We start from the raw sequence: 57076 nt of genomic DNA, 5'->3' as shown, positions 1-57076 counted from the left end.
CGATCGCGGCCAGATCCTGGTGGGGGCGCTGCTCTCGAAAGACATTCGCCCCGGCGTGGTGCGGATCTGCGAAGGAGCCTGGTTTGATCCGGCCAAACCGGGCGAGGTGGGCGCCATCTGCAAGAACGGCAACGTCAACTGCCTGACCTTCGACGAGGGCTCTTCCAGCCTGGCGCAAGGCAACTGCGGCCACATGGCCCAGCTGCAGATCGAGAAATACAGCGGACCAGATCTCGTCAACACCGCCCATGAGGTACCGGTCAACGCCTGAGTGATCGATTGACCAACCAAAACGGCGCCCTCGAGGCGCCGTTTTTTATTGCTGATAGTGAGTCCTTCAACTGCACATTCCACCCTGGGTGACCGGTGACGTGGCTTAGAAATCGCCCTCCACCATGTACTCTTCAGCACACTCCACCAACTGTGGCCAGAGATCTTCCGGCACCCAGGCCTCGGGGTCATCCTCGTCCCCATCATACTGGGTCCAGAAGAAGGCGCGCAGACCACTCGCGAAGTCGTCGCTGATCTCGGCCAGCTCCGAGAGCGGCCCCAGCCAGGCGATGCGACGCAGGCCCGAGGCGAGATCGTTGATGGCATCCATCAGGGTGCGATCGTCCTGACTCTGCTCCACCAGCAGGGTGAAGCGCTCGCGGGCGCTCTCGGTCTGATCCTCATCCAGTTCGCCCACATCGGCCAACAGATCGACAAAGTCCTCCAGCAAGAACTCGATCAGGGACTCCCTGTCCTCAAACCACTGGATCTGGGCCCCCTTGGTACCCAGCACGGAGGCATCGAACGAATCATCGAGATGGCACAGCGCCCATGGATCGTCAGTCATTGCTACCCTTCCTACCGCTTGAAATAAGGACCATATCTTATGCCTGGTGCGTCCCCCACGCTACCTCGGAGGACGAGACAGGCCCGAGCGTCCCAAGATGGAACCAAACCGCCCATTGGGGCGCTAACCGTCGACCCTGGCCACCTTGGGCAGGGAAAGCGAGGCGGCCAGCCCGCCCAGCTCGGCACGCCCCATGATGAGGCTGCCACGATAGGCTTCGGCCAGGTCTGACACTATGTTGAGGCCGAGCCCGGAGCCCGGCACCTTCTCGTCGAGGCGCACCCCGCGCAGCACCGCCTTGGCGATCTGATCCTCGCTCATGCCGGGGCCGTCGTCCTCGATACGCAGGGTGATCCAGCCCCCCAGCTCGGCGCTGGAGATGCGCAGCTCGCTGGCCGACCATTTGAAGGCGTTCTCCAGCAGGTTGCCCACCATCTCGTCGAAGTCCTGCTCCTCCACCCCGACCGCCAGGTTGGCTGGCACCTGCAGGTCCACCGTCTTGCCCGGGTAGAGCCGGGAAAAGGCACGGCAGATGTACTCCACCCGTGCCCGCACCGGGGTCGAGACCCCGAGGATCTTGGCGGCCCCGGTGACCCGCGCCTTGCCGAGGTGATAATCGATGTGGCGCTGGATCTTATCGAGCTGCTCGCCGATGGCGGCCTGATCCTCGGGGGGCAGCTGGGCCACCTGATTGCGCATGATGCTGAGCGGTGTCTTGAGGGCGTGAGCCAGGTTGCCGGTGTGAGAGCGGGCTCGCTGCAACAGCTCACCGTAGTGGTGCAGCAGACGGTTGATGTCTTCCACCAGCGGCTGGATCTCCAGCGGATAGCGCAGCCTGAACCCCTCCTGATGACCCTGATGGACCCGGCCCAACTCGCGGCGCAGCAGGTGGAGCGGCCGCAGGCCGTAGACGATCTGGAACATGAAGCCCAGCACCAAACCGGCGGCCGCAAAGCCGAGACCGAGGAAGAGGCTGATCCGGGTCTTCTTCAGGGTCTGGGTCAGGGCACTGCTGTCCTTGGCCATCACCAGGGTAAACACCTTGTCAGAGCCCGGCAGCAGCACAGTGCGGGTCATGATCAGCAGGGGCTCCTTGTTGGGCCCCTTGCCGACGAAGAGATCCGGATCCCCGAAGGCCGACTTCAGGCCGTGGGCGCTCAGGTGCACATCCCACAGGGAGCGGGATCGGCTGACCACGGCATCCCCCAGCTCAAGCTGCCAGTAATAGCCGGAATAGGGTTGGCGGAAACGGGGGTCCGCCATGGGCTCGGTGACGACGGGCAGGCCGTCGGGCTGGATCTCGAGACGGGAGAGCAGATCGTAGAGCTGCAACCGCAGGCCGTCGGCTTCCGCCTCCTGCCAATAGTTGCGCATCATGGTCTGTAGGCTGAAACCGGTGGCGAACAGGAAGAGCCCGCACCAGACGAGGGCGATGACCACCAGCCGTCCCCGCAGGGTACGTACCAGCCTCATTCAGCCCACCCGGCCATCGGTTGCGATGGCGTCATTCGTTGATCCGGTAGCCGAGGCCGCGCACCGTCTCGATCAGATCGGCGTGGGTCTTCTTGCGGATCCGGCCGATGAACACCTCGACCGTGTTGGAGTCGCGATCAAAATCCTGGGCATAGATGTGATCGATCAGCTCGCTGCGCGACACCACCTTGCCCCTGTGCTGCATCAGGTAACCCAGCACCCGGAACTCGTGGGCGGTGAGCTTGATGGGGGTTCCTTCGTACCATACCTGAGACGCCGCCATGTCGAGCCGTACCCCGCCAATCTCGAGGATGGAGCTGGCGTTGCCCGCCGCCCGGCGCACCAGCGCCTGTACCCGTGCCACCAGCTCGGCGACCTGGAACGGCTTGGTGAGGTAGTCATCGGCACCGGCGTTGAGCCCCTCAATCTTCTCGTGCAACTGACCGCGGGCGGTCAGCACCAGCACAGGGGTGTCCATCCCCTTGCTGCGCCACTCCTTGAGCACGCTCAGACCATCGCGACCCGGCAGGCCGAGATCCAGAATGATGGCATCATAGGGCTCGGTCTCGCCGAGAAAACCCGCCTCGTTGCCATCGTGGCAGAGATCGGTCACAAATCCGGACAGGCGCAGCTGTTCCGCCAGCTGGCCTGCCAGGATCTTTTCATCTTCAACTATCAGAATTCGCATAAATGGGTATCCAAAGCAGAGTTGCGCCTGTACCGGCGGCGATTGGGGGACGAATCATCAGGGCGGGGAACATCCGGTTGATCACTCCTCTTCCGGGGGCGGGCGAGGCTCGAACAGGCGTTCCAGGTGATGGCCCTTGAGCCACACCATCTCCAGGTTGTCGGCGCGATAGCCTACCTTGATGACGCTGTTCTCGTCGTCGATGAGCCGAAGCTCATAGAGCCAGACCCCGTCCTCCTCCCCCAGATCGACGCGCAGTACGCGCACCGGCAGGCGGGAAGCCACCTCCATCAGCTCATGAAAAGGCCGGATCCGCCCCTCGCTGACCGCCTGTTGCAGCAAGGCCTCGTTCGGCTGGGCCGACTGGACCAGCATCGGCAGCAGCAATCCCAGCAGGGGCAGCGCGCTATTCATGGGTGATTCATCTCTCAAAACCTAACATAATGCCGTTTATAGTGTGCCAGCCATGAATCCGGAATGAATATGATCCCACGCAGTATCCTGCTGATCCTCTGCCTTTTTTCCACCCTTGGCTGGGCGGCTCAGGCGCGTCTCGACATGCCGGCCCTGGTCAAGCTGTTGCTGGCACAAGGGTACCACGACATTCGGGAAGTCGAGCTGGAAGGGGACAAATTCGAGGTGGAAACCCTGGACGCCGACGATAGGCGAGTGCAACTGCAGGTCGATGCCTACAGCGGAGAGATCACCAAAAAAGAGGCCGATTAGGCCTCTTTTGCTATGGGCGTGACGGCTGTTGCGCCGCCCTCCCGACCGGTTGCGGAGGTCGGCGCCAGGGACGCAGCAACTTATCTCGCCGCGGCCACAACAGTGCCCCCGCCAGCAACAGGTAAATGAGGGGCTCCTGCCAGCCACTCTTGACCGACCACCAGTAGTGCACCGGCACCAGCAGGGCCACCGCATAGATCCAGTTGTGCAGCTTCTGCCAGGCCGGCCCCATACGCCGCAGCAGAGCCGGGATCGAGGTGATGCTGAGCGCAATCAGCAACAGCAGCGCCACCATGCCCACCACTATGTAACTGCGCTTCACCAGCTCGCCGCCGATCAGCCCCCAGTCAAACTGCAGATCCAGCCCCAGCCAGACCATGAAGTGCAAGCCGGCCCAGGCCGCGCACCAGAGCCCGAGGGGGCGGCGCAGCTTGATGAGCTGACCCTGGCGCCAGCGTTTGGCCAGCGGCGACACCAGCAGGGTGAGCAGCAACAGGTGCAGTGCCCCCTTCCCGAGGTAGTGGGTCAGCCCCTGAACCGGATCCCCCCCCAGCAGCCCGGCCGGCACCGCATAGCCCAGCCAGAGCAGGCACCCCAGCGCCCCCAGATGCACCAGGGCCCGCAGCAGGGTGATATGGCGCGTGGTCAGTCTCATTGTCATGCGTCGGCTCCCCGTCTCAATACCATTTGCGCAGATCCATCCCCTGATAGAGGGAGGCCACCTCGTCGCCATAGCCGTTGAACATCAGGGTCGGCTGGCGCTTGGCACCGAAGATGCCCCCCTCGCCGATGAAGCGCTCGCTCGCCTGGCTCCAGCGCGGATGATCCACTTGTGGATTGACGTTGGCATAGAAACCATATTCGTTTGGTGCCAACAGGTTCCAGGTAGTTGGAGGCATCTCCTCCACCAGGCGGATGGAAACGATGCTCTTGATGCTCTTGAAGCCGTACTTCCAGGGCACCACCAGCCGGATGGGCGCCCCGTTCTGGGCCGGCAGCGTCTTGCCGTAGAGCCCCATCGCCAGGAAGGCGAGCGGGTGCATCGCCTCGTCGAGGCGCAAGCCCTCCACATAGGGGTAATCGATACCGCCGCCGAGGGAGCGGGAGGCCTGTCCCGGCAGTTGCTCGGGATCATAGAGGGTCTCGAACGCCACGAACTTGGCGCGACTGTTGGGCTCGGCCCGGCGGATCAGATCCGCCAGCGGGATGCCGCTCCAGGGCAGCACCATGGACCAGGCCTCCACGCAGCGCAGCCGGTAGATCCGCTCCTCCAGGGTACTTTTGTTGATGAGATCCCACACATCCAGGGTAAAGGGGTTGACCACCTCCCCCTCGACCTTGAGCGTCCAGGGCTCGGGCTTGAGGTAATGGCCATTGCGGGCCGGATCCCCCTTGTCGGTGCCGAGCTCATAGAAGTTGTTGTGGCTGGTCGCCTTCTCCAGCGGCGTCAGGGTCAATCCGTCCGGCCGGGTCGCAGCCTTGTAATTGAGTGGTTTGGTGGCAGGCGCCGGGGTCGACTCCTCGGCGGAGAAGAGATCCAGCAGGCTGGCCTGGGTGGGAAACGCCAGGGTGGCGGCACTCAGTCCCAACCCTTTCAGAATGAGTCGGCGATCCTGATAGACGGCTTCCGGCGTGACATTCTGTTCGGTGAGGTGATGAGAGGAACGGCGCTTGATCAACATGGAAAACTCCCGGGGCGATGAGGCTGACAACCATAAGACCCGCCCCGGCCGAGTTTTATTTCACACAAAATTACATGGGCTGGTAAAGAGGCAGCGCCTTGGCCATGGTGCCGACCAAGAACAGCAGAATGAATACCAGCAGGGGGACTATCACGTTTGGCGCCATCAGACTCACTCCATGAGCGGGACAGGGCCTCTAACTATGGGCTAAGGCCAAGGACGCCTCCAGTGAATTTTTTTCGCGAGCGCAAGCGTATTCCCGAGTTGAAAAGAGTGACGGAGATCACACACAATCCGGCCCCTGCTTGCCGCCCCCTTGCCGAAGGGTAGGCTGCCTCCTTTTCCGGATTCAACCACTGAGAGTCATGCCATGAGCCCATTGATCGCCATCGCCATCACGACCGGAATCCTCTCTGCCGTCTGGGGCGGACTGGCCGCCGCCCTCGGCCTCATCTCCTGGGTCGGTTTCCTCGGTTGTACCAGCTACTTCGCCTCGAGCGGCGGTTACAAGGCGCTGCTGCAGACCCTGCTGTGCAACGCCACCGGCATGCTGTGGGCACTGCTGCTGATCCACGGCGAAGGTTGGTGGGGTGCGGGCATGGCGGGCTATCTGATGACGGGGGTGGTGGCGACCCTGATGTGCGTGCAGGCCAGGCAGCAGTGGCTGGGCTACATTCCGGGCACCTTCGCCGGTTGCTGCGCCACCTTCGGGGCGGCGGGGGAGTGGCGGCTCATCCTGCCATCTCTGGTCATAGGTGCGTTGTTTGGCTATCTGATGAAGGCGAGCGGCCTCTGGCTATCCAGCAAGACCCAGGCCACGGCGAACGCGGCCGATCCCGCCCGCTCCTGAAACCCGGCGCGACATGGCAAAACGGCCTGACCACCACAGTGGTCAGGCCGTTTTCATTTTGCCCTTGGGATCAGCTCTTCAGCTTGAAGTTGGCCGCCTCGATACCGTGCCGATTCAACAGCTTGTAAAAATCGGTGCGGTTTCTCCCCGCCATGTTGGCCGCCAGGGTCACATTCCCCTCCGTGGTGCGCAGCAGGCGGATCAGATACTCCTTCTCGAACTCGGCGCGCGCCTCGTTGAACGAGGGCATGCCGCCGACACCACCGCTCAGGGCCGACTCCACCATGGCGGCGCCGATCACCGGGCTACAGCAGAGGCTGGCGAGCTGTTCCACCACCCCATAGAGCTGACGGACGTTGCCGGGCCAGGCCGCCGCCGCCAGCAGGGCCAGCGCCTCCGGCGAAAAACCGAGAGCCGCGCAGTTGTCGTGGCGACTGCGATAGTCGTCCAGCGCCTGACGTGCCAGCAGAGGAATATCCTCGCTGCGGGCGCTGAGGGGCGGCAAGGTGATGTTGGCCACATTGAGGCGGTAGAAGAGATCCTCCCGAAAACGCCCCTCCTCCATGGCGGTGACCAGATCCTGGTGGCTGGAGCTGATGACCCGCACCTCGGGGGTACCCTGACCATATTCCGCCAGCACCTGCAGCAACTTGGCCTGCAACGACTCCGACAGATTCCCTATCTCGTCGAGAAACAGGGTCGCCCCCTTGGCCTGCTCGAACAGGCCAGACTGCCCATCCTCGCCAAACAGCTGCAGATCCAGCGCCGCCCACGGCAAGGCAGCGCAGTTGATGGTGTGCAGCGGCTGGTCACGGCGGCTGCTTGCCTGGTGCAGCGCCTGGGTCATCACCCCCTTGCCGGAACCTGACGGCCCCATGATCAGCACGGGCACCTCCATGGCGGCGATGCTGCTCGCCTGGATCAGCAACTGCTCCATCTGGGGGTTGCGGGTCTGGATGAGGGACTGCCACTCATGCTGCTGTTTCGGACGGGTCAGGCTCAGGGCGTGCTCTATGGTGACGAGCAGCTCGTCCTTGTCGATGGGCTTGGTGAGAAAGCTGAACACCCCGGAGCGGGTCGCCTGGATGGCGTCGGGAATGGTGCCGTGGGCGGTCATGATGATGACCGGCATGCCGAGCCACTGGGACTGGATCCGCTCGAACAGCGCCAGTCCGTCCATGCCCCCCATCCGCAGGTCGCTCAGCACCAGATCGGCCCGTTGTTGACGCAGCCTGTCCAGCGCCCCCTCGGCGCTGTCGGCGGTATCCACCTCGTAACCCTGACTGCGCAGGCGCATGCTCATCAGCTTGAGCAGGCTGGCATCATCGTCCACCAGCAGAATGCGACTCATGCTCTCACCCCTTTACCGTGAAGACTTGTTGTTCTCCCCTGCCCGGCATGCCCTCGGCGCATCATGGCTGGGCGCCCCCATTGAGCTTGCGCTGGTTGAGTTGTTCATCGATGGCGGAGAGCTGCTCGATCTGGCGGCGCAGACGCTGTACCTCCTGGCTCTGATCGTCGCGGCGACTGTCACGGGCCAACAGCTCCTCACCGAGGGCTATCCAGCTGCGCAGAAAGGCCTGGGCATCCAGGCCGAGCTCGGGCAGCAGGGCCTTGAGCTTGTCCAGCCCAGCCCGGCGACTCGCCACCGACTCGGACGGATGGGTGTTGACCATGGCCAGGCTGACCCGGCTCTCGAGATCGGTGGCTCCGGCCAGCCGTTCGCGCTCCTGTATCCGCTGCTGGGGACGGCTGGCCAGCAACCAGTCCGAGTACTGCAGGCGCACCTGCATCTCTTTATTGGCGAACTCCATCCGCTTGGCGAGGACCTGCTCCGAGGGCTCTGTCAGGCTGCGCGATGGCAGCAGGGAGCAGCCTGCGAGCAGGCTCATCATCAATACGGGTACAACGAATCGTTTCATCTTGAATTTCACTTAAGATCCAACCGGAAACAGACATCAGCCTGTTCATCCTCAATTAATTTAAGCTCGCCCCCCAGGCTCATCGCCGACTCGCGGGCAATGGAGAGGCCCATCCCGGATCCTTTCAACAACCCCTGGCGCACTATGCTGCCCTGCTCGAACGGCTCGAAGATCCGTTCCCGCTCGTCCAGCGGGATGACGGGCCCTTCATTGGCCACCTCCAGCCAGCCGCCATTGGCATCCTGGCCGGCACGGATCCAGATCTGGCCACCCTTGGCGCCATAACTGACCGCGTTGGAAAACAGGTTGTCGAGGATGAGTCGCAGGCGATAAGGCTCTGCCTGCAAGCTGATGGGCTCGGGCGGCCAGTGTACACTGATTTGTTTGGATTCCAGCGCCAGCCGGTACTCTGCAGACAATTCTGACAACAGGGGGGCCAGCGGCACCGCCATCAGGCTGAACACCTCCTGCTGGCTGAGGCGATTGAAGTCGAGCAGCCGCTCGATCAGGGTCTGCAGCCGGCGGCTGTTCTCCTCCAGCATCTGGCAGATCTCCTGCTGATCCCCATTGAGCGGCCCCACCAGTTGCTCGGAGAGCAGATCCGCCCCCTCCCGCAGCACGGCGAGGGGCGTCTTCAACTCGTGGGAGACATGGCGCAGGAATTGGTACTTCTGCTGTTCCAGCTCCTTGAGCTTGTCGTGCAGCCAGCCGATCCGCTCTCCCAGCAACACCAGTTCGGCAGGGCCATCCACCGGGCGCGTGTCCGGCTCGACACCGGCCCCCAGGCTCAGGATCCGCGACTCAATCTGACGCACGGGGTGGATGATGAGGTAGGTAAACAGCAGTACCAGCAACAGACTGAGTCCCACCACGAAGCCACTGACCCACCAGATCTCCTTCCTCAGCTCGGCGATGGCCGCCCGCATCCCCGCCACATGCTCGTCAACCTGACTGCGGGTAACCACTTCCAGCTGCTGGTTGAGTTCATTGAACTGGGTGAAATTGGGACTGGTCGCCTCCATCCTGGCCTTGCGCAGATCCTGCAAGCCATCCAGCCAGGCCAGGGTGGCCTCGAGATCGGAGTAGACGGCGGCATCCGGGATGGATTGCCGATGAGTGGCGAGCAGCTCGCGATAGCGGGCCAACTGCTGCTGATAACTGCCGAGAATGCGCTCGTCCCCCAGCACCGCATAGCGGCGCAAGGTGCGCTCCAGATCGATGGCCTGGGCGGTGAGCAGGGTAGCCCGGCGGGTATCCCGCACCGCACGTTCCATCTCGTCGCTGGTCAGTTGGCCCAGATGGGAGAGCGCCTGACTGTCGTGCCAGATCATGCCCCCCAGGGGCATCAACACCAGCACGAAGCCCATCAATACCACCTGGAGCAGGGAACGAGGCCGAACCTTGGTCATCTTCTGCTGTCTCGATTCGTCATGGGGGGGCCAGCATATCCGCACTCCATGAAAAAGCAAAACCGGCCAAGGGGCCGGTTTGATTGCACTCGGAATTCGGATTTACGCCAGACCGACGGATGCCAGGCAGATGATCAGGATCACGGCCAAGGCTCCTGAGGCGGTCAACAGCGCCCATTTCATCTCCACACTCATGCAAACCTCCTTTCTGCCAATCAGAGTTGGATCACAACAGATAACAATATGTTAATTCATAGTGAATCCGATAACCGTGAGCTGCGTATATATTTCAGACGAGCCCAACCCAAGGAATGGCAACCATGTTTTACCTCTGCAGCATTGGATCCAATCTAGACCCTGCCCAGCATGTCAGCCAGGCCGTGGAAGAGCTGCTGGCCCGCTTCGGCCAGCTGCGTCTGAGCTCGGTGATCCAGACCACACCGGTGGGGATGCGCTCGCACCATGACTTTCTCAACTGCCTGTTCGTCGTCCAGAGCGAGCTCTCCGCCGCCCAGCTGAAGGCCGAATTCGTCACCATGGAGCTGGCCCATGGGCGGGATCGCGGCAATCCCCTGTGCAAGGTGACGGACAGACCCCTCGACATCGACATCCTGGCCAGCCACGAGAGGGATGCCTTCGCCGGGGTCGGGGTGGATGCCTATCTCGGGGATCTGCTGGCCGAGATGTATGAGGGGGGACGGGTTGGCGCCCACAAGGTGACGCTGCGTCTGCGCACCAGCAAGGTGTTTGCACAGCAGGCCTTCGGCCAGCAGCCCGTCGCCCTCCGACAGCCGACCGATGAGCGCCAGGAGCTGTCCGCCGTGCCCCCGGACATGCCTGCCCATCAGGCAACCATTCGCCACCACTAGTCGCCCTGCTGGATCACCACGACGGGAGCCCGATCAGACTCCCGCCATCGCTTCATTCAACGACGCGCTCATAACGTCTAGATGACGGCCAGAGCCCGGCCACCATCCACCCGGATGCTGGCTCCCGTCATATAGTCGTTTGCCATCAAGAGCGTGACTGCCTGCCAGATGGGTTCCAGCCCCCCCTCCCTCGCCAACGGCGTCCGGGCCAGCACCTGCTGGCGCCAGGCGTCGCCATGCTCATCGAGAAACAGGATGGGGCCGGGCTCTATGGTGTTGACCCGCACCTCGGGTGCCAGCTCCCGGGCAAAGCTCATGGCCAGCGAATGGGCGCCCGCCTTGGTGGCCACATAAGCGGCGAACTGGGGCGCCGGGGCGTGAATGTAGATGTCGGTGATGTGGATGATGCTGGCGTTGTGCTGGCGCGCCAGCTGGGGTGCCAGCGCGCGATTCAGCTGAAATGGCGCCGCCATGTGCACCCGGTAAAACTGCTCGAACTGTTCCAGTTGTGCCGCCGGCTCGTCAGCCTCTGGCTCGAAGGCCGAGGCGTTGTGGATGATCAACGCCAGATCATCATGGGCACCCAGTGCCGTGGCAAGCCGTGCGACCTCCCCTTCCACGGCAAAATCCGCCTGCACCAGCTCAACGCCCAGGGCCCGCAGGTGGGCCAGCTCGGCTCGCTCGCTGCGATAGCTGCCCGTCACCTGCCAGCCAGCGGCCACCAGCTGCTCGCATAAATAGAACCCCAGCCGACGGCCGCAGCCCGTTACCAATGCACGCATACCCTCTCCTTTTGTCGTTGCTTGCCGGCCCGGGGCCGTGCCTATCAATCTCAACGGTACAAGCCATTGGCCCCGAGCACCGTCCAGCGGACATAGTGACACCACTTTAACCCTTTTGGAGCCACACACATGCTGCAGATCCGCGATCACATGAGCCGCCTGACCCACTCCCTCAGCCCGCAACTCGGCCTGGCCGAGGCACTCGACAGGCTCCATCAGGCAGACTCGAGCGGCCTGCCGGTGCTGGACGACCAGAAACGACTGATCGGATTTCTCTCCGAGCAGGACTGCATCCCGAGTCTGCTCACCGGCAGCTACCACTGCGACAGCCGTACCCAGGTGGAGGATCTGATGAGCCGTACCCCGCTGTTCGTCAGCCCGGACGACAGCATCCTGGATCTCGCCCGCCAGATGACCGGGGCCAAGCCCAAGATCTATCCGGTGCGGGAAGGGGACAAGGTGGTCGGCATCATCAACCGCCGGCAGGTGATGCAGGCCCTCAACGCGCAGATGAAGCAGTGTCAGGCCACCTAGAGCTGGTAGCGTCCCCGATCGCCGATATCGAAATGCAGCGGCATGCGCCACTTGGCCAGACTGAGCAGGCCGAGCAGCAGGCCGCTCGCCAGGGCAACCAGGGCCGCAGCCCAGGCAACGCGGATCCACTCCAGCAACCACAGCAAGGGCAACAACAGCGGCAGGAGCCTGATGCCCGGGATGGCGAAACAGAATTGCTCCTTGAACGCCAGGCCACAGAGGGTGGCCAGGGCCGCCCCCAGCACCAGGATGGCGGGGGCACCACAGGCGGCCAGCATCAACCCGCCCCAGGCCAGCCCCTGCAGTAAAAACCGCACCCGCTTGTCATATAGGTGCAGACAGAATCCACACAGACCGCTCGCCACCACCAGCATGGTCAGCCACTGAGACGGCGACAACGGCACCAGCCATCCCAGCACTCCTGCCCCTCGACACAACAGCAGCAAAGCTGTCAGACTCAGTCCGAGACGATAGAGACAGACAGAAAGCCTGTCGATGCCATCCAGTTCACTTTCTATTTCAGGGTTTGCCATCCGGGGTCGTCTCTAGTGAGATATCTGCCGGTCACTATACCCCGTGGATCGTGAACCCGCCCCGAGTGTTCAGGAGATGTGATTTGCGAAGCTTGCTCGTGCTCTGCTTGCTGCTGCCCTGCTGGCTGTCGGCCAGAGAGCTGGTCATTGGCGGCATCCTGGAACCCCCTCTGAAATGGCTGGATCACAGCGGCCAGCCACGGGGCCTGGATGTGGATCTGGTCACCACCATCTTCGGCGGCCTCAAGGTCCCCATCAGGATAGAGCTGCTCGACTCCGGCGCCAGGCTCACCCGCAATGCCGAGGGCGGCGTCTATGACCTGCTGTTGAGCCACTCCTACAAGCCGGAGCGGGAGTCCTACCTGCTCTACCCCGAACAGGCCCATATCCGCCACAGCTGGCACTTCTTCGTGCGCAAGGATGACCTGGGGAAGATCCGCTACCGCACCCTGGCCGATCTAAAGCCCTGGCGCATCGGCGTCACCAAAGACTTCTCCTACACCCCGGAACTGACGGCAGCCATGGCCGATCCGGCCTATCGCGTCCAGGTGATCCCCATCAACCAGCTGCAACTGCGCAAGCTGATCGCCGGACGCATCGATGTGGTCCCCATGTCTCTGGTCACCGCCTTCGCCCAGATAAGGGAAGAGGGACTTGAGGGCAAGCTCGACTACCTGCCCAAGCCGCTCAAGAGCAGCCCCTACTACCATGTGTGGTGCAAGGCCCGGGCCGATGCCGACACCCCGGCGCTGATGGCAGCCTATGATGCAGAGCTGCTGCACATGAAGCGCGACGGCCGTCTCAAGGCCCTCTACGACAAGTACGGCATCCCCTACCTCGAGCCCTGAGCCCGCCATGCCGGAGCCGGCGGCGAGAACAGGGCTTCACATCGCTCCATATCAGAAGCTACAGCAAAATCAGGGGCTCGTGTGGAAGGCGCTACTCAGGGCTTCACGTCCCGCAGGATGGGATTTTGCAGTGAAATCAACGTCTCGGTGGACTGGATCTCGTCTATGGTCTGGATCTTGTGGATCAGCACCGTCTGCAACTCGTCGATGGAGCGGGTCATCACCTTCATGAAGATGCTGTAGTGACCCGTGGTGTAGTAGGCCTCCACCACTTCGTCCAGCGCCTGCAGCTTGGCCAGCGCCGAGGGGTAATCTTTCGCACTTTTAAGATTGATGCCGATAAAGCAGCAGACATCGTAACCCAGCTTCTTCGCGTTCACCTGCACCCGCGTCCCCTCGATGATCCCCGCCTGCTTCATCTTCTCCACCCGCACATGGATGGTGCCCGGGCTGACCGCCAGTTGCTTGGCAAGCTCGGCGTAAGGGAGCCGCGCATTGTCCATCAGGGCGGTGAGGATGGCCTGATCGAGATTATCGATCCGATAATTTTCCGACACTTTTTCGCACTCCCGTTGATGATATCTCAGTAACAACCCTGATATTTTGAATAAAAAAATACGTAAAGCCTATTTCTATTGTCGAATATTGAATTTGTTGCGCGTTCTGTTGAAGAATCGCCATATCCAACGAGTTTGAAACAGGTATTCAGCATGAAACAGCACTACATTCGCAGCCAACAACAGATCAGCTTCGTCAAAGAGATGTTCTCCCGCCAACTCGCCCAGCAACTGGGTCTGATGGAGGTACAAGCCCCCATTCTGAGCCGAGTCGGTGATGGCACTCAGGACAACCTGTCCGGCCACGAGAATGCGGTGCAGGTCAAGGTGAAAACCCTGCCAGAACACAGCTTTGAAGTAGTGCATTCACTGGCAAAGTGGAAGCGCCAGACCCTCGGCCGCTTCGGTTTCGGCCCCGGTGAAGGCATCTACACCCACATGAAGGCGCTGCGTCCGGACGAGGATCGCCTCACCCCCATCCACTCCGTCTATGTGGATCAGTGGGACTGGGAGAAGGTGATGCCGGGCGAACGCCGGGATCTGGCCTACCTGCAGGAGACGGTGCGCGGCATCTGGGCCGCCATCAAGGCCACCGAGCGCGCGGTCTGCGCCGAACACGCGCTGACCCCCTTCCTGCCAAGCGAGATCCAGTTCCTGCACAGCGAAGAGCTGCTGACCCGCTACCCGGATCTCGATGCCAAGGGGCGCGAGCGGGCCATCGCCAAGGAGCTGGGGGCTGTCTTCCTCATCGGCATCGGCGGCGCCCTCTCCCACGGCGAGCGCCACGACGTGCGCGCCCCGGACTACGACGACTGGAGCAGCGAGAGCGAACTGGGGCTGGCGGGTCTGAACGGCGACATCCTGGTGTGGAACCCGGTGCTGGAAGACAGCTTCGAGATCTCCTCCATGGGGATCCGGGTGGACGCCGAGGCGCTGCGCCGCCAGCTCGCCATCACAGGTGACGAGGATCGCCTGCAGTACGACTGGCACCAGGACCTGCTGGCCGCACGGATGCCGCAGACCATAGGCGGCGGCATAGGCCAATCCCGTCTGGCCATGCTGTTGCTGCAAAAAGAGCACATAGGTCAGGTCCAGGTAGGTGTCTGGCCATCCGAGATGAAGGCCGCCATCCCGGGCATGCTGTAAGCAAATCTAGGCATCCGGCAACCCATGCCGTATGCAGAAGGTGTGTGGCCGTGCGGACTGAGAGAGCGCAGTCCGGGCAGGCTGTAAGCCGTGTGGTCATCCCCGATGATCCGCTGCGAAACCGGGGCTTGCCCCTGCGACCCGCTCAACCCACGCCAGGTCGCATCGAATACATTCCTCCCGGCAATCTTCGGATTGCCGTTTTTTTTTGCCTCCGAATCACCGCCACCAGATATGACAACGCCAGCCCGAGGGCTGGCGTTGTGGGCACCGACACGAGATCGGTTACTGGGTCATGGTCAGGCCGTTGCTGTCGGCTCCCAGCAGCAGCTTCTTGCCGGGGATAACCCGACCGCTGAGCAGGGCCTGGGCCAGCGGGTTCTCCACCTTCTGCTGAATGGCCCGCTTGAGGGGGCGCGCCCCGTAGACAGGGTCGAAGCCGGCGTGGACCAGCTTGGTCAGCAGCTCCTCGCTCACCTCCACCTCGTAACCCTGGGCCTCCAGGCGGCCCATCAGGCTCTTCAGCTGGATGCGGGCGATGGACTTGATGTGATCCTCGCCAAGGGGGTGGAACACCACGGTCTCGTCGATCCGGTTGATGAACTCCGGCCGGAAGCTGCGAGTCAGCAACTCCATCAGCAGGGACTTCATCTCCTCATAGTCCTTCTCGGCATAGTGCTCCTGAATGAGATCCGAGCCGAGGTTGGAGGTCATGATGACCACGGTGTTGCGAAAATCGACGGTACGGCCCTGACCATCGGTCAGGCGACCGTCGTCCAGCACCTGCAACAGGATGTTGAACACATCCGGGTGCGCCTTCTCCACCTCGTCCAGCAGGATCACCGAGTAGGGGCGACGGCGTACCGCCTCGGTGAGATAACCGCCCTCCTCGTAGCCCACGTAGCCGGGAGGCGCCCCCACCAGCCGGGCCACGCTGTGCTTCTCCATGAACTCGGACATGTCGATGCGCACCATGGCGTCCTGGGTGTCGAACAGGAACTCGGCCAGCGCCTTGCACAGCTCTGTCTTGCCCACCCCGGTCGGGCCGAGGAACAGGAAGGAGCCGATGGGCCGGTTCGGATCGGACAACCCGGCCCGGGAGCGGCGAATGGCGTTGGAGACGGCGTCCACCGCCTCTTCCTGGCCGATCACCCGGCTGTGCAACTGATCTTCCATCCGCAGCAGCTTGTCGCGCTCCCCTTCCAGCATCCGCGCCACCGGAATACCGGTCCAGCGCGCCAGCACGTCGGCGATCTCCACGTCGGTGACCCGGTTGCGCAGCAGGCTGGTCTCCTGCATCTCCGCCTGGGTGGCGAGATCCAGCTGTTTCTCCAGCTCGGGGATGCGGCCATATTGCAGCTCGGACATGCGGCCGAGATCCCCGGCACGGCGGGCCACCTCGAGATCCTGGCGGGCCTGCTCCAGCGCAGCCTTGATGTGCTGGGTACCGGCGAGGGCGGCCTTCTCTGCCTTCCACACCTCTTCCAGCTCGTTGTATTCCCGCTCCTTCTCGGCCAGCTCGTGATTGAGCAGATCGAGGCGCTTGCGGCTGGCATCGTCGTCCTCCTTCATCAGCGCCTGCTGCTCCAGCTTGAGCTGGATGATGCGCCGCTCGAGGCGGTCCAGGGATTCCGGCTTGGAGTCGATCTGCAGCCGTATGCTGGCCGCCGCCTCGTCGATGAGGTCGATGGCCTTGTCAGGCAGCTGGCGATCCGCGATGTAGCGGTGGGACAGCTGGGCCGCCGCCACAATCGCCGGGTCGGTGATCTGCACATGGTGGTGCAGCTCATAGCGCTCCTTCAGGCCACGCAGGATGGCGATGGTGTCCTCCACCGAGGGCTCCTCCACCAGCACCTTCTGGAAGCGGCGCTCCAGGGCGGCATCCTTCTCCACATACTGCCGATATTCATCGAGCGTGGTGGCGCCGACGCAGTGCAGCTCACCCCGCGCCAGGGCAGGCTTGAGCATGTTGCCCGCATCCATGGCTCCTTCGCCCTTGCCGGCGCCGACCATGGTGTGCAGCTCGTCCACGAAGAGGATGACGTTGCCCTCCTCCTTGGCCAGATCGCTCAGCACCGCCTTGAGCCGCTCCTCGAACTCGCCGCGATACTTGGCACCGGCCACCAGGGCCCCCATGTCCAGCGACAGCACCCGCTTGTTCTTGAGCCCTTCCGGCACCTCGCCGTTGATGATGCGCTGGGCCAACCCCTCGACGATAGCGGTCTTGCCGACGCCGGGGGCACCGATCAGCACAGGGTTGTTCTTGGTCCGGCGTTGTAGCACCTGGATGGTGCGGCGGATCTCTTCATCCCGGCCGATCACCGGGTCGAGTTTGCCGAGTTCGGCCCGCTCGGTCAGATCGATGGTGTACTTCTCCAGCGCCTGGCGGTTCTCCTCGACGTTGGCATCATCGATCTTCTTGCCGCCACGCACCTTGTCGATGGCCGCTTCCAATTTCTCCTTGGTAAGACCCTGGGCGCGCAGCAGCTCCCCCAGGTTGCCCTTCTCGTCGAGGGCTGCCAGCACGAACAGCTCGGACGAGATGAACTGATCCTTGCGCTGCTGGGCCAGCTTGTCACAGACATTGAGCAGACGACCGAGGCCGTTGGAAAGTTGTACATCCCCTTCCACACCGCTCACCTTGGGCAGGCGGTCGAGCTCCTCGCCGAGACGGGAGCGCAGGGTGTTGATATCCATCCCGGTCAGGGTCAGCAGCGGACGGATGGAGCCGCCATCCTGATTGAGCAGGGCTGTCATCAGATGGACGGGTTCGATGAATTGGTGGTCACGACCCAGTGCGAGAGACTGGGCATCGGAAATAGCGACTTGGAATTTGCTGGTCAGGCGATCGAGGCGCATTGCACTCCCCCTTTGAAACAGACACGCCGCTTGCGCGGCAAACAACATAACTTTCTGAGATGAAAGATGAGGCCCGTGCGGGCTATTTCAAGGGGCGAGCCTGGTTATTTTTTCTTCAACGAGGGGCGCTGGCAGGATCCCCGCCCTTGCAAGATGCAGGGCGGGAGATTCGTCAAGGCGCCAGCCAGATAATTGAGGCCATGCGGCCGGTCTGGCCGTCGCGACGACATGGGCAGTAGAACTGCTTTCGGTATGGGGGGAACGTCCCCAGACACTTACTCAGCCAACCAGATAATCGAGGCCATGCGGCCGGTCTGACCGTTGCGACGATAAGAGTAGAACTGCTCGCCGTCGCTGAAAGTGCAGTGTTCGCCACCATAGACGGCGGTGACACCAGCTCGGACCAGCCGCAACCGGGCCAGCTGGTAGATGTCTGCCAACCATTTCCCCTCATTGGACGAAGAGACGAAGGCCGCAGCCGCTTCCGACTGTTCCGCCATAAAGGCCTCGCGCACCTCGCCCCCCACTTCAAAGGCCGTGGGGCCGATGGCGGGGCCGAGCCAGGCCAGGATCTCCCCCGGTTCGCAGCCCATGGCGGCGATACTGGCTTCCAGTACCCCCTCCTTCAGCCCACGCCAGCCGGCATGAGCGGCAGCCACCACAGTGCCGGCCCGATCGCAGAACAGCACCGGCAGGCAGTCGGCTGTCATCACTATGCAGGCCTGCCCGGCCTCGTGGGCGCAGGCCGCATCGGCATCCGGCGCCACATCGTACTGGTCGCTGACGGAGTGGACGGCAGTGCCGTGTACCTGATTGAGCCAGTTGAGAGGCCCGGGGATCTGCGCCGCTTGCTGCAGGCGGGCGCGGTTGGCCTCGACCCGTGCAGGCTCGTCCCACACATGGGCCCCCAGGTTGAGACCGGCGAAGACCCCTTCGCTCAGGCCACCATCCCGGGTGGTCGACAGGGCCCTGACATTGCCAGGAGCGGGCCAGTCGGGTTCAATCCAGTTCATCTGTGACTCCTTCCATTCACGGATATAAAAACGGGGCTCCTGAAAGGGAACCCCGTTTGTCATCTCTTCGGGCCGGACGACGGCAGAAACCGACGCAGGCCCTATTGCATCAACTCCAGACCAAATCGTCCGGATTGGCGAGCGTATCGGCACGCAGCACTTCCATCAGATCCAGCATGTCTTGCGGCGTGGCAGAGTGCCACTCCATGACTTCACCGGTGATGGGGTGAGCCAGCTTCAGCATGGTGGCGTGCAGCGCCTGGCGGTTGAAGTTGCGCAGGGCCAGAGTCAGCTCAGGGGTCGCATTGCGCAGCAGGCGCAGACGACCACCGTAAGCAGGATCACCCACCAGCGGATGCTTGATGTGAGCCATGTGGACACGGATCTGGTGGGTACGACCGGTTTCCAGACGCAGACGCAGACGGGTGTGGCCACGGAACTTCTCGTGCACCCGGTAGTGGGTCACGGAAGGACGGCCATTCGGCACCACAGCCATGTGGGTACGCTGGGTCGGGTGACGACCGATGGGGGCATCCACAGTGCCGCCAGCGGTCATGTGACCTATGGCGACGGCCTCGTATTCACGGGTGATCTGACGCGCCTGCAGCGCCTCCACCAGATGGGTCTGGGCCGGGATCGTCTTGGCAACCACCATCAGGCCAGTGGTGTCTTTATCCAGACGGTGCACTATGCCGGCACGGGGTACCTCGGCGATGCCGGGGTAGCGGTGCAGCAGGGCGTTCAGTATGGTGCCGTCCGGCGTACCGGCGCCCGGGTGAACCACCAGACCGGCCGGCTTGTCGATCACCAGAATGTGTTCATCTTCATAGACGATGTTGAGGTCGATGTTCTGGGCATCCCAGCGAGTGTCATCTTCCAACTCGACATCTACATGTACCTGCTGCCCGGCCACCACTTTCTCGCGCGGGGTATTGGCAACCTGACCGTCCAGGGTCACTCTGTCCTGTAAAATCCACTCCTTGATGCGGGTGCGGGAGTAGTCTGGAAACAATTCGGCCAGGGCCTGGTCGAGTCGCTGCCCGAATTGGTGATCCTGAAATTCGCCTGTCAGTTCAATATGCTGGCTCATGTATGGTCTCTTGAGCGGGGGTATCAATTCGAAATAATCCGGGTATTCTAGCTTTTCTTTTAGCCAAGCATAACGGATACTTTGCCAATTTCGTGGAAATGGACCGGATGTTGTTGATGGGAAAGAAGTCTCGCCTGCTGATGTCGCTCGCCTTGGTCGCTACACTGATCACTGGCTGTTCCAGCACCAAACCCAAGGTTCCCGACGAACCGCCGGAAGTCCTGTACCAGAAAGCCCGTCTCAAACTGGATACAGGCAACTACCTGAATGCCATCGAATTGCTGGAAGCCCTGGACTCTCGTTATCCGTTCGGTGCCTACTCAAGTCAGGTGCAGCTCGATCTCATCTACGCCTACTACAAGCAGGATGATACCGCCCAGGCGATCGCCAATATCGACCGCTTCATCCGCCTCAACCCGGCGCACAAGAACATCGATTACGTGTTCTACATGCGCGGCCTGACCAACATGGCGGCGGATTACAACTTCTTCCAGGACTTCCTGGGCATCGATCGGGACGACAAGGATCCTTCCTACGCCCGTCAGGCCTTCCAGGACTTCAAGACCCTGTTGCAGAACTACCCGAACAGCCAGTATGCGGCCGATGCCCGTGCCCGCATGGTCGGTCTGAAGACCCGCCTCGCCCGCTACGATCTGGGGGTGGCCGAGTATTACGTGAAGCGTGATGCCCTGATCGCCGCCGCCAACCGCGCCAAGTTGGTGGTCGAGACCTATCCCGACACGGTGGAGACAGAGAAGGCACTGGAGATCATGGTCAACGCCTACGATACCCTGAAGATGCCGACCCTGGCCCGCCACGCCCGCGAAGTGCTGGCCAAGAACTACCCGGACAATCGCCTCGGCCGCGGCTGAGCATGACGGGGACAAAAAACCGATGCCTTGGCATCGGTTTTTTTATGGCTGCAATCTGCCCGCAGAGTGCGCCTCCCATGACGGCGCCCTGCATGCGCCGTCATCTTCATTCAGCTACTTGGCGACATTGCCCGCCACGTTGAGTGCATCCCAAGCATGGAAAAAGAGCGCATAGGCAAGCGCCGCCATCACTGCCCAGCTACTTGGCCACGTTGCCCGCCACGTTGAGCACGTCCCAGGTGCGAGAGAAGGGCGGCGCGTAGGCAAAGTCCAGCATGCCGAGCTGCTCCGTGGTCACCCCCATGGTGATGGCCACCGCCAGGGCGTCGATGCGGTGTACCGCCCCCTTGCGACCCAGGATCTGGCCCCCCAGCAGCCGCTTGCTGCCCGCCTCATAGACCAGCTTGACGTGGATGTCGGACTGGCCCGGGCAGTAGTTGGTGTGGCACTTGTCCTTGATCACCACAGTGCGATAGTCGATGCCCATCGCTTTGGCTTCCTGCTCGGAAAGACCGGTGCGGCCCGCCTCCAGCCCCAGCACCTTGAGTGCCGCCGAGCCGAGCGTGCCCGGGAATTCCTGTTCGGCCCCCGCCAGGTTCTCTCCCACCATGCGCCCCAGCTTGTTGGCTATGGTGGCAAGCGGCACATAGACCTGCTGCTGCTTGACGCTGTGCCAGACGCTGGCGCAATCCCCCGCCGACCAGACGTTGGCCAGCGAGCTGCGCCCCTGACGGTCGACCTTGATGGCGCCGTTGCCGAGCCGCGCTATGCCGCTGTCGGCCAGGAACTCGGTGTTGGGCCTGACCCCGGTGCAGACCACGACGATATCGGCCTCGTACTCCCCCTGGTCGGTGCGCACGCCGCTGACCCGGCCCTCCCCCAGCAGAGCCTGGACCCGCTCGCCGAGATGAAGGGAGACCCCCTGCTCGCGCAGTTCGGTTTCGATGTGCTGGGTGAGCTCGCTATCAAACGCCTCGGGGATGACCCTGTCCGCCAGCTCGATGAGACGCACCTCCTTGCCCTGATGGACCAGGGCCTCGACCACCTCCAGCCCGATAAAGCCGGAACCGATCACCACCGCCTTCTTGCTGCGCGGATCCTGCACAGCAGTCTTGAGCGCCAACCCATCGCTCATGCGGCGCAGGCCGAACACCCCCTGCTGCTGCAGGCCGGGGATGGGGGGCATCTGTTCGCGGGCACCGGTGGCGATCATCAGCCGATCGTAGCGATCGCTGAAGCTGTCGCCCTTGTGCTCGACGACCAGGGTCTGGGCGGCCGCATCCAGACTCAGCACCCTGTGGCCAATCTTCACCTCTATCCCCTTGACAGCGAACTGCTCTGGGGTGAACTCGGCCATGTAGCCGGGCTCCTGGAAATCGTCCCCCACGAAGTAGGGCAGACCGCAGGCGCCGAAGGAGATCACCTCTGAGGCTTCATACACCACAATCTCGGCGTCCCTGGCCAGACGGCGCGCCTTGGCCGCCGCACTCATGCCGGCGGCTTCGCCACCGATGATCACAATACGCATAGCTTGACTCCAGTCACGACTGGGGAGGCTTCGCCTCCCCTTTTCATATACAAATCAGAAGATGAGGCCCGGTCAGACCGCGGACTCTTCCCCGTCCAGGCTGACCTCGGCATCGCCGTTGAAGACGGCCATGTCGGTCTGTCCCATCAGCCGGCTGGTGAGGGTGCCAGCCGTGATGGAGCCGGAGACGTTGAGGGCGGTGCGACCCATGTCGATGAGGGGCTCGATGGAGATGAGCAGCCCCGCCAGGGCCACCGGGAAGTCCAGGGCGGAGAGCACGATCAGCGCCGCGAAGGTGGCGCCGCCCCCCACACCGGCCACCCCGAAGGAGCTGACGGTGATGATGGCGATGAGCGTCATGATGAAGCCGGGATCCAGGGGATTGACCCCCACGGTCGGGGCTATCATCACCGCCAGCATGGCCGGGTAGATGCCGGCACAGCCGTTCTGGCCTATGGTGGCGCCGAAGGAGGCGGCGAAGTTGGCGATGCCCGCCGGGATGCCGAGGGCCCGGGTCTGGGTCTGCACGTTCATGGGAATGGAGCCCGCACTGGTGCGCGAGGTGAAGGCAAAGGCCAGCACCGGCATGATCTTCTTCAGGAAGCGCAGCGGGTTGATGCCCACCAGGCTCACCAGCAGCAGGTGCACCAGGAACATGATGGCGATGGCACCGTAAGAGGCGAGCACAAAGTTCAGCAGGTTGATGATGTCCGCGTAGTTGGAGCCGGACACCACCTTGGCCATCAGCGCCAGCACGCCATAGGGAGTGAGGCGCAGCACCAGGGTCACCATGCGCATGACGATGGCGTGGGCGACCCCCATGAAGCGCTCGAAGCTGGCAAAGATCTCGGGCTGCTTGCGGGCGATGCCGGTTGCAGAGAGGCCGATGAAGATGGAGAAGATCACCACGGCTATGGTGGAGGTCTTGCGTGAACCCGTCATGTCGAGGAAGGGGTTGGCCGGGATGAACTCCAGCACCATCTTGGCAAGAGACATGCTCTCGACGCTGCCGAGGCTGGTCTGCAGGGCCGCGCCACGGGCCGTCTCGGCGGCGCCAGCGGTGAGCCCCTCGGCACTCAGACCGAACAGGTTGGACATCAGTATGCCCGCCCCGGCGGCGATCATGGTGGTGAAGATCAGCACCCCTATGGTCAGGGCGCTGATCTTGCCGAGGGCGCTGCCGCCGCTGAGCTTGAGGATGGCGCCTATGATGGAGACCATGATGAGTGGGATGATGATCATCTGCAGCAGTTTCACGTAGCCGCTGCCGACCAGATCCAGATAGTCGCCGGTCTGGACCAGCACCTCGGAGCCGACACCGTACAGCAGTTGCAAGGCCCAGCCGAACAGGACCCCGAGCCCGAGCCCCGAGAAGACGCGACGGGTGAAGCTGACGTGGGTCTGCTGCAAGCGGTAGAGAAACAGCAGCAACATGACCAGGATGGCCAGATTACCGATAACGCTAAGAGTCATGAGATTCCCCAAAAATAAACGGGCGAGGCCCGAGATGGATGGACGGGCGCACCCTGCGCCTCGCCCCGAAACTGGCCGCATCGTGGCGGCACGCCCCCCGTTCGGGGTGACGTCAATATCTGTAAAAACCGGGGGCGGCCAGTGCCGCCCCCCTCATCATCCGGCCTTGCCCTGTTGCTTGGCCCGCATGATGTTGATGATCTCTATGTCGGTGTCCAGCATACCCTGTTTCGAGAGCCGGCCCAGGTTCGCTATGGTCTGATCCACGTCATCGGAGACGATGCCCTCGCTCTGGGGCACGTGCAGGTTGTTGATGGCCATCAGCGACGACTTGACCGCCGCCGAGGTGGAAGTGGAGACCTTCATGGAGCAGGCGCTGCCTGCACCGTCGCAGATGATGCCGGAGACGTCGCCAATCATGTTGTTGATGCAGTGGCTGATCTGCTCGAACTGGCCTCCCAGCAGCCAGGTGATGGCGGCGCCCGAGCCCATGGCGGCTGTGCTGGCGGCACAGAGGGCCGACAGCTTGTTCTGGTAGGCCTTGATGTAGATGGCCACCAGGTGGCTCATCACCAGAGCCCGGGCCAGCTGTTCGTCATCGGCCTTGAGGAAGCGGGCGGCGGCGACCACCGGCATGGTGGCGGCTATACCCTGGTTGCCCGAGCCCGAGTTGGACATGGCGGGCAGCATGGCGCCGTCCATACGCGCGTCCGACGCGGCAGAAGAGAGCCGCATGGCCAGGGTCATCAGATCGTCCGAGAGCAGCTTGCGCTCCACCTGTTCGGTGAGGATCTTGCCGATGCGCAGGCCATAGCCCTGCAGGCCCTCATCCGCCAGTGCCTGGTTCATGCTGGCCGCCTCGCGGATGAACGCGATCTCGGTCAGCGGCACCTCAAGGGCAAACGCCACGATCTCCCGCAGCGTCATGGCGGGCTTGTCGGATTTCGCAGGCTGGATCTGCACCCCGGGGGCACTGTCCTGCTCCATCAGCACCTCGCCATCTTTTTCCAGCAGCACGATGCGGGTGTGATCCGTGCAGATCACCACCCGGGCGCTGTGACCGTCGGCCTCGGCCAGCACCTCGGCGTAGAGCACGTCCGGCACGTCCTTCACATCCACTTTGATGATGGGCAACAGCGCCTTGGCAGCCTCCACCTGCTGCGGGGTGAGGGTCTTGAGCACCTCCAGACCCGCATCCGGGTTGCCCCCGGTGATGCCGACAGCGGCGGCGACCGGCAGGCCAATCATGCCGGTGCCGGGAACCCCGACCCCCATGCCGTTCTTGAACAGGTTGCCGCTGACCCAGACGCTGATGCGGGTCGGATCCTGCCCCAGCAGCTTGCGGCAATTGGCGGCAGCCAGCGCCACCGACATGGGTTCGGTGCAGCCCAGGGCCGGCACCACTTCACGCTTGAGCAGAGTAATAAAGTCGGTCCATTGTGCTTTCATCTGTGGTTTCTCTGGTTCACTGTGCCGCAGGCATCGTATAGGGGTATGGGTGCTATCTGGAGGGCCGCCCCGTCCATGTCACTTTATTTGATTCTAGTGGCACGAGCCTCAAATAAAATTGAGCCCCTCGCCTTTTGCCGCCATTATGCCTTCCAGCGGGGGCAACGTCACCGGATTGCTGCCCTGCCGCTGGCAGCGGATCCTCCCATCCGGCCAAGGCCCTTTGTCATCAATGTCTTGCCCACCCCCGTGAAAAGCGGGCAATAAAAAAGGAGGCCGAAGCCTCCTCTTGTCTCATCCCATCGACGCTTAGAGCGCCTTCAGGATGGCCTCGACGCTGGCCTTGGCATCGCCAAACAGCATCTGAGTGTTCTCCTTGAAGAACAGCGGGTTCTGGACACCGGCGTAGCCAGTGTTCATGGAGCGCTTGAAGCCGATGACGTTCTGCGCCTTCCACACTTCCAGCACCGGCATGCCGGCGATGGGGCTGCCTGGATCTTCCATGGCGGCCGGGTTGACGGTGTCGTTCGCACCGATCACCAGCACCACGTCGGTGTCGCTGAAGTCCTCGTTGATCTCGTCCATTTCCAGCACGATGTCATAGGGGACCTTGGCTTCCGCCAGCAGCACGTTCATGTGACCAGGCAGACGACCGGCCACCGGGTGGATACCGAAGCGCACCTTGACGCCGCGCTCGCGCAGCTTGTGGGTGATCTCGGCAACCGGGTACTGGGCCTGCGCCACCGCCATGCCGTAGCCCGGGGTGATGATGACGGAGCTGGCGTTCTTCAGCATGTCGGCCACGTCTTCGGCGTTGGTCTCGCGGTACTCGCCCATCTCCTGATCGGCCGTGGAGGCCACACCGTCGGAGCCGAAGCCACCGGCGATGACGGAGATGAAGGAGCGGTTCATCGCTTTACACATGATGTAAGAGAGGATGGCACCGGAGGAACCCACCAGGGCACCCACCACGATCAGCAGGTCGTTGGAGAGCATGAAGCCCGCCGCCGCTGCCGCCCAACCGGAGTAGGAGTTCAGCATGGAGACCACCACCGGCATGTCGGCGCCACCGATGGAGGCGACCAGATGCCAACCGAAGGCGAAGGCGATCAGAGTCATCAGCAGCAGGGCGAAGGTGGAGCCACCGGCGTTGACGAAGTGGATCATCAACGCGATGGAGACCACCACGGCCAGCAGGTTCAGCTTGTGGCGGTGCGGCAGCATCAGCGGCTTGGAAGAGATCAGGCCACGCAGCTTGCCGAACGCCACCACGGAACCGGTGAAGGTCACGGCACCGATGAAGACGCCCAGGAACACTTCCACCAGGTGGATGTTCAGCATGGCGCCGGACAGGTGCTCGACCTGGGCGACGCTGGCCGCCTGCTCGAACGCCGCCCGGGCCGCAGCCAAGGTCGCATCCAGGTTGGAGCCGACGGAGACGACGACCTCAGCCGGTGCGGAGGGGTGCAAGTCGATGAAGCTGTTGAAGCCCACCAGCACCGCCGCCATGCCCACGAAGCTGTGCAGCACGGCCACCAGCTCGGGCATCTCGGTCATCTCGACCTTGAGCGCCAGACGCACGCCGATGGCGCCGCCGATGACCATGGCCAGGATGATCCAGTGCACGCCACTGGTTTCCGGGTTGAACACGGTCGCGAGCAGGGCGATAGCCATCCCCGCGATACCGAACAGGTTGCCATGCTTGGCCGTTTCTTGCTTCGACAGTCCCGCGAGACTGAGGATGAAGAGCACGGCGGCAACGATATAGGATGCTGTTACCAGTCCTTGAGACACGTTAAACCCCCTTAATCCTTACGGAACATCTTCAGCATGCGCTGAGTGACGGTGAAGCCACCGAAGATGTTGATACTGGCAATCAGCACGGCGATAAAGGCCAATACGGTGACCAGGGTCGACCCTTGCCCAATCTGCAGCAGGGCACCGACCACGATAATGCCGGAGATGGCATTGGTGACCGACATCAGCGGCGTGTGCAGGGCGTGAGAGACGTTCCACACCACGTAGTAACCGACCACACAGGCCAGGATGAAGACGGTGAAGTGGGAGAGGAAGGCGGCAGGTGCCACCGCTGCTACCCAACCGAAGGCGGCGATGCCGAGGGCACCGAACACGAACTTCTTGTTGGAGGGTTTGGCTTCTTCCTTCTTCGCTGCCGGTTTGGCGGCGGCCGGCTTCTGCGGCGCTGCGGACACGGCGATGGCGGGGGGCGGGAAGGTCACTTCACCGGCCTGGATCACCGTCATGTTGCGCTGTACCACGTCTTCGAAGTCGATGGCGACGTTGCCGTCCTTCTCCTTGCACATCAGCTTCATCAGGTTGACTAGGTTGGTACCATAGAGCTGGGAGGATTGGGCAGGCAGACGGCCAGGCAGATCGGTGTAACCTATCACCTTGACACCGTTCGGAGTGACGAACAGCTCGGTCGGCTTGGTGTATTCACAGTTTCCGCCGGTGGCGGCAGCCAGATCCACGATGACGGAACCCGGCTTCATGCTGTCGACCATCTCCTTGGTGATCAGCTTGGGCGCCGGGCGACCGGGGATCAGGGCCGTGGTGATGATGATGTCCACTTCCTTGGCCTGCTGGGCAAACAGCTCCATCTCGGCCTTGATGAACTCATCGGACATGACCTTGGCATAACCGTCGCTGGAGGCGCCGTCTTCGCCGCCGAAGTCCAGCTTGAGGAATTCCCCACCCATGGACTCGATCTGCTCGGCAACTTCCAGGCGGGTGTCGAATGCACGCACGATGGCGCCAAGGGAACCGGCGGTCCCGATGGCAGCCAGACCGGCCACACCGGCACCGATCACCAAGACCTTGGCGGGCGGTACTTTGCCGGCGGCGGTGATCTGACCGGTGAAGAAGCGACCGAACTGGTGGGCGGCTTCGACCACGGCGCGATAACCACCGATGTTGGCCATGGAGGAGAGGGCGTCGAGGGACTGGGCACGGGAGATCCGCGGCACCATGTCCATCGCCATCACATTGATGTTGCGCTCGGACAGCTTCTTGACCAGCTCGGGGTTCTGGGCAGGCCAGATGAAGCTCACCAGAGTGGCACCATCCTTAATTTGTGCGATCTCGGCATCGGTCGGCGCGTTGACCTTGAAGATAAGGTCGGCTTGCCAGACGCTCGGCACCACGCTGGCACCGGCAGCCTCGAAGGCGGCATCATCGAAGCTGGCCAGCTGGCCGGCACCGGCCTCGATGGCGACCTCGAAGCCGAGCTTTTTCAGCTGCTCGACGGTGGCCGGGGTCGCTGCGACCCGGGTCTCACCGGCGAGACTCTCTCTCGGTATTCCAATCTGCATGACTATTCCCTGATGGTTAATAAACAATCATTGCCCAGTCTCTCATGTCTGAGCGGACAAGGCATGATCAAAGTGCAGGTCACGGGCCCTTTGTTATGAAAATCAGCAGGCTTTACCTCAACCTCCTGTCATGGTCAGGCCCCCGCTTTTCAGGCGCGAAGGTGATTAGTATCAAATTTTGGAGTTTTATTACAACCACGACCCCGAGCGGGCGGGTACAGAATTCAGCCCATCCCGGACCATGATTAAAAAAAACAAACCAAATTAGTGGCTTATACCAGCAAAATGCGCTGGGAAAAGTGATCCAACCAGTCAAAAAAAATGTTTTGCCGGGCCTCTACCTTAGCGTTTTTTGTTCTTATGAAATATGCCGTTGGCTCATCTGATGAGATGAAAGGGGAAAAAGTAACCGTTTTGTAACGACTCGGGGGCCGCACCTCCGCCATCGTGCGAGGGCCGGCCCCCTGATTCAGCCCCGGACAAGGCCGGGACTGGCAGCTCGCCCCTTACCAGGCGGCTTCATAAATATGCCGGCTCTGCACCAGGTCGATGTCGCCGTGCTCTCCAAGCGCCGTCATGCCGTGCTCTTCGAGCTTGGCCAGCAGTGTGTCGATATTGGCGTCGGCCAGACCGTAGTCCCGCAGCCGGGTCTTGACCCCCATACGCTCGAAGAAGTCGCGGGTGGCGGCGATGGCGCCGTCGATGCGCTCCTCTTCGGTGCCGCTGCGCAGATCCCATACCCGCTCGGCGTATTGCAGCAGCTTGGCGCGTTTCTGCTCACGCTTGGCATCGAGCAGGGCGGGCAGCACCACTGCCAGGGTCTGGGCGTGGTCCAGGCCGTGCAGGGCGGTCAGCTCGTGGCCCAGCATGTGGGTGGCCCAGTCCTGGGGCACACCGGCCCCGATCAGGCCGTTCAGCGCCAGGGTGGCACTCCACATGATGTTGGCGCGCACGTCGTAATTTTCCGGCTCCACCAGCGCCTTGGGGCCCTCCTCGATCAGGGTCAGCAGCAGCCCTTCGGCGAAGCGATCCTGCACCTTGGCGTTGACCGGGTAGGTGAGGTACTGCTCCAGGGTGTGGATGAAGGCATCCACCACGCCGTTGGCGACCTGGCGGGCCGGCAGGGTGTAGGTGAGCACGGGATCCAGCACGGCGAAGCGCGGCATCACGAAGGGGGAGAAGAAGTGCTGCTTGTCCCCTGTGCTTCTGCGGGTGATGACGGCCCCCATGTTCATCTCGGAGCCGGTGGCCGGCAGGGTCAGCACGGCGCCCAGGGGAATGGCGGAGGCCACCTCGCCCCCCACGGTCTCGAGGATGTGCCAGGGCTCCCTGGCAAGGTCGTAGTGAGCGGCCGCCGCGATGAACTTGGTGCCATCGAGCACGGAACCGCCGCCGACGGCAAGCAGGAAGTCGACCCGCTCGGCACGGGCCAGCTCGACGGCGCCCATCAGGGTCTCGTAGGCCGGGTTGGGCTCGATGCCGCCGAACTCGAACAGGGTCAGGCCCGCCAGCTCGCTGCGGATCTGCGCCAGCAGGCCGCTGCGCACCACGCTGCCGCCACCGTAGGTGATGAGGACGCGGGCGTCGGCCGGGATCTGGCCGCGCAGCTGGGCTACCTGGCCCTTGCCGAACAGCACCTTGGTCGGGGTATGCAGAGTGAAATTGTGCATCGTTAGTACCTTCATGGATGAGAGGGCGGCGGCGCCGCAAAATGTTGATTGCATTTTTCTACAGACACCATCTACCATCAAGGCAACATTCTGCACATTACTTGCCTATTTCTACAAATAATCGGAATTCTCCCGGAGCATTCATGTCCAACCGTTACGCCGATCTCGCCGCCAGGCTGGCCCGTCACGTCACCACCCCAGGCATCACTCCCTCCCCGGTGGAGCAGGTGAACCTCATCTACACCACCGAGTACCACGGCCGCACCCCGGTACTCTATCAGCCGCGGATGATAGTGATATTGCAGGGCCACAAGGTGGGCTACCTGGCGGATCAGGTGTTTCGCTACGACCCCAGCCACTATCTGCTGATGACGCTGCCGCTGCCCTGCGAGTGCGAGTGCTTCGCCTCCCCCGAGCAGCCCCTCATCGGTTTCTCCCTCGAGATCAACGTCGCCACCCTGCAGGAACTGTTGCTGGAGCTGGGAGATGCCCTGCCCGCTCCCGCCCCGCAGAAGAGCGGCGTCCACTCGGTACCCCTGTCGGAGGACATGTTCTGCGCCGCCGAGCGGTTGATCACGCTGATGGACAATCCCTTGCACGCCAGGGTGCTGGGGCCGCAGACGGTGCGGGAGATGTTGTTCTACGCCCTGCATGAGGGCGGCGGCCCGGCGCTGCAGGCGCTCGCCAATCGCCATAACCATGTGGGCCAGATAGCCCGGGTGCTGCGTATGATAGAGTCGCGCTACGCCGACAACCTCACCATGGAGGAGCTGGCCCGGGAGGTGAACATGAGCGTCTCCGCCTTCCACCACCACTTCAAGGCGGTCACCGCCACTTCGCCACTGCAATACATCAAGTCGTTTCGCCTGCACAAGGCGCGCATGATGATGCTGCACGACGGCGTCAAGGCGGGGGCGGCGGCGGCCAGAGTCGGTTACGAGAGCAACTCCCAGTTCAGTCGGGAGTACAAGCGCTTCTTCGGCAGCACGCCGACGGATCAGGCCTCCCGCTTCCGGGACGGTCAGCTGCGCATCATCGAAGGCTAAAAAAGAGAGGGATCACCTATGCGTTCACTGTTTTGTCTGCTCACTGCCCTGCTGCTGACGGCCTGTACCGGGATTGCCGATGGCATCCGCCCCGTCACCGGCTTCCAGCTCGATCGCTACCTCGGCACCTGGTACGAGATCGCGCGTCTCGACCACAGCTTCGAGCGGGGGCTGGAGCGGGTGAGCGCCACCTACAGCCGGCGTGACGATGGCGGCGTCAAGGTGCTCAACCGCGGCCTTCAGAGTGATGGCAGCTGGCGCGAAGCCGAGGGCAAGGCCTACTTCGTCGACAAGCCGGACGAGGCGCGGCTCAAGGTGAGCTTCTTCGGCCCCTTCTACGGCGGTTACAACGTCATCGACCTCGACCCCGATTACCAGCTCTCCCTGGTAACCAGCTACAACCACGACTATCTGTGGATCCTCTCCCGCTCCCCCAACCCGCCAAAGGAGAAGGTGGATGCACTGATCGCCAAGGCCAAGGGGCTGGGTTTTGCCACCGACCGGCTGATCTGGGTCAAGCAGACCCCCTGACCCCACGAGAATGCAAAAGGGCAGCCCGCGGGCTGCCCTTTTTTGTCGGGAGGCTCAGAGCCGGAAGCGGCCTATCTCCTGCTCCAGTCGCTCGGTCAGGGACTTGAGCTCGGCGGCCTGAGCAGCCTCCACCTTCGCCTGCTCTGCCAGCGTCTGGGAGACATGACGGATGTTCTCGGTGTTGCGGCTGATTTCGCCGGTGACCGAGGTCTGCTCCTCCGCCGCCGCCGCTATCTGGGTCGCCATGTCGCTGATGGCACCGATGGCCTCGTTGATCCGCGCCAGACTCTGGTTGGCAGCCTCCGCATCCTCCACGCTGGTGCCCGCCAGCTGGCGACTGGTCTCCATGCCACCCACGGCGCGGCGGGTGGTCTGCTGCAGGGCCTCGATCATCTGCTGGATCTCGGCGGTAGAGTCGTGAGTACGACGCGATAGCACCCGCACCTCGTCCGCCACCACGGCAAAGCCGCGGCCCTGCTCACCGGCCCGGGCCGCCTCGATGGCAGCGTTCAGCGCCAGCAGATTGGTCTGCTCGGCGATGCCGCTGATGGTGGCCAGGATGCCGCTGATCTTATGGGCGTGTCCATCCAGCTCATGAATGGTCTGGCTTGCATCGGCCACCTCCCCTGCCAGGCCGCTGATGCTGCGCTGGCTCTGACCGACCTGGGACTGACCGGCGACGGCCAGCCTGACCGCATCCCCCGAGGTGGTGGCAGCAAACTCGGCGTTGCCGGCGATCTCCTGAGTGGCGGATGCCATCTCGGTCACCGCGGTCGCCACCATGACGATCTCGTCCTGCTGCTGGCGCACTCGCTGGCTGCGCTCCTCTGCCCCCGCCGCCTGGGTTCTGGACTGGGCCGCCAGTTCGACGGTGACGTCCCGCAACCGGCTGACGATGCCGTGCAACCGGGCCACGAACAGGTTGAAGTTCTGGGCCAGCAGCCCCACCTCGTCCCTGCTTTGGGCCACGATCTGCACCGTGAGATCCCCCTCGCCGTGAGCGATGTCGGCCAGTGCCTTCGACACCCGGCCGAGATCGGCAAACAGGTAATTGAACATGGCGATGAGCAGGGCGCTGAACACCAGCAGCAGCACCAGAGTCAGCCCCACCAGCTGCCACAGCAGGCTGGCGAAGGGCGCTTCCAGCACATCCTTGTACATCACCATGGCGAGCAGCCAGTCGGTGCCTGGCACCCCCTGCACCGACAGCAGCACGTCGCGCCCCGCTATGGTGGCGCCGTGCAGCTCACCGTCCCGGCTCCAGCCCTCCAGGGTCGCCCCGGTGAGGCCGGGGGCCAGCTCGGCCACCTGCTTGAGGGCCAGCGCCTTCTGCGGGTGACCGACGATCAGACCGGAGCGGTCGAGCAGCATGGCGTACCCCTCCCCTTGCACCTTCATGGCCAGCACCTCATCGATGAGGTCATCCAGGGAGAGATCCGCACCGGCCACCCCGATCACCTGACCCTGATGGCTCACCGGCTCGGCCAGGGTCACCACCATCTGCTGCATGGTCACGCTGACGTAGGGCGCGGTGACGATGAGCTTGCCCGCCTTGGTGGCATTCTGATACCAGGGACGCACCCGGGGATCGTAGTTGGCGGTGTTGAGGGAGGGATCGTGGCGAGTCATCGCCCCCTGCACCGAACCAAAATAGGTGAGGCCAAAGCCGCCGGAGGTACGGGTCTGCAGCAGGTGCGGCACCAGGGTTGCCTCGGGATTGTCGGCAATCACCGCGGTCAGGGCATTGACCGCATGCCGACGATCCGCCAACCAGTTGCCGATGGCCACCGAGTGGGCGTGGCCGTAGTTGACCGCCTCGCTCTGGATGGCGCCAAGGGTGCGTGATTTGAGGGTGTGGAAGGCGACGATACCGAGCAGGGCTGCCATCAGCAGCACTACCCCCAGGCTGGCCGCGAGCAACTTGCCGCGCAACGAGAGAGTCATGACAACGAATCCTTGTGGTAGCAGGGGGTTGAAAATACCCCCATCTTGGTAGTAGGTATCGGCGGTATCCACGCTGGACTTTAGTGAATCTGATTGATTTCTCGTGCCTCGACAACGGGTTGTGCTGCAAGTCACGAAAATCACGAGATCCCCGACCGACATCGGCGGAGGCTATCCCAGGGTGACGCTTGTGATAGGTTGGGACTCTTCTTTGCCCCCAATGGAGACCCCCATGCCCCGAGATATCGAGATCAAGGCCAGGATCGAGCGGATCGATCTCCTTCATCCCAGGGCGACCGCCATCGCCGACTGCGGCCCCGTCGAGATAGCGCAGGATGACACCTTCTTTCGCTGCGACGCCGGCCGCCTCAAGCTGCGCACCCTCTCCCCCTGCAGCGGTGAGCTCATCTTCTACCGCCGTGCCGATCGGCAGGGGCCCAAGGAGAGCTTCTATCACCTGACCCCGACCAGCGAGCCGGACCGGCTGCGGGAGACCCTCAGTCTGGCCTGCGGCCAGATCGGCAGGGTGCGGAAGATGCGCACCCTTTTCCTGGTCGGCAGGACCCGGATCCACCTCGATCGGGTGGAGGGGCTGGGTCACTTCCTCGAACTGGAGGTGGTGCTGGAGGAAGGCGAACCGCTCGAGGCGGGGATGCGGGAGGCCCACGACATCATGGCACGCCTCGGGGTGGAGCCCTCCCAGCTGATCGAGGGCGCATACCTGGATCTGCTGCTCCGGCAGCGGGCCTGAATGCAAGGAGGCCGCCCAGAGGCGGCCTCTTCCTTTCTGCTACGGCACGGGGACTCCTATTTCACCCGCGCGATGGCGGTGTTGACCCTCAGGTTGGTGGCATCCAGCCCCGGCCGCTGGCCGTGGAAGTCAAATGCCAGCTCGACCCCGGGGCGGAACAGCAGGCAATGGGTGGAGCCACCGAAGTGGAACATGCCGAGCGGATCCCCCTTCTTCACCCTGTCCCCCACCCTCACCGTGATGTCGCAGCTCGACACCTCCGCCATCCCCACCGGCACCACGCACATCAGGCCGATTTTGGGGTTGTCGGCCTCGATGAAGATCAGCGCCCGGGTGGCTACCGAGGTGAGGAACGGCTGGGAGTTGTTCGGTGCGCTGGGATCGGCGCCGTCACTGTCGAGGAAGCCCTCGAACTGGTTCTCCAGGTAGTAGGTGCCATTGACCACACGCACCTTGCGAATAGTCCCGCTCACCGGGCTGTGCCAGCGGTGATAGCTCAAGGCGCTGAGAAAGGCCTGATACACAGTGCCACCGTCGAACAGGGGAGCGCTCTCGTCAAAGTCGAGCATGTTGTCCAGCGAGTAGGGTTGGCCCTTGAGCCAGAAGCGATCGCTGAGACTCACATCCCCCGTCACCTGCAGCGGCGCCGACTCGCAGGCACTGACGATGACGCCGTCGTCCTCCGGCGCCGACACCGGCCGCACGCCGGGGCGGAAGGTGCGGGTGAAGAAGTCATCCCAGCAGCCAAAACCCTGGTATTCAGCCGCCGGATCGCACTGGAAGATCTGCTCGAAACGAGCAGGCGTGGGGTCAGGCCCCTCCCCGAGTGCCCCTCTGGCCACCTGCACCATCTCGGCCTTGGCCACCTCGCCGAGCCAGGGGACGATCAGGGTCTCCCTGTCCAGCCGACTGACCGGCTCGGTCAGCACATAGCGGGAGGCCGGACTTTGCAGAAACTGCGCCCAGTAATCGAGGATCTTCTTGAACTGCTGGTTCACCAGGGCGTTGGCGAAGAAGTGATAGCCGGAGCGGGTCGCCATGGGCCAGTCGAGCAGGGCGTTGATGGGAAAGCCGATGAGGCCGGAGGGCTCGTGAGTGGGGATGTCCTGATAGGCCTCGGGGGCCGTGGTCATGATGCCGTTGAGCAAGGCCAGGAACTCGTCGAAGCTCTGTACCTCGATCTGGCCGAGCGGGGTCAGGTGCTCATGGCGCCAGGCCTCCCTGAACATGGCATTGGCCTGGGCGTGTAGCAGGGGATCGCCGTTGACCAGATCCCGCAACTCGGCGATGGGCGCGGCCAGCGGTCCCGATTGCTGCGTCACATAGTGTTTCAGTCGCGCTATCCAGCGCCGAATGTGGGCCTGATCCTGTGGCACCCAGCCACCGGGGCGGGCTCTGTTCATGCGGGTTTCAACGGCCTTGTTCATCATGCCTCTCCTCACTCTCGCTTCGCGTTCCCCGTTGCCGGTCGGAACGCCCGGTTGCTTGCACGCGCGCCAGTGAGGCGCAGCTCATGTGGTGTAGCACAGGGCGCCAGACAGCACGATTGCCAGAAACAACAGGGCAAAAAGCGGCAATAGCGGCTAGCGAAGCGCAATCGGGCCGAACCGTTGAGGCTCAAGGGATGTGCGGGAAGGCAGCTCAGCGAGGGCAGTCAGCCGCTGCCATCAGGATGGGTAAAGCGGATGACAGAAATGCGAAAGGCCAGCTCAATGAGCTGGCCTTTCTGAAAATGGCAGGGGCGGCAGGACTCGAACCCGCAACCATCGGTTTTGGAGACCGCTGTTCTACCAATTGGAACTACGCCCCTGCAACAAACGAGGCGAATTATACAAAGCCGGGATCAAAGGTAAAGGCTTTTTTTCTCACTTTCGATGCGATCGAACAATTCACGAGCAAATCACGGCGATTCCCGCAACCAGCCGGGGTAACTTGCTGTATTTGCAGTCCAGCCGGGGTAGGAATGGGGCATAAATGGGGGTAGGGTGAAACCAGCAACAGGGAGGTCGCTCATGCTCAATTACCGACTGCTTCAACAACTTGCGCCCCTCAACTTCCGGGATGAACGCAAAACCGAGTCTCTGCCAGACTATCTCGAGCGGGTCTCCCCCCTGGTGCCCTTCATCCCCCAAAATGTGCTGACACAATGGATTTACCGCCATTGGCGCGGTTTTGAGTCCAACTGGAGCTTTATCGACCTCGCCCGCCACCAGTTCGAGTGCGAAGCCTGGGAGACGACCCAGGTCGTGAGCCAGATAGGCTCCCGCCACATGGAGGTGATCGAGCGTTGGGGCGAGATGCTGCGCAGCAACCGCTATGTGCGTCGCTCCTGGCTCGGTGAAGACATGCTGAGCCGGGGCACCTGGTCCGAGCCCATCATAGTGCTCGCCCCCGAGCCCGGTGCCTGCTACCCAGATGGCCAACCCCTGCCGCAGCCTTACTGTCTGCTGGAGGGGCACCACCGACTCGGTTATCTGCGCAGCATGGCCACGGATGAACTGCCGCTGCAGCCTGAGCACCAGGTCTGGATTTGTCGACCCGTTCGCGACACTCAAACGTTTTTACCGGCAAATCCTGCCTCTGAAATAAATTTTTGACAATTCAAAAACCAGCCCTATAATCTGTCCGGTTTTGAAAAAGGTCGGGACAGGACGATGCCGTTTTTGATGAAAAAAGCAGCCTTGCAGACGGGTGGAGCGCACCAGAGCGGCCCCGTTGTTTCCGGTTTCCGACCCACAGATACCCAGTTGTTTTTAAAAAGAGCCCCTGTTTCAGGGGCTTTTTTTTGTGCCAGAAAAACCTTCATTGATGTCAAAGGGAATGCAGACGATGACCAATCCACTCTATAACAAACACGTCATCTCCATCTCGGACCTGACCCGGTCCGACATGGAACTGGTGGTCGCCACCGCGCAGCGGTTGAAGGCCGAACCCGACACCCGCCTGCTGAAAGACAAGCTGGTCGCCAGCTGCTTCTTCGAGGCCTCCACCCGCACTCGTCTCTCCTTCGAGACCGCGGTACAGCGCCTCGGCGGCAACATCATCGGCTTCGCCGACGGCGGCAACACCAGCGCCAAGAAGGGTGAGACCCTGGCCGACTCCATCAAGATCATCGGCTCCTATGCCGATGCCGTGGTGATGCGCCACCCGAAGGAGGGCGCCGCCCGTCTGGCCTCCGAGTTCTCCCGGGTGCCTGTCATCAACGGCGGTGACGGCTCCAACCAGCATCCGACCCAGACCCTGCTCGACCTGTTCTCCATCCACGAGACCCAAGGCAAGCTGGACGGTCTCAACGTGGCCTTCGTCGGTGACCTGAAATATGGCCGCACCGTCCACTCCCTGGCCCAGGCCCTGAGCCTGTTCAACTGCCGCTTCTTCTTCATCTCTCCGGAAGCCCTGGCGATGCCGGACTACATCTGCGAAGAGCTGGAAGAGAAGGGCATTCAGTTCAGCGTCCACGAGACCATGGAAGAGGTGATGCCGGAGCTGGACATCCTCTACATGACCCGGGTCCAGAAAGAGCGCTTCGACGAGACAGAGTACAAGCACATGGCCGCCAAGTTCGTGCTGGAGCTGGCGACTCTGGAAGGGGCCAAGCCCACCATGAAGATCCTGCATCCCCTGCCCCGGGTCGACGAGATCGAGGTCGCTGTCGACAAGACTCCCCACGCCTACTACTTCCAGCAGGCAGAAAACGGGGTCTATGCACGCCAGGCGCTGCTGGCACTGGTACTGAACGAAACCGTCTAAGGGAAAAGGGGAACATCATGTCCGAGAAGAACCAACTGCAAGTCGAAGCCATCCGTCACGGCTCCGTCATCGACCACGTCCCCGCCGGCCAGGGTATCAAGATCCTCAAGCTGTTCCAGCTGATCGAGACCCAGGAGCGGATCACCGTCGGCTTCAACCTGAAATCCGGCGCCCTGGGCAAGAAGGATCTCATCAAGATAGAGAACACCCGGCTGACCGAGCAGCAGGCCAACCAGCTTGCGCTGTTTGCCCCGACCGCGACCGTCAACATCATCGAAGACTTCGCCGTGGTGAAGAAACACCAGCTGAAGCTGCCGGAGTTCATCGCCGGGGTCTTCCACTGCCCCAACTCCAACTGCATCTCCCACAACGAGCCGGTGGACAGCTACTTCCGGGTGCGCGAAGTGAAAGGCGCGGTGCGCATGAAGTGCAAATACTGCGAGAAATCCTTCACCCAGGACATCGTCAGCGAACGCTATTGATACTCTGTCGGGCCCTGCGGGGCCCATTTTTGACCCCTGTCACATCACTTATTCCCCCTTTGGTTATAATTTGCCATCTCGCAACGGCTAGACATCGCTCATCACCTACCGAAATGCTCGTCATCAGTGTTTTTCGCTATGAAAAACAGGCATGACAGACTGAGCGCCATAGCCATCTGTCATCGTCAAAGGAAGTCGCCATGGTCAAGACCCTCAGTCGCCCCCCGGAACAGGAGTCCGACCTGGCCCAGCTCGATGCCTGCCGCCAGATCATCGGCCAGCACTGCTACAGCACCCAGGAAGAGATCCGCCGCGAGCTGGCGGAGCGCGGCTTCGCCGACATCAGCCAGTCCACCATCTCCCGTCTGCTGCGCCGTCTCGGCGTCGCCAAGGCCCAGAATGCCAATGGCAAGAAGGTCTACACGCTAGTGGATGATCAGCTGGAGCCCGCCGGCAGCACCCGATCCGTGCACGACATGGTGCGCGCCGTGGTGCATAACCAGCAGATGGTGCTGGTGCACACAACCCCGGGGGCCGCGACTGTGGTCGCCCGCCTGCTGGATCGCCACGCCGATCCCGAGATCCTGGGGGCCGTGGCCGGCAACGATGTGGTGCTGATAGCCCCGCGCCACATCAGCCGCACCCGCCAGGCCCATGCCGCCGTGGTGCGCACCCTGGAGCAGGCGCGCTAAGCCAAGCCCGCATGCAGCAAGGCGACCCCTGGGTCGCCTTTTTGTTGCCTGTCATCCTGTGGCCATAAAAAAACGGGAGCCTTCAGGCTCCCGTTGCGTCTTGCTTGTCATCCCTCAGGAGAGCATGGCCCCCAGGCTCAGGCAGGCCACGATCAGCACGGTCAGCAGACCGAGCAGGGGCGCCACCCACTTCAGCCAGCGTACATAGGGCACCTTGGCAATCGCCAGGCCACCCATGACCACGGCGGAGGTCGGAGTCACCAGGTTCACCAGACCGGAGGCGGACTGGTAAGCGGTCACCACCAGCTCGCGACCCACGTTGGCGAAGTCGGCGAGCGGCGCCATGATCGGCATGGTCAGCACCGCCAGACCGGAGGAGGACGGCACCAGGAAGGAGAGCACCACTTCCAGCACGAACATCACGTTGATGAACACCACTGTGGAGAGGCCGGTGACGATCCCTTCCGCGCTGTTCAAGATGGTGTGGGTGATCATGCCATTGTCCATCACCACCACGATACCGCGAGCGATACCAATGATGAGGGCCACGCCGAGCAGGTCACGGGCACCGTCGATGAAGTTGGAGGTCAGCTCCTCCTCGCTCATGCGGGAGATGAGGCCGACGATGATGGCGGCGGCCAGGAAGACGCCGGAGATCTGCGCCATCCACCAGCCGAGCACGGCCACCCCGTAGATCATCACGGCGAAGGCGGCGACGAAGATACCCAGCACGATCTTGCGGGTCAGGGTGAACTCCAGCATCTCGTCACTCTTGTTGCCGAGGAAGTGGGCGCGGTTCTCTTCCCACTTGTCGGCCACCAGGGACTTGCTGGGATCGTTGCGCACCATCTTGGCATAACGCATCACATAGGCGACGCACAGCAGCCAGCCGGCGACCAGCATGGCGACCCGCAGCCAGATGCCGTCGGTGAAGGAGATGCCAGCGGCGTTGGCGGCGATCACGGTAGCGAACGGGTTGATGGTGGAGCCCAGGGTACCGATGCCGGCGCCGAGCAACACGGTCGCGGCAGCCACGACCGGGTCGAAGCGGGCGGCCATCATCACGGGCACCAGCAGGGTGTAGAAGGGCAGCGACTCTTCCGCCATGCCGTAGATGGTGCCCCCTGCGGCGAACAACGCCATCAGGATCGGGATCATCCACTCCTCGCGGCCACGCAGACGATCGGTGACGCGCTCGATACCGGCATCGATAGCACCTGTCTTGGTCACAATGCCAAGGAAGCCGCCGATGATCAGGATGAAGAGGGAGACGTCGATGGCGCCTGCCTCATAGGTGTCGTGGTTGTAGAGGCCGTCGATGGGTGCCAGCAGCACGTCGACTATCCCCTGGGGATTGGCATCCACCAGCTTGTAGGTACCGGCCACCGGCACTTCCTTGCCGAGGGCTTCATTCATTACCATGTCGTATTTGCCGGCCGGCACTATCCAGCTCAGGGCGGCCACCAGGGCGATCAGCACAAACAATATGGTGTAGGCTGACGGGAACTTGAATTTGGTCATGGTCCAGCTTCCTTCTGTGGTGCGGTATCCATGTATCTGCGGGTCGTAGGGTTAGAGGTATTATGCCGCTGTCACATGGTCGAAAAGCCGGGGGTCACCCCCCGGCACCACTACTGCGACCTTAGTCGCCCAGCGTAGCAACCATCACTGCCTTGATGGTGTGCATCCGGTTTTCGGCCTCGTCGAATACTATGCTGTGCTCGGATTCGAACACGTCCTCGGTCACTTCCAGACCCTTCATGCCGTATTTGTCAGCCACTTCCTTGCCCATGGTGGTCTCGTCGTTGTGAAACGCCGGCAGGCAGTGCATGAACTTCACATCCGGGTTCTTGGTGGCGTTGATGACGTCCATGTTGATCTGATACGGGGTCATCAGTTTGACGCGCTGATCCCAGGCTTCTTTCGCTTCACCCATGGAAACCCAGACGTCGGTGTAGAGGAAGTCGGTACCCAGCACCCCCTCCTTCACGTCTTCGGTCAGATGGATGTGCGCGCCGGTCTCTTCGGCGATTTGGCGGCACTTGGCGACCAGCTCTTCTTCCGGCCAGAAGGCCTTGGGCGCAACCAGGCGGATGTCCATGCCCATCTTGGCGGCACCGACCATCAGGGAGTTGCCCATGTTGTTGCGAGCATCACCCAGGTAGGCGAACTTGATTTGATCCAGGCGCTTGCCCTTGCCGTGCTCCAGCATGGTCATGAAGTCGGCCAGGATCTGGGTCGGGTGGAATTCGTTGGTCAGACCGTTCCAGACCGGTACACCGGCATGGGCGCCTAGCTCTTCGACGATCTCCTGACCGAAACCACGGTACTCGATGCCGTCATACATGCGGCCCAGCACCCGGGCGGTGTCCTTCATGGACTCCTTGTGGCCGATCTGGGAACCGCTTGGGCCGAGGTAGGAGACCTGGGCGCCCTGGTCGAAGGCCGCCACTTCAAACGCGCAGCGGGTACGGGTGGAGGTCTTCTCGAAGATCAGGGCAATGTTTTTGCCGGTCAGGTGTTTACGCTCATAGCCACCGTATTTGGCTTTCTTCAGGTCGATGGCCAGATCGATCATGTATTGGATTTCGCGCGGGGTGAAGTCCAGCAGTTTCAGGAAGTTACGGTTACGCAGATTAAAAGCCATGATGAGTTCTCTCTATATTTGTTCAGACCAATTTGGGCAGTGTCATTGACTACGCAGTACACATTACAAAGTTGTTCGGTTACTCAGGCATTCACGGTATGGGTGGCGACGATATTGGTGCCGGCTTCACCCTTGAGGATGGCGAGGCCATCTTCCAGAGAGCCGATGCCGACCATGCCGCCGGTCGCCTTGACGAATTCGCAGGAGGCCTCGACCTTGGGTCCCATGGAGCCTGCATCGAACTTGACCCCGGCCAGCTCGTCCGGGCTGGTGACCCGCAGCGGACGCTGGGTCGGCTTGCCCCAATCCAGGTAGACGGCATCGGCGTCGGTCAGGATCAGCAGGGCGTCGGCCTTGATCTGCTTGGCCAGGTAGGCGGCAGACATGTCCTTGTCGATGACGGCCTCGATACCGGTCAGGCTCTGGCCATCCCAGGTCACCGGGATGCCGCCACCACCGGTACAGATGATGAGGTGGCCCTGGGCGATCAGGGTTTCGATGGCGTCACCTTCGACGATGCGCTGAGGCAGCGGGGACGGCACCACGCGGCGGAAGAACTTGCCGTCGGCCTTGACCGACCAGTGCTTCTCTGCAGCCAGGGCACGGGCCTCCACTTCTTCATAAACCGGGCCGATAAACTTGGTCGGGTTGGCGAACGCCGGATCCTCGGGGTCGACCTGCACCTGGGTCAGCAGCGCGGTGACGTTGCGGCTCGGCATCAGGTTCTTCAGCTCCTGGATCAGCATGTAGCCGATCATGCCCTGGGACTCGGCGCCCAGCACATCCAGGGGATAGGGGGAGACCTTGGTGTAGGCGCTGTTCTGCAGGGCCAGCAGGCCGACTTGCGGACCGTTGCCATGCACCAGCACCACGTTGTACTCCTGGGCGATCAGGGCGATGGTCTTGGCGGCGGTGGCGATGTTCTTGCGCTGGATGTCAGCTTCGAGGGGCTCGCCACGACGGAGCAGGGCATTGCCACCCAGGGCGACGACGACAGTTGGTTTTTTCATGGTGTTACTCTCGAGTCTTGGTGAGTGTGGCACCAGCCTCTGCCGGCGCCACGCCGTCTTGTCAGATGCCGTCACGTTCCATCGGGCAGCTCATGCAGCGGGCGCCGCCGCGACCACGTCCCAGCTCTTCACCCGGGATGGGCAGCACAGTGATGCCGGCCTTGTCGTACTTCTCGTTGGTGTAGGTGTTGCGCTCGTAACCCACCACCACGCCGGGGCGCACGGTCAGCACGTTGTTGGCGTCGTTCCACTGCTCGCGCTCGGCCTCGAAGCTGTCGCCGCCCGTGGTGATGAGCTTGAGCTGATCCACCCCCAGCGCCTTCTCGATGGCGGTGACGAAGTAACCCTCTTCCTTGATGTTCATGCCGGTGGCACCACCCGGGGTCAGGCTCCAGCAGTTCACGTCCTTGCGGATGACTTCCGGATAGACGGAGAAGGTGTCTATGTCCATGTGGGTCATGACGGTGTCGAGGTGCATGCAGCTGCGGTGTTTCGGCAACTGCATGGCGATGACCTGCTTGGCCTGGCCGTGCTTGAACAGGCCGCGGGCCAGGTGTTCCACCCCTTGCGGCGTGGTGCGCTCGGACATGCCGATGAGCACGGCGCCGCGGCCGATGACCAGGACGTCGCCCCCCTCGATGGTGGAGTTGTCGTAGTCGCGGTCTTCGTCACCGAAGTACTTGATGAAGTCCTGGCCGGCGAACTGCGGGTGCCAGCGGTAGATGGCCTTCACATGGTTGGTCTCGCGGCGACGGGCGGCCTTGGCCATGGGGTTGATGGAGACGCCGCCGTAGACCCAGCAGGAGGTGTCGCGGGTGAAGAGGTGGTTGGGCAGCGGCTCGATGATGAAATCGGTTGGGGCGTGCATGCCGACCACCATGTTGACGCCGCTGTAGGGCATCTCGGAGTAGGTCAGGCCGCCGGAGAGGATGCGGGCCAGCTCGCGGTGCGGCATGTCGGCCAGGAAGCAGCGCACGTCGTTGGCCAGCGCGGTGCCGAGGCGATAGTCGGAGACCTGATGCTGCAGCAGCCAGGTTTTGGCTTCCGGTACATCCAGGGTTTCCGCCAGCAGGTTGGTCAGCAGGAAGACTTCGACATTCTGATCGCGCAGCACCTGAGCGAATTTGTCGTGCTCCTGACCGGCGCGCTCAACGGACAGGACGTCATCGAACAGCAGATCCTGGCAGTTGGAGGGGGTCAGACGCTTCAGACTGAGGTTGGGGCGGTGCAACATGACGCGGCGCAACTGGCCAACTTCAGAACCTACATAAAATTTGCTCATGATTATATTCCGTCTAGCAGTGGTCCCTGCGAGTGATTGAATAGATTCCTTCTATTCTGTCTCGTGGCTAAGGCGGGATATTCTTTATGTAGGGTAATCAGCTTGTGTTCTATCCTGCCCTTGCCTTTCGTGACAGAGGTTAGGACTAGCAATCAACGCAAACTTGGACATTGATCACATTCACTCGATACTGAATAAAATCAGGAGTTAATTTATGATGGAGTTTACATAAATGACATTTACCCATTAATGCCGGCCGCATTATTACGCAATAAAGGCAGCATTTATTTCACCGAGATACCGTTTTCATTCATGAGAGATATCTACAAATGGATATGACACATTAAAAATAATCAATAAAATCAATGCATTAATGGTTTTTTATTTTTCTTTTGAATTTTATACTCTTATCCATGCATTTATCCTCATAAATACTCCCTCCACTGGCCACATAAATAGTCATCTTCATTCCTTCGCCTGAATAATCCATCTCTTATCCCAGATCATGGCATCGGCCCCAACCCGCACGGACAGCCCTCTGTATCAGGGTGCTCATCACATCTCCTTTATATGGATATGCATTCTGATCGCATCCTGACGATGCTTTTCTCACCAGGCCCATTGCATCCAGGTTTTAAAGTTTTTTCATTAGTTGAATTTATTGCGCCACCTTGCGCAGCTCCCCGGTTCGCCTTAACTCAGAAAGTGATCAGGATCACACTGTTTTTCTATCACCAAGGAGATAACCATGAAGATCAAATCGCTGTTTCTGCTGGTCGCCCTGGTTCTGCCCATGGCCCCGACCCTGGTTCAGGCCCAGGGCGCCCCCGCCATGCCGCTGGTGGTGTGCCATATTGACCAGGCTCCCCAGAAGCTGCTCCCCGCCTATCTGTGCCAACAGCATGGCGGCCAGCAGCACCATTGATACTGCCCCAGGGGGAGGATCCCTCCTCCTGGCTTGTCAGCTCCCCACGCCGGTATACCCCTCCCCCGATAGCCAGCTCCTGTTAGCCGCTTCCGGCCAGCAACCCCATGCAACCCTCCGTGCCCCCCCTCAACCCAACCTGGCACAGGTACCCCTGCCCCTGGATGCTGTCGGCCCCGGCTCGCCTATCCGCGATCGACTCTGACCCTGGTGACTTTTCTGAACCTCAGTTAAACGAGCTGTGAGACATTCGCCATAGGTGGCGTAAGTGAAGCGCCTCAAAAATTCTCGCCATAGTCGGAACAGTAGAGCAAAAAAACCGCACTTAAAAATCACAACATAATGATTTTAAAAGAAATATAATCATTATCATTTCTCGAGAAACGAGTTTCGAAAAAACGTTTTTCAGCATGCCGTTGTCGTCCTCCGGGAAATCCTTATAGTTACTCCTGCACGGACGCAATGAAGTCGGTCAGGAAGACTGGCTGCCAGGGTTGGGCAAATTGACTCACCACAGGATGTGGTAAAGGACACCTCCCAGGACGGAGAAAGTGCGACGGGAACGGATGACTCGTCAGGCCATGATGGCTAAAGGACACCCCAAAGGATTGGGAAGGGGAAACCTAAAGGAAGAGGTATAGTCAGGGATTGCAGGGAGCAACTTCGTTCAAGGATATGAACGATAAGACTATCGGGGGCGACGCAAGTCGCCCCCATCTTTTTTTGGGAATTTTTCACGCTTTCCCGGTGAGCTGCCACCCTGACCACGGCGGCCAGGGTGCCCATCACCAGTCCAGCCGACCTTATTCCAGCCGGAAGTGCCCCACTATCTCCCGCAGCCTGTCATAGGTGTGCTGCATGGAGGTCGAGCTCTCCACCGTCCTCTCGCCATTGCCCTTGAGCTGGGTGATCACCTCGGCGATGGCGCTCATGTTGCGGTTGATCTCTTCGGCAACCGCGCTCTGCTGCTCCGCCGCGGTGGCGATGTGGCTGATGAGATCGTTGATTTCCACCACTTCCCCCGCCATCAGATCCAGCGATGCATTCACCTTGCTGGTGTTCTCTGCCGCATCCTGACAGCTCTGCCGGGTGTTCCCCATGGCCGCTACCACGGTCTGGGTCCCCCGCTGCAACCGGGTCAGCATGGTCTGGATCTCGGCGGTGCTCTTCTGGGTACGACCCGCCAGGGATCGCACCTCATCGGCGACCACGGCAAACCCGCGCCCCTGCTCACCGGCCCGGGCGGCCTCGATGGCGGCGTTGAGCGCCAGCAGGTTGGTCTGCTCGGCGATGCCGCCGATGACCCCCAGGATGGAGCCTATCTGCTGCACATCCTGCTGCATGGCGGTGATGGAGTGGGCAGTGGCTTCCACCTCCGTCACCAGCGCGGTGACGCTGGTCATGGCCTGATCCACCACCCTGCGTGATTGGCTCGCCAACTGCTGGCTCTGACCGGTCAGCTGGGCCGTACTGGCGGCGCTCTCCGACACCGAGACGGCGGTGCGGCTCATCTCGTTGATGGCGGTGACGACCTGCTCCGTCTCCCGCACATGCTCGGCCAGCAGCCCCTGGGCCGACCCCGTTTGCCTGGCCAGACCCGAGATCCCCTCATTGAGCTGGCCGCTGGCCTGGCGCACCTCTCCCATCATTTCCTGCAACCGCTCGATGAAGCGGTTTATGCCGGCCGAGATCTGGCCGAGGTCGTCCGTGCTGGTCACCGTCAGACGGCGGGTCAGATCACCGCTGCCCCGGGACAGCTCCTGCACCAGATCGCGCAGGGAGAGGATGGGGCGATAGGCCAGGTTGAGGGCCACCATGGAGATCAGCAGCACCAGGGCAGCCACCCCAAGCAGGGCCAGGGTGATCTTGCCGTTGAGCGCCTGGGTCATGGCCCGGATGTAGTCGAGATCGATATAGCCGGTCAGGGTCCAGCTGCTACCGCGGATATCCAGCTTGTTGGGACGGCTCTCCGTCTCTCCCTGGGGCTTGCTGCTGTAGAGTACCTGGCCCTGACTGTCGCTCAGGGAGAAGTAACGCCCCTCCCCGCTCACCTTCGCCAGCAGCGCCTTGAACTCGCTCATGTCGAGGTAATAGAGATAGGCGGAATCGGCACCACGGGGTACCAGGATGGAGATCACCGGCTTGCCGTCCAGTTGCTCCAGCGGGCTGACGGTGATCTGGTTGTTGGCGGCGGGGATCAGCTTGCGCAGAGCCTCGACCCTGGCCTTGTCGTCGATGACCCCGTTCACGTCGAACGCCATGTCACCGATCAGCTTGACGATGTTGTGAAAACCGGTCTCCTGCAGCGCCTTCTTGACGCTGGTCACCCCGAGGTTGAGATTCGCCGCCAGCAGCACCTTCTGGTTGATGTCACCGGCCAGCTTCTCCTTGACCAGGGTGATCTGCTCGTTGATGTTCTGGGTCGCCTGGGTGCGGATGTAGCCACTGATGAAGTGATTGACGCTGAACCAGGCGGTGCCGATGGTGACCAGGATGGCGAGCAGGAGCAGAACGTTGATTTTGACTTTGAATGGCATGGGGTGGGTCCCTCCAAATAGAAAGGGCCGGAACATGACCGGCCCTCTCTGCCAATGCTTACTTCTTCTTGGCGTACTTCATTGAGTCCAGGGCAACCGCCAGAATGATGATGCCGCCCTTGATGATGAACTGCCAGTAGGGGCTGACCCCGATATAGGTCAAACCATAGTTGATCAGGGTAAAGATGAGTACCCCGGTGATGACACCGGCGACAGTCCCTACACCACCGGCAAAGGAGACACCGCCCACCACGCAGGCCGCGATGGCATCGAGTTCATACATGAAACCGAGGTTGTTGGTGGCGCTGCCGATCCGGCCTGCTTCCAGCATGCCGCCGAAGGCGTAGAAGACACCGGCCAGGGCGTAGATGATCACCAGATTGACCGCCACGTTGACGCCGGAGACCTTGGCAGCTTCCGGGTTGCCGCCGATGGCAAAGATGTTCTTGCCAAAGCGGGTCTTGTTCCACAGCACCCAGACGAAGACGCTGGCGATGGCCGCATAGAAGGTCAGGTACGAAAGCTTGAATCCTCCTATCCGGATAAAGCCCTGCGCGAAGCTGGAGAAGCGAGGGTCGAAGCCAGCCACCGGAGAGGCACCCACCGAATCAAAATAGAGGGAGTTGATGCCGTAGACGATGATCATGGTGCCCAGAGTGGTAATGAAGGGCGTCACGTTCAGGTAGGCCACGATCAGGCCGTTGACCAGACCGATCAGCGCACCCACCGCACAGACCAACAGGATCACCGCCGGAATGGGTACTTCACCCAGACTGGGGAACACCTTGTTGACGTTGGTCAGGGCCTGCAGCATGGTGGCCGCGATCAGCGCCGCCAGACCGACCTGACGACCGGCCGACAGATCCGTCCCCTGGGTGATGATGATCCCCGCCACCCCGAGGGCTATGATGACCCGCACCGAGGACTGAGTCAGGATGTTGCTGAGGTTGGTGAGACTCAGGAAGGAGGGCTCCTGGATCACGATAACCATGAGCAGCACCAGCAGCACCAGGTAGATGGCGTTTTCCTTGAGCGCCTGCATCAGATTGAAATTTTTAGCCGACTCCATAAATGTCTTCCTGTCTCTAGAGGTACAGAGATGCCAGGCGCAGTATCTCGCTCTGGTCAGTTTCTTTGGTATTGACGATCCCGGCGACCCGGCCATTGCTCATCACCATGATGCGGTCGGTGATCCCCAGCAGTTCGGGCATTTCGGACGAGATGATGATGATCCCCTTGTCCTTCTTCGCCAGCTCCAGGATGAGCTGGTAGATTTCGAACTTGGCCCCGACGTCTATGCCCCGGGTCGGTTCATCCAGCATCAGGATCTCCGGCTGGGTCAGCAGCCAGCGGCCTATGATGACCTTCTGCTGATTGCCCCCGGAGAGGGAGCCAATCTGTGTCTGCTGGGTCGGTGTCTTGACCCGCATGGAGTCGATGACCCACTGGGTATCGCTCTTCATCTTGTTGTCGCTGAGCAGCCCCATGGATCCCTTGTAGCTGTCCATGTTGGCGATCAGGGAGTTGAAGGCGATATCGAGACGGGAGTAGATCCCGGTGGAGCGGCGCTCCTCCGTCACCAGGGCGAAGCCGTTCTGGATCGCCTCATGGGCGTTGCGATTGGCGACCTCCTTGCCGTGCAACTTGATGACACCGTCGCTGTGATCGCGGATGCCGAACAGGGTCTCGACGATGTCGGTGCGCTTTGCCCCCACCAGACCGGCGATGCCGAGGATCTCCCCCTTGTGCAGGTTGAAGCTCACGTCCTTGATGGAGGGCTGGTTCTTGGCCGTCAGGTGCTCGACTTCGAGGATCACCTCTTTCGGCTGGTTGGTTTTCTCCGGGAAGCGCTGGGTCAACTCACGACCGACCATCATGCCGATGATCTGATCCATGGTCATGCCCTCGAGCGGCTGGGTCGCCACCCACTGGCCATCCCGCAATATGGTGATCTCGTCACAGAGCTGGAAGATCTCTTCCATCTTGTGGGAGATGTAGACGATGCCGCACCCCTTGTCCTTCAACTTGTTGATGATCTTGAAGAGGTGGTTGACCTCTTTCTCGGTCAGGGAGGAGGTGGGTTCGTCCATGATGACGATCTTGGCGTCATAGGAGAATGCCTTGGCGATCTCGATCATCTGCATCTGGGAGACGGAGAGGGTGCCGACCTTGACCCGGGGGTCTATGTCGATGTCCAGCTCGTCGAAGATGCGCTTGGTGTCGTCATACATCTTGCCGTGGTCGATGAACCAGCCCTTGGTGGGATAGCGACCGAGCCACATGTTGTCCATCACGGTGCGTTGCAATACCAGGTTCAGCTCCTGGTGCACCATGGATACGCCATTTTCCAGCGCCTCTTTGGAAGAGGTGAAGTTGACCTCCTCGCCCTTGAAGAAGATCTTGCCCTGATCCTTCTCGTAGATGCCGAACAGGCACTTGAGCAGCGTGGACTTCCCTGCGCCATTCTCGCCCATCAACGCATGCACAGAATGAGGACGGACCCGTAAATTGACATTATCGAGTGCCTTGACGCCAGGAAAGCTCTTACTGACGTCAATCATCTCCAACAGCCATTCTGATTGTTGCCGTGTTGTCATATCAGCCATCACATCTGGTTGAAAAAAGGGCAAGGGGATCTCCCTTGCCCTAAGGGGAGGAATTACTCGAATTGGGACAGGTTGTCTTTGTCTACGCCCACGTAGGCAACGCGCACGACCTTGTTGTCGATCTTCCAGTTGGTGCCTTCACCGGCCGGCTTGCCTTCAGCCAGATTCTTGGTCAGCTCGAAGGTCGCCTTGGCCTGGTTGGCCGCATCGTTCAGCACTGTACCCGCCATGGCACCGCTCTTGACCATGGCCAGGGCTTCCGGCAGGGCATCGACGCCGAACACCGGAATGGCAGTCTTGCCCTGGGCTTTCAGGGATTCAACAGCACCCATTGCCATGCCGTCGTTGTTGGCGATGACCACTTCGATCTTGTTGGCGTTGGGGCCGGAGATCCAGGCGTCCATCTTGTCTTTCGCCATGGCGGTATCCCACATACCGGTATCCATGTGCAGCTGTTCGGTTTTGACGCCGCCGTCATTCAGGGTCTTGACGACGTAGGTGGTACGGGCTTCCGCATCCGGGTGGCCCGGCTCGCCCTTGAGCAGCACGAACTGGATGACGCCATCCTTGTTCAGATCCCACTCCGGGTGTGCCTTCCAGTGCTTGGCGATCAGCTGGCCCTGGATGATCCCTGACTCCTTGGAGTCGGTACCCACGTAGTAGGCCTTGTCATAGCTGGCCAGATCGGCCGCGCTCGGTTCCTTGTTGTAGAACACCACGGGGATCTCGTCGGCACGGGCTTTCTCGATCACGACAGGGGCCGCAGCCGGGTCAACCAGGTTGATGGCCAGCGCCTTCACGCCCTTGGCCAGCAGCACGTCGATCTGGTCGTTCTGCTTGGACTGGTCATTCTGGGAGTCATTCATCAGCAGCTCCACACCGGGATTGGCTACCGCTTCCTTCTCGATGGCCTTGCGCACTACCGCCATGAAGTTGTCGTCATACTTGTAGACGGTGACACCGATACGGGTATCGGCCTGGGCTTGTGCTCCCGCCATCAGTCCCATCAGCAAGGTGGCAACTGTCGTGAGTTTTTTCATTGTTATGCTCCGATCTCTAATATCTGTTTTTGTAGGGAATGCTGTACACCGTTTGAACTGGCGCCAGCCTAATGTAATCAGTTTGTTGTGTGACGGTCTGTGATCATGGCAACAAAATGAAAACGTTTACACTCTGTTACATAGAAGCAATATTGTTAAAAATTAAATAGTTATGTAAGTTAAGGCCTCCTTCGAAGCCTCACCATCCAAGACTAGTCCATCTAGCGAAAAATGCAGTTCCAGCTGTAACTTCCAGGCAACAACCAGAATTCAGGCCGCACGCTCTGGCTCCAGGAGTCATCACCCCCTACACCCATGTGGAAACCATCCAGACAGAGGTGCACTCCCCCCTGGGCCACCAGATCGGTCTGATGACGGGCCTGGGCAAGCTGTTGCTGGCTGTAGTGGCTGACGCTGAAGTGGAACTTGCCCTCGATGCTCACCTCTGCGAGCCGTAGCTGACGGGTATCGCAACGCAATCCGTTGTCGGTCGGGAACACATAGGGGGTGTGCAGGGCCGCAATCGGCAGCTGCCAGCGATGGAGGTCGGCGGCAAGCAGCCTGTCCGGGTAGTTCTCGTGGGGACCGCGCCCCAGCCAGCTCACTTCGTCGACCTCGCCGGCCAGCCAGAGCCTGGCGCCGATGCGGGGCAGCGACGGCATGTCGGCGGCGATCTCCACCTCGATGTGCAGCGCCATGACGCCATCGGCATCAAAGCTATGGTGCCAGCGGGTCAGTATCTTCAGCTCGTCGGCCACGAAGTAGCCATGAAGCACCGTGATGAGACCCTGAGCCGGGCTCGCCTCCAGGCCGAGGCAGCGGTGCTGCAGATCATTGAGCCCGGCCTCCTGCCAGCGGGCAATCCAGGCATTGGGATCCGCGTGATCCGCCTCGCTGGTGCCGATGTCGTTGTCAAGCGGCGCCCGGCAGAAGTGATCGGCGATGGCGTCACGCAGCTGTTCACGGCCCTGCTTCTGCCAACTGCTGATACGGCCGCTGGCCTTGTCCAGCCGCCACTCGCTGCCCGCAGCACGCACCAGCCAGTGGTCCGGCTGCTCGCTCAATGAGGCGGGCGCCCGGGTAACAGGCATGGCCAGAGGGGTCGGCAGCATGCATTGCTGGCGCGCCACCTCGTGATCCGCCCCGGCCCATGCCGTGGCGGTGGGCTGCACTATGGCCAGATCCAGCCAGGCCAGGGTGCCTGCGGCAAATCCCGGCAGCCGCTCCAGCAGGGTCAGCGTCACGCTGCCCTGGGGCGCCAGCGCGAGCGGGCACTCGCCCTGGCTCAGCACCACTCCGTCCTCCCGCAGCTGCCAGCGCAGCACTTCGTTGTCCGTTGGGCGGAACAGGTATTCGCTATGGACCTCCACCGTCAGCGGCTTCTGGCCTACCAAGGACAGCACGAAGGGTTGCTGGGCCCGCTTCGCCTCGAACAAGGCGGGATGCGGCGTGCGATCGGGGAACAGCAGGCCGTTGCAGCAGAACTGGCGATCGTTGGGAAGATCGCCGAAATCACCACCATAGGCCCAGAAATGGCGGCCATCATCGGTCTGCTGGTCTAGCCCCTGATCCACCCAATCCCACACGAAACCGCCTTGCAGACGGGGATGATCGCGAAACGCCTGCCAGTAGTGGGCGTAACCCCCCAGGCTGTTGCCCATGGCGTGGGCATATTCGCAGAGGATCAGCGGTCGGGTCTCTTCCGGCAGACCTATCCACTTGGCCAGCGCCCACTTGGGCACAGCCGGGAAAGGCTGATCCTGATGGGTGCGGGCATACATGGGGCAGATGATGTCGGTGGCCGGGGTATCGGCTCCACCCCCTTCGTACTGGACCGCGCGGCTCGGATCGGCCCGTTTGACCCACTGGTACATGGCGTCATGGGCCGGACCATAGCCGGATTCGTTGCCCAGCGACCAGATGATGATGCTGGGGTGATTGAAGTCACGCGCCACCATGCGGGTGACCCGCTCGAGGAAGGCGTTGCTCCAGGCGGGATCCTGTGCCAGCCGCCCCATGGGGGTCATGCCGTGAGTCTCCAGGTTCGCCTCGTCCACCACATAGAGGCCGAGCCGGTCACACAGTCGGTAGAACTCGGGATGATTGGGGTAGTGGGAGCAGCGCACCGCGTTGAAGTTGTGCTGCTTCATCAACCGCAGATCCTGCTCCATGGCGGCCGGGGTCACCACATGGCCCAAGGCGGGATCGTGTTCGTGGCGATTGGCGCCGCGAATGAGCAGCGGTTGGCCGTTGACCCTCAGCAAGCCGCCCTTGATCTCCACCGCCCGAAAACCCACGTCATGGGCCTCGCTCTCGATGGGCTCGTCCTGCTCGTCCAGCAGGGTCAGGGTCAGTCGATACAGATGCGGCGTCTCGGCGCTCCACTTGTGGGGAGCCGCAACCTCCAGCCACAGCTCGGCTCTGTCTGTGTAGGCGCCCTTCTCGTCGATGTGGCCGGTACCGAGGGGCTGACGCAGGCGGGCAACCGGCTGCTCACCGAAATAGAGGTTCGCCTCCACCGCCAGCCCGGCGCCTTCATTGACCTGCAGCGCCACCTTGAGACGGGCATCCCGGTAGCAGGCGTCCAGCACCGGGGTCAGCCGCACGTCCAGCAGCCGGCGCTCGGGTTTGTGCAACAGGCTGACGGAGCGGAAGATGCCGCTCATGCGCCACATGTCCTGATCCTCCAGATAGGAGCCATCGGACCAGCGCAGCACCAGCACGGCCAGCCGGTTGGTGCCTGCCTGCAGGAAGTCGCCGAGATCGAATTCGGCGGGCAGTCTGCTGTCCTGGGAGTAACCGACCCAGCGGCCGTTGCAGAACAGATGGAAGGCGCTGTCCACCCCGTCGAAGATGATGCGGGTCTGACCGCTGGCCAGCCAGTCGGCGGACAGTTCAAACTCGCGGGAATAACAGCCGGTGGGATTCTCTGCCGGCACCCGGGGCGGATCGCAGGGGAAGGGGTACTTGATGTTGGTATAGATGGGGCGATCAAACCCCTGCAGTTGCCAGTTGCCAGGTACCCTGATGAGGGTCGAGTCGGGCAGATCCTCGTTCAGCCACTTCTCGGGCACCAGCTCGGGGGCCCCGAAGAAGGAGAAACGCCAGTCGCCGTCGAGCAGCATGCGGGACGGCGAAGGGAGCCCGGCACGGGCATCGGCCTCGCTGCGCCAGCTGAACAAGGGGGTATGGGCAGGCAGACGATTCACCGAGGTAATCGCCTGGGTCTGCCAGTCCTGACGGGCCACTATCTCCCTGAGCATTCTTCTCTCTCCCTGCATGAACGCCGATAACGCATGCAGTGTAGGGGAGTTTTGCCCGATGATCGGCGATCCCGCTCACACAGATGTAAACGATTACACCTGTTTTGTTAAGTAAAACAGAGTAAAAATTAGCTAAATGAGGGTAAAAGAACGCTCCGTAGGATAGTCAGGCTGAAACAGGATGATCCGGACGGGGGAACCGTGGAAAAAGAGAGATATATTGAGTTTCGAATGGAAACTTTTAGGACGAGTCATCAGAGGCTGCCACTCAACTGCCCCCAATCCACCGTCAGAAGGCGGCAAGGAGACGCAACGATCAGAGCCTGACGGGCGCCACCGAGTGGCGGTTGATAAGGGTCGGGGTGTAGATCCGGCTCTGCACCGTCTCGCTCTCTCCTGCGGCGAGTTGCAACGCCAGCTTGGCGGCCTGGGCGGCCATCAGTTCGATGGGATAACGCATGGTGGAGAGCTTGGGCCTCAGGTATCTGGCATAGATGATGTCATCGAAGCCCACCACCGAGACCTCTTCAGGCACCTTGAGACCATTGTCTGCCAGTACCGAGATGGCGCCTGCCGCCATGGCATCGTTGTAGGCCACCACCGCCGTGATGGGCAACCCCTTGGCCAGCAGGTTGAGCATGGCGCGCTCACCGCCCTCTTCATTGGGCATGCCGCTCTCCACCAGCTCGGGATCGGCGCTCAGGCCCGCCTCGGCCAGGGCATCCTGATAACCCTGATGGCGCAGCATGGCATCCTCGATGGCATGATCCGAACTGAGGAAGGCGATGTGGCGATGCCCCAGTTCCAGCAGATGGCGGGTCGCGGTGGCGGCCCCCTGCCGGTTGTTGAGGGCGATGCAGCGACCCCTCAGACCCGGAATGTCGCGGTTGATCAGCACCATGCCAGGGGCCCGCAGGGCATAGTCGATGAGCTCCTCGTCGCTGAGCGCCTTGCTGTGCACCACCAGCGCCTCGCAGCGCTTGCCGATCAGCAGATCGATGGCTTCCCGCTCCTGCTGGGCGCGGTGAAAACCATTTCCCATCAGCAGGTGCAGCCCCTGTTCCACCGCCACCCCGGCGACCCCCTTGACCAGAGCCCCGAAGAAGGGATCTGCCACGTCACCGACCACCACGCCCATGGTGTCGCAGGTCTGGCTGACCAGGGCCCGGGCGTTGGCGTTGGGGGTGTAGCCCAGTTCGGCCATGGCCTTCTGCACCACCTCGCGGGAGGCGGCACTGGCCTTGGGTGAGTTGTTCATCACCCGTGAAACCGTTGCCACCGATACGTTGGCCAAACGGGCGACATCCTTGATGGTGCTCATGCTGTTTTCACTTATTTCACGGTTCGATATGGCGCCATTATACCGAGCAATGTCACTGATAACAGGGGGGAAAGCCATGTCGATGCATTTATCGCCATACAAGGATATGTAAACGTTTCCATCTATTTGTTAACCGGTTCACAGTTTACCCGCCAGCCCCTCGGCTAGACTCCTGCTCAGGCTTTCCTTGCGTGAGGCGCAAACGGTGGAGAAGAGGATGAGAGTACTGGTGACCGGCGGTTGCGGCTATATCGGCAGCCACACTTGTCTGGCCTTGCAGGCGGCAGGCATGGAACCCGTGGTGGTGGACAACCTCTGCAACAGCAAGGCCGCCGTGCTGACACGGGTTGCCGCCATCAGCGGGCAGCGGCCCCGCTTCTATCAGGGGGACATCCGTGACCCGGCACTGCTGGACAGCATCTTCGCCGAGCAGCAGATCGACGCAGTGATCCACTTCGCCGCCCTGAAAGCGGTCGGCGAATCGACCCGGATCCCCCTCGCATATTATGAGAACAACCTGAGCGGCACCCTGGTGCTGCTGCAGGCGATGAAGCGGGCCGGGGTTCACAACCTGGTGTTCAGCTCCTCGGCCACCGTCTACGGCGACCCGGCCAGCACCCCCATCCGGGAAGATTTCCCGCGCAGCGCCACCAATCCCTACGGCCGCTCCAAGCTGATCATCGAGGAGATCCTCGAGGATCTGCAGGCCGCCGAGCCCCACTGGAGCATGACCCTGCTGCGCTACTTCAACCCGGTCGGCGCCCACGAATCCGGCACCCTGGGGGAAGATCCCCAGGGTATTCCCAACAATCTGATGCCCTATATCACCCAGGTAGCCATTGGCCGTCGCGACTGCCTCTCGGTCTTTGGAAACGATTACAACACTCCGGACGGCACCGGGGTACGCGACTACATCCATGTGATGGATCTCGCCGAGGGGCACGTCAAGGCGCTGCACCACTGTGCGGGGCGAGGCGGCGTCCACCCTTACAACTTGGGCACGGGCCAGGGCCAGAGCGTGCTGCAGATGGTGGCGGCGTTCTCAGCCGCCTGCGGCAAGCCACTGCCTTATCGCATCGAGCCCAGGCGCCCGGGCGACATCGCCG

51 protein-coding genes and 1 tRNA gene (1 of these 52 cut by a window edge) are annotated in these 57076 nt (G+C 61.8%); 17 read left to right on the top strand and 35 right to left on the bottom strand.

What is annotated here, in order from left to right; all coding sequences use genetic code 11:
- Window positions 1-271: the end of a trimethylamine-N-oxide reductase TorA gene (torA, locus tag ACB039_RS16580; protein WP_182787277.1), read on the top strand. Its footprint begins 2210 nt before the window's first position; only the last 271 of its 2481 coding nucleotides appear in the window; its start codon lies beyond the left edge, outside the window; it ends in the stop codon at window positions 269-271.
- 105 nt (window positions 272-376) lie between these two features.
- Here torA and ACB039_RS16575 read toward each other — a convergent pair whose 3' ends face one another.
- The 4 genes from ACB039_RS16575 to ACB039_RS16560 all read right to left on the bottom strand — a co-directional run bounded on the left by ACB039_RS16575 (window position 377) and on the right by ACB039_RS16560 (window position 3413).
- On the bottom strand, window positions 377-838 hold the full coding sequence (locus ACB039_RS16575) for a hypothetical protein (RefSeq protein WP_005332664.1): 462 nt from the start codon (window positions 836-838) through the stop codon (window positions 377-379).
- A 123-nt stretch (window positions 839-961) separates the two neighbouring features.
- Window positions 962-2311, bottom strand: a complete 1350-nt coding sequence (locus tag ACB039_RS16570; RefSeq protein ID WP_005332665.1) for a sensor histidine kinase — start codon at window positions 2309-2311, stop codon at window positions 962-964.
- Between the two features lie 31 nt (window positions 2312-2342).
- On the bottom strand, window positions 2343-2999 hold the full coding sequence (locus tag ACB039_RS16565; RefSeq protein WP_005332666.1) for a response regulator transcription factor: 657 nt from the start codon (window positions 2997-2999) through the stop codon (window positions 2343-2345).
- 81 nt (window positions 3000-3080) lie between these two features.
- On the bottom strand, window positions 3081-3413 hold the full coding sequence (locus tag ACB039_RS16560; protein WP_042650602.1) for a PepSY domain-containing protein: 333 nt from the start codon (window positions 3411-3413) through the stop codon (window positions 3081-3083).
- 63 nt (window positions 3414-3476) lie between these two features.
- On the opposite strand from ACB039_RS16560, the gene ACB039_RS16555 reads away from it, so the two are divergent.
- A complete protein-coding gene (locus ACB039_RS16555; RefSeq protein ID WP_005332668.1) occupies window positions 3477-3725 on the top strand; it encodes a PepSY domain-containing protein in 249 nt (82 codons plus the stop codon).
- A gap of 10 nt (window positions 3726-3735) precedes the next feature.
- Here ACB039_RS16555 and msrQ read toward each other — a convergent pair whose 3' ends face one another.
- Window positions 3736-4386 carry a protein-methionine-sulfoxide reductase heme-binding subunit MsrQ gene (msrQ, locus tag ACB039_RS16550; protein ID WP_041206548.1) on the bottom strand — a complete coding sequence of 217 codons (651 nt, stop codon included), beginning with the start codon at window positions 4384-4386 and terminating at the stop codon, window positions 3736-3738.
- Between the two features lie 16 nt (window positions 4387-4402).
- The gene (msrP, locus tag ACB039_RS16545) at window positions 4403-5407 is read right to left on the bottom strand and encodes a protein-methionine-sulfoxide reductase catalytic subunit MsrP (protein ID WP_171269329.1); all 1005 of its coding nucleotides are present in this window, start codon (window positions 5405-5407) and stop codon (window positions 4403-4405) included.
- 370 nt (window positions 5408-5777) lie between these two features.
- Here msrP and ACB039_RS16540 point away from each other — a divergent pair, with 370 nt between their 5' ends.
- A complete protein-coding gene (locus tag ACB039_RS16540; protein WP_041206550.1) occupies window positions 5778-6257 on the top strand; it encodes a DUF1097 domain-containing protein in 480 nt (159 codons plus the stop codon).
- Window positions 6258-6327: 70 nt separating this feature from the next.
- Here ACB039_RS16540 and ACB039_RS16535 read toward each other — a convergent pair whose 3' ends face one another.
- From ACB039_RS16535 to ACB039_RS16520, 4 genes are all read right to left on the bottom strand, one after another.
- The gene (locus ACB039_RS16535) at window positions 6328-7608 is read right to left on the bottom strand and encodes a sigma 54-interacting transcriptional regulator (RefSeq protein WP_171269330.1); all 1281 of its coding nucleotides are present in this window, start codon (window positions 7606-7608) and stop codon (window positions 6328-6330) included.
- 61 nt (window positions 7609-7669) lie between these two features.
- On the bottom strand, window positions 7670-8179 hold the full coding sequence (locus ACB039_RS16530) for a hypothetical protein (protein ID WP_041207108.1): 510 nt from the start codon (window positions 8177-8179) through the stop codon (window positions 7670-7672).
- 8 nt (window positions 8180-8187) lie between these two features.
- Window positions 8188-9588 (bottom strand): sensor histidine kinase KdpD, encoded by a 1401-nt coding sequence (locus ACB039_RS16525; protein WP_041206551.1) that lies wholly within the window; start codon window positions 9586-9588, stop codon window positions 8188-8190.
- Between the two features lie 102 nt (window positions 9589-9690).
- Window positions 9691-9783, bottom strand: coding sequence for a YnhF family membrane protein (locus ACB039_RS16520; protein WP_106885551.1), 93 nt, complete (start codon window positions 9781-9783; stop codon window positions 9691-9693).
- 125 nt (window positions 9784-9908) lie between these two features.
- Between ACB039_RS16520 and ACB039_RS16515 the strand changes: the two genes are divergently transcribed.
- Window positions 9909-10457 carry a 2-amino-4-hydroxy-6-hydroxymethyldihydropteridine diphosphokinase gene (locus ACB039_RS16515; RefSeq protein ID WP_050504434.1) on the top strand — a complete coding sequence of 183 codons (549 nt, stop codon included), beginning with the start codon at window positions 9909-9911 and terminating at the stop codon, window positions 10455-10457.
- Between the two features lie 77 nt (window positions 10458-10534).
- Here the strand turns inward: ACB039_RS16515 and ACB039_RS16510 are convergent, their stop codons facing one another.
- Window positions 10535-11239, bottom strand: coding sequence for an SDR family oxidoreductase (locus ACB039_RS16510; protein WP_171269331.1), 705 nt, complete (start codon window positions 11237-11239; stop codon window positions 10535-10537).
- Window positions 11240-11368: 129 nt separating this feature from the next.
- Between ACB039_RS16510 and ACB039_RS16505 the strand changes: the two genes are divergently transcribed.
- Window positions 11369-11773, top strand: a complete 405-nt coding sequence (locus ACB039_RS16505; RefSeq protein ID WP_171269332.1) for a CBS domain-containing protein — start codon at window positions 11369-11371, stop codon at window positions 11771-11773.
- Here the strand turns inward: ACB039_RS16505 and ACB039_RS16500 are convergent.
- Window positions 11770-12306, bottom strand: a complete 537-nt coding sequence (locus ACB039_RS16500) for a DUF2301 domain-containing membrane protein (protein WP_161507671.1) — start codon at window positions 12304-12306, stop codon at window positions 11770-11772. The two genes, ACB039_RS16505 and ACB039_RS16500, sit on opposite strands and share 4 nt — an antisense overlap.
- Before the next feature lie 83 nt (window positions 12307-12389).
- Between ACB039_RS16500 and ACB039_RS16495 the strand changes: the two genes are divergently transcribed.
- Window positions 12390-13154, top strand: a complete 765-nt coding sequence (locus tag ACB039_RS16495; protein WP_171269333.1) for an ABC transporter substrate-binding protein — start codon at window positions 12390-12392, stop codon at window positions 13152-13154.
- A gap of 95 nt (window positions 13155-13249) precedes the next feature.
- Here the strand turns inward: ACB039_RS16495 and asnC are convergent, their stop codons facing one another.
- Entirely contained in the window at window positions 13250-13711 is a 462-nt protein-coding gene (gene asnC / locus ACB039_RS16490) for a transcriptional regulator AsnC (RefSeq protein WP_043132833.1), read from the bottom strand.
- A 153-nt stretch (window positions 13712-13864) separates the two neighbouring features.
- Here asnC and asnA point away from each other — a divergent pair, with 153 nt between their 5' ends.
- A complete protein-coding gene (gene asnA / locus ACB039_RS16485) occupies window positions 13865-14857 on the top strand; it encodes an aspartate--ammonia ligase (RefSeq protein WP_043132834.1) in 993 nt (330 codons plus the stop codon).
- A gap of 285 nt (window positions 14858-15142) precedes the next feature.
- On the opposite strand, the gene clpB is transcribed toward asnA, so the two are convergent.
- The 3 genes from clpB to rluD form a co-directional block, all read right to left on the bottom strand.
- Complete coding sequence (clpB, locus tag ACB039_RS16480) at window positions 15143-17716, bottom strand: ATP-dependent chaperone ClpB (protein ID WP_371166049.1); 2574 nt, start codon at window positions 17714-17716, stop codon at window positions 15143-15145.
- Window positions 17717-17991: 275 nt separating this feature from the next.
- Window positions 17992-18729, bottom strand: coding sequence for a peptidoglycan editing factor PgeF (gene pgeF / locus ACB039_RS16475; RefSeq protein WP_005324415.1), 738 nt, complete (start codon window positions 18727-18729; stop codon window positions 17992-17994).
- 109 nt (window positions 18730-18838) lie between these two features.
- Window positions 18839-19819: a 23S rRNA pseudouridine(1911/1915/1917) synthase RluD gene (gene rluD / locus ACB039_RS16470; RefSeq protein WP_005324417.1), complete on the bottom strand. Its 981-nt coding sequence runs from the start codon at window positions 19817-19819 to the stop codon at window positions 18839-18841.
- Window positions 19820-19935: 116 nt separating this feature from the next.
- On the opposite strand from rluD, the gene ACB039_RS16465 reads away from it, so the two are divergent.
- On the top strand, window positions 19936-20691 hold the full coding sequence (locus ACB039_RS16465) for an outer membrane protein assembly factor BamD (RefSeq protein WP_041207111.1): 756 nt from the start codon (window positions 19936-19938) through the stop codon (window positions 20689-20691).
- Between the two features lie 199 nt (window positions 20692-20890).
- Here ACB039_RS16465 and ACB039_RS16460 read toward each other — a convergent pair whose 3' ends face one another.
- From ACB039_RS16460 to yqhD, 6 genes are all read right to left on the bottom strand, one after another.
- On the bottom strand, window positions 20891-22219 hold the full coding sequence (locus ACB039_RS16460; RefSeq protein ID WP_371166048.1) for a CoA-disulfide reductase: 1329 nt from the start codon (window positions 22217-22219) through the stop codon (window positions 20891-20893).
- A gap of 72 nt (window positions 22220-22291) precedes the next feature.
- A complete protein-coding gene (locus tag ACB039_RS16455; RefSeq protein WP_218410315.1) occupies window positions 22292-23692 on the bottom strand; it encodes an L-cystine transporter in 1401 nt (466 codons plus the stop codon).
- Between the two features lie 156 nt (window positions 23693-23848).
- Window positions 23849-25141 (bottom strand): serine dehydratase subunit alpha family protein, encoded by a 1293-nt coding sequence (locus ACB039_RS16450; RefSeq protein WP_042650587.1) that lies wholly within the window; start codon window positions 25139-25141, stop codon window positions 23849-23851.
- A 309-nt stretch (window positions 25142-25450) separates the two neighbouring features.
- Window positions 25451-26935, bottom strand: coding sequence for a Re/Si-specific NAD(P)(+) transhydrogenase subunit beta (gene pntB / locus ACB039_RS16445; protein WP_139437938.1), 1485 nt, complete (start codon window positions 26933-26935; stop codon window positions 25451-25453).
- An 11-nt stretch (window positions 26936-26946) separates the two neighbouring features.
- Window positions 26947-28473 carry a Re/Si-specific NAD(P)(+) transhydrogenase subunit alpha gene (gene pntA / locus ACB039_RS16440; protein ID WP_042650586.1) on the bottom strand — a complete coding sequence of 509 codons (1527 nt, stop codon included), beginning with the start codon at window positions 28471-28473 and terminating at the stop codon, window positions 26947-26949.
- A gap of 506 nt (window positions 28474-28979) precedes the next feature.
- Window positions 28980-30143, bottom strand: a complete 1164-nt coding sequence (yqhD, locus tag ACB039_RS16435; protein WP_371166047.1) for an alcohol dehydrogenase — start codon at window positions 30141-30143, stop codon at window positions 28980-28982.
- A gap of 143 nt (window positions 30144-30286) precedes the next feature.
- Here yqhD and ACB039_RS16430 point away from each other — a divergent pair, with 143 nt between their 5' ends.
- Complete coding sequence (locus ACB039_RS16430; protein WP_371166046.1) at window positions 30287-31189, top strand: AraC family transcriptional regulator N-terminal domain-containing protein; 903 nt, start codon at window positions 30287-30289, stop codon at window positions 31187-31189.
- Window positions 31190-31207: 18 nt separating this feature from the next.
- On the top strand, window positions 31208-31720 hold the full coding sequence (locus ACB039_RS16425; protein WP_005324438.1) for a lipocalin family protein: 513 nt from the start codon (window positions 31208-31210) through the stop codon (window positions 31718-31720).
- A 54-nt stretch (window positions 31721-31774) separates the two neighbouring features.
- On the opposite strand, the gene ACB039_RS16420 is transcribed toward ACB039_RS16425, so the two are convergent.
- Window positions 31775-33664, bottom strand: a complete 1890-nt coding sequence (locus ACB039_RS16420) for a methyl-accepting chemotaxis protein (protein WP_371166045.1) — start codon at window positions 33662-33664, stop codon at window positions 31775-31777.
- 232 nt (window positions 33665-33896) lie between these two features.
- On the opposite strand from ACB039_RS16420, the gene ACB039_RS16415 reads away from it, so the two are divergent.
- Entirely contained in the window at window positions 33897-34415 is a 519-nt protein-coding gene (locus tag ACB039_RS16415; protein WP_371166044.1) for a class IV adenylate cyclase, read from the top strand.
- A 56-nt stretch (window positions 34416-34471) separates the two neighbouring features.
- Here the strand turns inward: ACB039_RS16415 and ACB039_RS16410 are convergent, their stop codons facing one another.
- Complete coding sequence (locus tag ACB039_RS16410; protein ID WP_371166043.1) at window positions 34472-35842, bottom strand: phosphatidylserine decarboxylase family protein; 1371 nt, start codon at window positions 35840-35842, stop codon at window positions 34472-34474.
- Window positions 35843-36148: 306 nt separating this feature from the next.
- A tRNA-Trp gene (locus tag ACB039_RS16405) sits at window positions 36149-36225 on the bottom strand.
- A 202-nt stretch (window positions 36226-36427) separates the two neighbouring features.
- On the opposite strand from ACB039_RS16405, the gene ACB039_RS16400 reads away from it, so the two are divergent.
- The 4 genes from ACB039_RS16400 to ACB039_RS16385 all read left to right on the top strand — a co-directional run bounded on the left by ACB039_RS16400 (window position 36428) and on the right by ACB039_RS16385 (window position 39339).
- A complete protein-coding gene (locus ACB039_RS16400; protein ID WP_043128643.1) occupies window positions 36428-37012 on the top strand; it encodes a hypothetical protein in 585 nt (194 codons plus the stop codon).
- Between the two features lie 232 nt (window positions 37013-37244).
- Window positions 37245-38165 (top strand): aspartate carbamoyltransferase, encoded by a 921-nt coding sequence (pyrB, locus tag ACB039_RS16395; RefSeq protein WP_043128645.1) that lies wholly within the window; start codon window positions 37245-37247, stop codon window positions 38163-38165.
- A 17-nt stretch (window positions 38166-38182) separates the two neighbouring features.
- A complete protein-coding gene (gene pyrI, locus ACB039_RS16390; protein WP_005324452.1) occupies window positions 38183-38647 on the top strand; it encodes an aspartate carbamoyltransferase regulatory subunit in 465 nt (154 codons plus the stop codon).
- 200 nt (window positions 38648-38847) lie between these two features.
- The gene (locus tag ACB039_RS16385; RefSeq protein WP_005324454.1) at window positions 38848-39339 is read left to right on the top strand and encodes an arginine repressor; all 492 of its coding nucleotides are present in this window, start codon (window positions 38848-38850) and stop codon (window positions 39337-39339) included.
- Window positions 39340-39453: 114 nt separating this feature from the next.
- Here ACB039_RS16385 and ACB039_RS16380 read toward each other — a convergent pair whose 3' ends face one another.
- From ACB039_RS16380 to arcA, 4 genes are all read right to left on the bottom strand, one after another.
- Window positions 39454-40860, bottom strand: a complete 1407-nt coding sequence (locus ACB039_RS16380) for a YfcC family protein (protein ID WP_270823899.1) — start codon at window positions 40858-40860, stop codon at window positions 39454-39456.
- Window positions 40861-40981: 121 nt separating this feature from the next.
- Window positions 40982-41986 (bottom strand): ornithine carbamoyltransferase, encoded by a 1005-nt coding sequence (argF, locus tag ACB039_RS16375; protein WP_371166042.1) that lies wholly within the window; start codon window positions 41984-41986, stop codon window positions 40982-40984.
- A gap of 83 nt (window positions 41987-42069) precedes the next feature.
- The gene (arcC, locus tag ACB039_RS16370; protein ID WP_371166041.1) at window positions 42070-42996 is read right to left on the bottom strand and encodes a carbamate kinase; all 927 of its coding nucleotides are present in this window, start codon (window positions 42994-42996) and stop codon (window positions 42070-42072) included.
- Window positions 42997-43057: 61 nt separating this feature from the next.
- Window positions 43058-44278: an arginine deiminase gene (gene arcA, locus ACB039_RS16365; RefSeq protein WP_042078763.1), complete on the bottom strand. Its 1221-nt coding sequence runs from the start codon at window positions 44276-44278 to the stop codon at window positions 43058-43060.
- A gap of 748 nt (window positions 44279-45026) precedes the next feature.
- Between arcA and ACB039_RS16360 the strand changes: the two genes are divergently transcribed.
- Window positions 45027-45203 carry a hypothetical protein gene (locus ACB039_RS16360; RefSeq protein ID WP_163148392.1) on the top strand — a complete coding sequence of 59 codons (177 nt, stop codon included), beginning with the start codon at window positions 45027-45029 and terminating at the stop codon, window positions 45201-45203.
- Window positions 45204-46006: 803 nt separating this feature from the next.
- On the opposite strand, the gene ACB039_RS16355 is transcribed toward ACB039_RS16360, so the two are convergent.
- From ACB039_RS16355 to ACB039_RS16330, 6 genes are all read right to left on the bottom strand, one after another.
- Complete coding sequence (locus tag ACB039_RS16355) at window positions 46007-47740, bottom strand: methyl-accepting chemotaxis protein (protein ID WP_371166040.1); 1734 nt, start codon at window positions 47738-47740, stop codon at window positions 46007-46009.
- Window positions 47741-47798: 58 nt separating this feature from the next.
- The gene (mglC, locus tag ACB039_RS16350; RefSeq protein WP_041206572.1) at window positions 47799-48809 is read right to left on the bottom strand and encodes a galactose/methyl galactoside ABC transporter permease MglC; all 1011 of its coding nucleotides are present in this window, start codon (window positions 48807-48809) and stop codon (window positions 47799-47801) included.
- Between the two features lie 16 nt (window positions 48810-48825).
- Window positions 48826-50346 carry a galactose/methyl galactoside ABC transporter ATP-binding protein MglA gene (gene mglA / locus ACB039_RS16345; RefSeq protein WP_041206573.1) on the bottom strand — a complete coding sequence of 507 codons (1521 nt, stop codon included), beginning with the start codon at window positions 50344-50346 and terminating at the stop codon, window positions 48826-48828.
- 53 nt (window positions 50347-50399) lie between these two features.
- A complete protein-coding gene (gene mglB / locus ACB039_RS16340) occupies window positions 50400-51386 on the bottom strand; it encodes a galactose/glucose ABC transporter substrate-binding protein MglB (RefSeq protein WP_041206574.1) in 987 nt (328 codons plus the stop codon).
- A 221-nt stretch (window positions 51387-51607) separates the two neighbouring features.
- On the bottom strand, window positions 51608-54649 hold the full coding sequence (locus ACB039_RS16335; RefSeq protein WP_371166039.1) for a beta-galactosidase: 3042 nt from the start codon (window positions 54647-54649) through the stop codon (window positions 51608-51610).
- Between the two features lie 316 nt (window positions 54650-54965).
- Window positions 54966-55970: a substrate-binding domain-containing protein gene (locus tag ACB039_RS16330; RefSeq protein ID WP_005328123.1), complete on the bottom strand. Its 1005-nt coding sequence runs from the start codon at window positions 55968-55970 to the stop codon at window positions 54966-54968.
- A 217-nt stretch (window positions 55971-56187) separates the two neighbouring features.
- Here ACB039_RS16330 and galE point away from each other — a divergent pair.
- Window positions 56188-57076: UDP-glucose 4-epimerase GalE (gene galE / locus ACB039_RS16325; protein ID WP_371166038.1), on the top strand; the 889-nt coding region annotated here is incomplete at its 3' end.

The organism is Aeromonas sp. S2(2024), from assembly GCF_041402505.1.
In the GTDB taxonomy this organism is placed as follows: domain Bacteria; phylum Pseudomonadota; class Gammaproteobacteria; order Enterobacterales; family Aeromonadaceae; genus Aeromonas; species Aeromonas media.
This window is presented reverse-complemented; position numbering and strand designations above follow the sequence as displayed.

Coding starts and splice junctions, on each gene's coding strand:
- ACB039_RS16530 (WP_041207108.1), bottom strand. CDS start 8,179: ATGAAACGATTCGTTGTACCCGTATTGATGATGAGCCTGCTCGCAGGC.
- pyrI (WP_005324452.1), top strand. CDS start 38,183: ATGTCCGAGAAGAACCAACTGCAAGTCGAAGCCATCCGTCACGGCTCC.
- ACB039_RS16425 (WP_005324438.1), top strand. CDS start 31,208: ATGCGTTCACTGTTTTGTCTGCTCACTGCCCTGCTGCTGACGGCCTGT.
- ACB039_RS16540 (WP_041206550.1), top strand. CDS start 5,778: ATGAGCCCATTGATCGCCATCGCCATCACGACCGGAATCCTCTCTGCC.
- ACB039_RS16460 (WP_371166048.1), bottom strand. CDS start 22,219: ATGCGTATTGTGATCATCGGTGGCGAAGCCGCCGGCATGAGTGCGGCG.
- ACB039_RS16570 (WP_005332665.1), bottom strand. CDS start 2,311: ATGAGGCTGGTACGTACCCTGCGGGGACGGCTGGTGGTCATCGCCCTC.
- ACB039_RS16450 (WP_042650587.1), bottom strand. CDS start 25,141: ATGAAAGCACAATGGACCGACTTTATTACTCTGCTCAAGCGTGAAGTG.
- ACB039_RS16335 (WP_371166039.1), bottom strand. CDS start 54,649: ATGCTCAGGGAGATAGTGGCCCGTCAGGACTGGCAGACCCAGGCGATT.
- pgeF (WP_005324415.1), bottom strand. CDS start 18,729: ATGAACTGGATTGAACCCGACTGGCCCGCTCCTGGCAATGTCAGGGCC.
- mglA (WP_041206573.1), bottom strand. CDS start 50,346: ATGGCTGATATGACAACACGGCAACAATCAGAATGGCTGTTGGAGATG.
- ACB039_RS16415 (WP_371166044.1), top strand. CDS start 33,897: ATGCCCCGAGATATCGAGATCAAGGCCAGGATCGAGCGGATCGATCTC.
- ACB039_RS16500 (WP_161507671.1), bottom strand. CDS start 12,306: ATGGCAAACCCTGAAATAGAAAGTGAACTGGATGGCATCGACAGGCTT.
- pyrB (WP_043128645.1), top strand. CDS start 37,245: ATGACCAATCCACTCTATAACAAACACGTCATCTCCATCTCGGACCTG.
- msrP (WP_171269329.1), bottom strand. CDS start 5,407: ATGTTGATCAAGCGCCGTTCCTCTCATCACCTCACCGAACAGAATGTC.
- arcC (WP_371166041.1), bottom strand. CDS start 42,996: ATGAAAAAACCAACTGTCGTCGTCGCCCTGGGTGGCAATGCCCTGCTC.
- argF (WP_371166042.1), bottom strand. CDS start 41,986: ATGGCTTTTAATCTGCGTAACCGTAACTTCCTGAAACTGCTGGACTTC.
- ACB039_RS16355 (WP_371166040.1), bottom strand. CDS start 47,740: ATGCCATTCAAAGTCAAAATCAACGTTCTGCTCCTGCTCGCCATCCTG.
- ACB039_RS16455 (WP_218410315.1), bottom strand. CDS start 23,692: ATGACTCTTAGCGTTATCGGTAATCTGGCCATCCTGGTCATGTTGCTG.
- ACB039_RS16520 (WP_106885551.1), bottom strand. CDS start 9,783: ATGAGTGTGGAGATGAAATGGGCGCTGTTGACCGCCTCAGGAGCCTTG.
- ACB039_RS16515 (WP_050504434.1), top strand. CDS start 9,909: ATGTTTTACCTCTGCAGCATTGGATCCAATCTAGACCCTGCCCAGCAT.
- yqhD (WP_371166047.1), bottom strand. CDS start 30,143: ATGCACAATTTCACTCTGCATACCCCGACCAAGGTGCTGTTCGGCAAG.
- msrQ (WP_041206548.1), bottom strand. CDS start 4,386: ATGACAATGAGACTGACCACGCGCCATATCACCCTGCTGCGGGCCCTG.
- ACB039_RS16380 (WP_270823899.1), bottom strand. CDS start 40,860: ATGACCAAATTCAAGTTCCCGTCAGCCTACACCATATTGTTTGTGCTG.
- asnA (WP_043132834.1), top strand. CDS start 13,865: ATGAAACAGCACTACATTCGCAGCCAACAACAGATCAGCTTCGTCAAA.
- ACB039_RS16410 (WP_371166043.1), bottom strand. CDS start 35,842: ATGAACAAGGCCGTTGAAACCCGCATGAACAGAGCCCGCCCCGGTGGC.
- ACB039_RS16535 (WP_171269330.1), bottom strand. CDS start 7,608: ATGAGTCGCATTCTGCTGGTGGACGATGATGCCAGCCTGCTCAAGCTG.
- ACB039_RS16400 (WP_043128643.1), top strand. CDS start 36,428: ATGCTCAATTACCGACTGCTTCAACAACTTGCGCCCCTCAACTTCCGG.
- ACB039_RS16555 (WP_005332668.1), top strand. CDS start 3,477: ATGAATATGATCCCACGCAGTATCCTGCTGATCCTCTGCCTTTTTTCC.
- ACB039_RS16465 (WP_041207111.1), top strand. CDS start 19,936: ATGGGAAAGAAGTCTCGCCTGCTGATGTCGCTCGCCTTGGTCGCTACA.
- ACB039_RS16525 (WP_041206551.1), bottom strand. CDS start 9,588: ATGACCAAGGTTCGGCCTCGTTCCCTGCTCCAGGTGGTATTGATGGGC.
- clpB (WP_371166049.1), bottom strand. CDS start 17,716: ATGCGCCTCGATCGCCTGACCAGCAAATTCCAAGTCGCTATTTCCGAT.
- ACB039_RS16420 (WP_371166045.1), bottom strand. CDS start 33,664: ATGACTCTCTCGTTGCGCGGCAAGTTGCTCGCGGCCAGCCTGGGGGTA.
- ACB039_RS16565 (WP_005332666.1), bottom strand. CDS start 2,999: ATGCGAATTCTGATAGTTGAAGATGAAAAGATCCTGGCAGGCCAGCTG.
- pntA (WP_042650586.1), bottom strand. CDS start 28,473: ATGCAGATTGGAATACCGAGAGAGAGTCTCGCCGGTGAGACCCGGGTC.
- ACB039_RS16385 (WP_005324454.1), top strand. CDS start 38,848: ATGGTCAAGACCCTCAGTCGCCCCCCGGAACAGGAGTCCGACCTGGCC.
- arcA (WP_042078763.1), bottom strand. CDS start 44,278: ATGAGCAAATTTTATGTAGGTTCTGAAGTTGGCCAGTTGCGCCGCGTC.
- ACB039_RS16560 (WP_042650602.1), bottom strand. CDS start 3,413: ATGAATAGCGCGCTGCCCCTGCTGGGATTGCTGCTGCCGATGCTGGTC.
- ACB039_RS16430 (WP_371166046.1), top strand. CDS start 30,287: ATGTCCAACCGTTACGCCGATCTCGCCGCCAGGCTGGCCCGTCACGTC.
- ACB039_RS16330 (WP_005328123.1), bottom strand. CDS start 55,970: ATGAGCACCATCAAGGATGTCGCCCGTTTGGCCAACGTATCGGTGGCA.
- mglB (WP_041206574.1), bottom strand. CDS start 51,386: ATGAAAAAACTCACGACAGTTGCCACCTTGCTGATGGGACTGATGGCG.
- mglC (WP_041206572.1), bottom strand. CDS start 48,809: ATGGAGTCGGCTAAAAATTTCAATCTGATGCAGGCGCTCAAGGAAAAC.
- ACB039_RS16575 (WP_005332664.1), bottom strand. CDS start 838: ATGACTGACGATCCATGGGCGCTGTGCCATCTCGATGATTCGTTCGAT.
- ACB039_RS16505 (WP_171269332.1), top strand. CDS start 11,369: ATGCTGCAGATCCGCGATCACATGAGCCGCCTGACCCACTCCCTCAGC.
- ACB039_RS16360 (WP_163148392.1), top strand. CDS start 45,027: ATGAAGATCAAATCGCTGTTTCTGCTGGTCGCCCTGGTTCTGCCCATG.
- ACB039_RS16510 (WP_171269331.1), bottom strand. CDS start 11,239: ATGCGTGCATTGGTAACGGGCTGCGGCCGTCGGCTGGGGTTCTATTTA.
- rluD (WP_005324417.1), bottom strand. CDS start 19,819: ATGAGCCAGCATATTGAACTGACAGGCGAATTTCAGGATCACCAATTC.